60 protein-coding genes and 1 tRNA gene (2 of these 61 only partly in view) are annotated in these 55261 nt (G+C 61.6%); 10 read left to right on the forward strand and 51 right to left on the reverse strand.

Going from position 1 to position 55261, the window contains the following annotated elements; genetic code table 11:
• The 3 genes from dxs to xseB form a co-directional block, all read right to left on the reverse strand.
• Positions 1–1125, reverse strand: partial view of a 1-deoxy-D-xylulose-5-phosphate synthase gene (gene dxs, locus B9N93_RS13945; RefSeq protein WP_085214627.1) — the 5' portion only. Its footprint begins 795 nt before the window's first position; only the first 1125 of its 1920 coding nucleotides appear in the window; the start codon lies at positions 1123–1125; its stop codon lies off the left edge, out of view.
• Between the two features lie 136 nt (positions 1126–1261).
• Positions 1262–2164, reverse strand: coding sequence for a (2E,6E)-farnesyl diphosphate synthase (gene ispA, locus B9N93_RS13950; protein ID WP_085214629.1), 903 nt, complete (start codon positions 2162–2164; stop codon positions 1262–1264).
• Entirely contained in the window at positions 2154–2384 is a 231-nt protein-coding gene (gene xseB, locus B9N93_RS13955) for an exodeoxyribonuclease VII small subunit (RefSeq protein ID WP_176225258.1), read from the reverse strand. Before xseB ends, ispA begins: the two co-directional genes overlap by 11 nt.
• 518 nt (positions 2385–2902) lie before the next feature.
• Between xseB and B9N93_RS13960 the strand changes: the two genes are divergently transcribed.
• Together B9N93_RS13960 and B9N93_RS13965 are read left to right on the forward strand one after the other, a co-directional pair.
• Entirely contained in the window at positions 2903–3298 is a 396-nt protein-coding gene (locus tag B9N93_RS13960; protein WP_125468985.1) for a DUF7682 family zinc-binding protein, read from the forward strand.
• A 30-nt stretch (positions 3299–3328) separates the two neighbouring features.
• Entirely contained in the window at positions 3329–4180 is an 852-nt protein-coding gene (locus tag B9N93_RS13965) for a radical SAM protein (protein WP_085214635.1), read from the forward strand.
• 23 nt (positions 4181–4203) lie between these two features.
• Here B9N93_RS13965 and B9N93_RS13970 read toward each other — a convergent pair whose 3' ends face one another.
• From B9N93_RS13970 to B9N93_RS14015, 9 genes are all read right to left on the reverse strand, one after another.
• Positions 4204–5607, reverse strand: a complete 1404-nt coding sequence (locus tag B9N93_RS13970) for a M20/M25/M40 family metallo-hydrolase (RefSeq protein WP_085214637.1) — start codon at positions 5605–5607, stop codon at positions 4204–4206.
• A gap of 161 nt (positions 5608–5768) precedes the next feature.
• Complete coding sequence (locus tag B9N93_RS13975; RefSeq protein WP_085214639.1) at positions 5769–6155, reverse strand: RidA family protein; 387 nt, start codon at positions 6153–6155, stop codon at positions 5769–5771.
• Complete coding sequence (locus B9N93_RS13980; protein ID WP_085214641.1) at positions 6130–8337, reverse strand: RelA/SpoT family protein; 2208 nt, start codon at positions 8335–8337, stop codon at positions 6130–6132. Before B9N93_RS13980 ends, B9N93_RS13975 begins: the two co-directional genes overlap by 26 nt.
• Positions 8338–8373: 36 nt before the next feature.
• Complete coding sequence (gene rpoZ / locus B9N93_RS13985) at positions 8374–8661, reverse strand: DNA-directed RNA polymerase subunit omega (protein WP_085214643.1); 288 nt, start codon at positions 8659–8661, stop codon at positions 8374–8376.
• Positions 8662–8786: 125 nt separating this feature from the next.
• A complete protein-coding gene (locus B9N93_RS13990) occupies positions 8787–9248 on the reverse strand; it encodes a cyclic nucleotide-binding domain-containing protein (protein WP_085214645.1) in 462 nt (153 codons plus the stop codon).
• A 147-nt stretch (positions 9249–9395) separates the two neighbouring features.
• A complete protein-coding gene (locus B9N93_RS13995; RefSeq protein WP_085214647.1) occupies positions 9396–10571 on the reverse strand; it encodes a phosphoglycerate kinase in 1176 nt (391 codons plus the stop codon).
• Positions 10572–10605: 34 nt separating this feature from the next.
• A complete protein-coding gene (locus B9N93_RS14000; protein WP_085214649.1) occupies positions 10606–11163 on the reverse strand; it encodes a thioredoxin family protein in 558 nt (185 codons plus the stop codon).
• 378 nt (positions 11164–11541) lie between these two features.
• The gene (locus B9N93_RS14010) at positions 11542–12108 is read right to left on the reverse strand and encodes a Uma2 family endonuclease (protein ID WP_085214651.1); all 567 of its coding nucleotides are present in this window, start codon (positions 12106–12108) and stop codon (positions 11542–11544) included.
• Positions 12109–12441: 333 nt separating this feature from the next.
• Positions 12442–13740 carry a hypothetical protein gene (locus B9N93_RS14015; protein WP_085214653.1) on the reverse strand — a complete coding sequence of 433 codons (1299 nt, stop codon included), beginning with the start codon at positions 13738–13740 and terminating at the stop codon, positions 12442–12444.
• A 308-nt stretch (positions 13741–14048) separates the two neighbouring features.
• Here B9N93_RS14015 and B9N93_RS14020 point away from each other — a divergent pair, with 308 nt between their 5' ends.
• A complete protein-coding gene (locus tag B9N93_RS14020) occupies positions 14049–14528 on the forward strand; it encodes a hypothetical protein (RefSeq protein WP_085214655.1) in 480 nt (159 codons plus the stop codon).
• A 70-nt stretch (positions 14529–14598) separates the two neighbouring features.
• Entirely contained in the window at positions 14599–14910 is a 312-nt protein-coding gene (locus B9N93_RS14025) for a pyrimidine/purine nucleoside phosphorylase (RefSeq protein ID WP_085214657.1), read from the forward strand.
• Between the two features lie 52 nt (positions 14911–14962).
• On the opposite strand, the gene B9N93_RS14030 is transcribed toward B9N93_RS14025, so the two are convergent.
• From B9N93_RS14030 to pncC, 23 genes are all read right to left on the reverse strand, one after another.
• Positions 14963–15970, reverse strand: coding sequence for a tetratricopeptide repeat protein (locus tag B9N93_RS14030; protein ID WP_085214659.1), 1008 nt, complete (start codon positions 15968–15970; stop codon positions 14963–14965).
• Between the two features lie 4 nt (positions 15971–15974).
• Positions 15975–16973, reverse strand: a complete 999-nt coding sequence (locus tag B9N93_RS14035) for an NAD(P)H-quinone oxidoreductase (protein WP_368655814.1) — start codon at positions 16971–16973, stop codon at positions 15975–15977.
• Positions 16974–17136: 163 nt separating this feature from the next.
• Positions 17137–17637, reverse strand: coding sequence for a protein disulfide oxidoreductase (locus tag B9N93_RS14040; RefSeq protein ID WP_085214663.1), 501 nt, complete (start codon positions 17635–17637; stop codon positions 17137–17139).
• Positions 17634–18344: a M48 family metallopeptidase gene (locus tag B9N93_RS14045; RefSeq protein WP_085214665.1), complete on the reverse strand. Its 711-nt coding sequence runs from the start codon at positions 18342–18344 to the stop codon at positions 17634–17636. The genes B9N93_RS14040 and B9N93_RS14045 overlap by 4 nt, the downstream gene beginning before the upstream one ends.
• A complete protein-coding gene (locus tag B9N93_RS14050; protein WP_085214667.1) occupies positions 18341–18838 on the reverse strand; it encodes a GreA/GreB family elongation factor in 498 nt (165 codons plus the stop codon). The genes B9N93_RS14045 and B9N93_RS14050 overlap by 4 nt, the downstream gene beginning before the upstream one ends.
• Complete coding sequence (gene lpxB, locus B9N93_RS14055) at positions 18835–19992, reverse strand: lipid-A-disaccharide synthase (protein WP_085214669.1); 1158 nt, start codon at positions 19990–19992, stop codon at positions 18835–18837. Before lpxB ends, B9N93_RS14050 begins: the two co-directional genes overlap by 4 nt.
• A complete protein-coding gene (locus B9N93_RS14060) occupies positions 19985–21082 on the reverse strand; it encodes a DegT/DnrJ/EryC1/StrS family aminotransferase (RefSeq protein ID WP_085214671.1) in 1098 nt (365 codons plus the stop codon). The genes lpxB and B9N93_RS14060 overlap by 8 nt, the downstream gene beginning before the upstream one ends.
• Before the next feature lie 42 nt (positions 21083–21124).
• A complete protein-coding gene (locus tag B9N93_RS14065) occupies positions 21125–22060 on the reverse strand; it encodes a Gfo/Idh/MocA family protein (RefSeq protein ID WP_085214673.1) in 936 nt (311 codons plus the stop codon).
• Positions 22061–22094: 34 nt separating this feature from the next.
• A complete protein-coding gene (gene lpxA / locus B9N93_RS14070; RefSeq protein WP_085214675.1) occupies positions 22095–22877 on the reverse strand; it encodes an acyl-ACP--UDP-N-acetylglucosamine O-acyltransferase in 783 nt (260 codons plus the stop codon).
• A gap of 26 nt (positions 22878–22903) precedes the next feature.
• Entirely contained in the window at positions 22904–23815 is a 912-nt protein-coding gene (gene xerD / locus B9N93_RS14075; protein WP_085214677.1) for a site-specific tyrosine recombinase XerD, read from the reverse strand.
• Positions 23796–24260, reverse strand: coding sequence for a methylated-DNA--[protein]-cysteine S-methyltransferase (locus tag B9N93_RS14080; RefSeq protein WP_085214679.1), 465 nt, complete (start codon positions 24258–24260; stop codon positions 23796–23798). The genes xerD and B9N93_RS14080 overlap by 20 nt, the downstream gene beginning before the upstream one ends.
• Before the next feature lie 120 nt (positions 24261–24380).
• The gene (gene rplS, locus B9N93_RS14085) at positions 24381–24728 is read right to left on the reverse strand and encodes a 50S ribosomal protein L19 (protein WP_085214681.1); all 348 of its coding nucleotides are present in this window, start codon (positions 24726–24728) and stop codon (positions 24381–24383) included.
• A 6-nt stretch (positions 24729–24734) separates the two neighbouring features.
• Positions 24735–25493, reverse strand: coding sequence for a tRNA (guanosine(37)-N1)-methyltransferase TrmD (gene trmD / locus B9N93_RS14090; RefSeq protein WP_085214683.1), 759 nt, complete (start codon positions 25491–25493; stop codon positions 24735–24737).
• 9 nt (positions 25494–25502) lie between these two features.
• Entirely contained in the window at positions 25503–26006 is a 504-nt protein-coding gene (gene rimM, locus B9N93_RS14095) for a ribosome maturation factor RimM (protein WP_085214685.1), read from the reverse strand.
• 18 nt (positions 26007–26024) lie between these two features.
• Complete coding sequence (gene rpsP, locus B9N93_RS14100; protein WP_085214687.1) at positions 26025–26288, reverse strand: 30S ribosomal protein S16; 264 nt, start codon at positions 26286–26288, stop codon at positions 26025–26027.
• A gap of 234 nt (positions 26289–26522) precedes the next feature.
• Positions 26523–26615 (reverse strand) — tRNA-Ser (locus B9N93_RS14105).
• Positions 26616–26653: 38 nt separating this feature from the next.
• Positions 26654–26848, reverse strand: coding sequence for a carbon storage regulator CsrA (gene csrA, locus B9N93_RS14110; protein WP_085216282.1), 195 nt, complete (start codon positions 26846–26848; stop codon positions 26654–26656).
• A 133-nt stretch (positions 26849–26981) separates the two neighbouring features.
• A complete protein-coding gene (locus B9N93_RS14115; protein ID WP_085214689.1) occupies positions 26982–28214 on the reverse strand; it encodes an aspartate kinase in 1233 nt (410 codons plus the stop codon).
• 22 nt (positions 28215–28236) lie between these two features.
• Positions 28237–30837 (reverse strand): alanine--tRNA ligase, encoded by a 2601-nt coding sequence (alaS, locus tag B9N93_RS14120; RefSeq protein WP_085214691.1) that lies wholly within the window; start codon positions 30835–30837, stop codon positions 28237–28239.
• 13 nt (positions 30838–30850) lie between these two features.
• Positions 30851–31291 carry a regulatory protein RecX gene (locus B9N93_RS14125; protein WP_176225259.1) on the reverse strand — a complete coding sequence of 147 codons (441 nt, stop codon included), beginning with the start codon at positions 31289–31291 and terminating at the stop codon, positions 30851–30853.
• Between the two features lie 26 nt (positions 31292–31317).
• A complete protein-coding gene (recA, locus tag B9N93_RS14130; protein WP_085216283.1) occupies positions 31318–32361 on the reverse strand; it encodes a recombinase RecA in 1044 nt (347 codons plus the stop codon).
• Between the two features lie 37 nt (positions 32362–32398).
• Positions 32399–32977, reverse strand: a complete 579-nt coding sequence (gene thpR / locus B9N93_RS14135; protein WP_085214695.1) for an RNA 2',3'-cyclic phosphodiesterase — start codon at positions 32975–32977, stop codon at positions 32399–32401.
• On the reverse strand, positions 32961–33452 hold the full coding sequence (gene pncC / locus B9N93_RS14140; protein WP_085214697.1) for a nicotinamide-nucleotide amidase: 492 nt from the start codon (positions 33450–33452) through the stop codon (positions 32961–32963). Before pncC ends, thpR begins: the two co-directional genes overlap by 17 nt.
• Before the next feature lie 127 nt (positions 33453–33579).
• On the opposite strand from pncC, the gene B9N93_RS14145 reads away from it, so the two are divergent.
• Positions 33580–35037, forward strand: a complete 1458-nt coding sequence (locus B9N93_RS14145; protein WP_085214699.1) for a TrkH family potassium uptake protein — start codon at positions 33580–33582, stop codon at positions 35035–35037.
• Between the two features lie 79 nt (positions 35038–35116).
• On the opposite strand, the gene B9N93_RS14150 is transcribed toward B9N93_RS14145, so the two are convergent.
• The 5 genes from B9N93_RS14150 to B9N93_RS14170 all read right to left on the reverse strand — a co-directional run bounded on the left by B9N93_RS14150 (position 35117) and on the right by B9N93_RS14170 (position 39161).
• Positions 35117–35587, reverse strand: coding sequence for a YbhB/YbcL family Raf kinase inhibitor-like protein (locus tag B9N93_RS14150; protein WP_085216284.1), 471 nt, complete (start codon positions 35585–35587; stop codon positions 35117–35119).
• Between the two features lie 132 nt (positions 35588–35719).
• A complete protein-coding gene (locus B9N93_RS14155; protein WP_085214701.1) occupies positions 35720–36157 on the reverse strand; it encodes a universal stress protein in 438 nt (145 codons plus the stop codon).
• Between the two features lie 12 nt (positions 36158–36169).
• Entirely contained in the window at positions 36170–36673 is a 504-nt protein-coding gene (locus tag B9N93_RS14160) for a hypothetical protein (protein ID WP_125468986.1), read from the reverse strand.
• A gap of 24 nt (positions 36674–36697) precedes the next feature.
• Positions 36698–38596, reverse strand: a complete 1899-nt coding sequence (locus tag B9N93_RS14165) for an ATP-binding cassette domain-containing protein (protein ID WP_085214705.1) — start codon at positions 38594–38596, stop codon at positions 36698–36700.
• A gap of 40 nt (positions 38597–38636) precedes the next feature.
• Positions 38637–39161 carry a YcxB family protein gene (locus B9N93_RS14170; RefSeq protein WP_085214707.1) on the reverse strand — a complete coding sequence of 175 codons (525 nt, stop codon included), beginning with the start codon at positions 39159–39161 and terminating at the stop codon, positions 38637–38639.
• 201 nt (positions 39162–39362) lie between these two features.
• Between B9N93_RS14170 and bfr the strand changes: the two genes are divergently transcribed.
• Both bfr and B9N93_RS14180 read left to right on the forward strand, forming a co-directional pair.
• Positions 39363–39830 carry a bacterioferritin gene (bfr, locus tag B9N93_RS14175; RefSeq protein WP_085214709.1) on the forward strand — a complete coding sequence of 156 codons (468 nt, stop codon included), beginning with the start codon at positions 39363–39365 and terminating at the stop codon, positions 39828–39830.
• A 101-nt stretch (positions 39831–39931) separates the two neighbouring features.
• Positions 39932–40144, forward strand: a complete 213-nt coding sequence (locus tag B9N93_RS14180) for a (2Fe-2S)-binding protein (protein WP_085214711.1) — start codon at positions 39932–39934, stop codon at positions 40142–40144.
• Positions 40145–40224: 80 nt separating this feature from the next.
• Here B9N93_RS14180 and B9N93_RS14185 read toward each other — a convergent pair whose 3' ends face one another.
• The 9 genes from B9N93_RS14185 to B9N93_RS14225 form a co-directional block, all read right to left on the reverse strand.
• Positions 40225–40974 carry a phosphate/phosphite/phosphonate ABC transporter substrate-binding protein gene (locus B9N93_RS14185; protein WP_085214713.1) on the reverse strand — a complete coding sequence of 250 codons (750 nt, stop codon included), beginning with the start codon at positions 40972–40974 and terminating at the stop codon, positions 40225–40227.
• A 20-nt stretch (positions 40975–40994) separates the two neighbouring features.
• On the reverse strand, positions 40995–41468 hold the full coding sequence (locus B9N93_RS14190; RefSeq protein WP_085214715.1) for a PAS domain-containing protein: 474 nt from the start codon (positions 41466–41468) through the stop codon (positions 40995–40997).
• 79 nt (positions 41469–41547) lie between these two features.
• Positions 41548–41910, reverse strand: coding sequence for a roadblock/LC7 domain-containing protein (locus tag B9N93_RS14195; RefSeq protein ID WP_085214717.1), 363 nt, complete (start codon positions 41908–41910; stop codon positions 41548–41550).
• Between the two features lie 107 nt (positions 41911–42017).
• On the reverse strand, positions 42018–42653 hold the full coding sequence (locus tag B9N93_RS14200; protein WP_085214718.1) for a hypothetical protein: 636 nt from the start codon (positions 42651–42653) through the stop codon (positions 42018–42020).
• Positions 42646–43194 carry a GTP-binding protein gene (locus tag B9N93_RS14205; protein ID WP_085214719.1) on the reverse strand — a complete coding sequence of 183 codons (549 nt, stop codon included), beginning with the start codon at positions 43192–43194 and terminating at the stop codon, positions 42646–42648. The genes B9N93_RS14200 and B9N93_RS14205 overlap by 8 nt, the downstream gene beginning before the upstream one ends.
• 14 nt (positions 43195–43208) lie before the next feature.
• The gene (locus B9N93_RS14210) at positions 43209–44471 is read right to left on the reverse strand and encodes a DNA-binding transcriptional response regulator (protein WP_125468987.1); all 1263 of its coding nucleotides are present in this window, start codon (positions 44469–44471) and stop codon (positions 43209–43211) included.
• Positions 44464–45252 (reverse strand): type IV pilus assembly protein FimV, encoded by a 789-nt coding sequence (locus B9N93_RS14215; protein WP_085214724.1) that lies wholly within the window; start codon positions 45250–45252, stop codon positions 44464–44466. Before B9N93_RS14215 ends, B9N93_RS14210 begins: the two co-directional genes overlap by 8 nt.
• Positions 45253–45668: 416 nt before the next feature.
• Entirely contained in the window at positions 45669–47021 is a 1353-nt protein-coding gene (locus B9N93_RS14220; RefSeq protein WP_085214726.1) for a porin, read from the reverse strand.
• A gap of 216 nt (positions 47022–47237) precedes the next feature.
• Complete coding sequence (locus B9N93_RS14225; protein WP_085214728.1) at positions 47238–47936, reverse strand: DUF2959 domain-containing protein; 699 nt, start codon at positions 47934–47936, stop codon at positions 47238–47240.
• Positions 47937–48205: 269 nt separating this feature from the next.
• Between B9N93_RS14225 and B9N93_RS25515 the strand changes: the two genes are divergently transcribed.
• Positions 48206–48349: a hypothetical protein gene (locus B9N93_RS25515; protein ID WP_176225260.1), complete on the forward strand. Its 144-nt coding sequence runs from the start codon at positions 48206–48208 to the stop codon at positions 48347–48349.
• A gap of 48 nt (positions 48350–48397) precedes the next feature.
• Here B9N93_RS25515 and uvrA read toward each other — a convergent pair whose 3' ends face one another.
• Positions 48398–51220 (reverse strand): excinuclease ABC subunit UvrA, encoded by a 2823-nt coding sequence (uvrA, locus tag B9N93_RS14230; RefSeq protein ID WP_085214730.1) that lies wholly within the window; start codon positions 51218–51220, stop codon positions 48398–48400.
• Between the two features lie 1302 nt (positions 51221–52522).
• Entirely contained in the window at positions 52523–53026 is a 504-nt protein-coding gene (locus tag B9N93_RS14240; protein ID WP_085214734.1) for a transposase, read from the reverse strand.
• 107 nt (positions 53027–53133) lie between these two features.
• On the opposite strand from B9N93_RS14240, the gene B9N93_RS24775 reads away from it, so the two are divergent.
• Together B9N93_RS24775 and B9N93_RS26725 are read left to right on the forward strand one after the other, a co-directional pair.
• Positions 53134–53859 (forward strand): hypothetical protein, encoded by a 726-nt coding sequence (locus B9N93_RS24775; RefSeq protein ID WP_125468989.1) that lies wholly within the window; start codon positions 53134–53136, stop codon positions 53857–53859.
• A 405-nt stretch (positions 53860–54264) separates the two neighbouring features.
• Positions 54265–55261, forward strand: the beginning of a protein-coding gene (locus B9N93_RS26725) for a calcium-binding protein (protein ID WP_085214736.1). It continues 3677 nt past the right edge of the window; the window shows 997 of its 4674 coding nt (coding positions 1–997); its start codon is at positions 54265–54267; its stop codon lies beyond the right edge, outside the window.

Below are 55261 nucleotides of genomic sequence, written 5' to 3' on the forward strand. Positions count from 1 at the left end.
GGTCACGGCGTGCTGCTCGGCGATGCCCACGTCGAAATAGCGGTCGGGAAAGCGCCGCTCGAATTCGACCAGCCCGGACCCCTCGCGCATGGCCGGGGTGACACCCAGGAGCCTGCGGTCGCGCTCCGCCATATCGCACAGCCATTGGCCGAACACTTCCGTGTAGCTCGGCGTGCCCGGCTTGGCCTTGGGCAAATGGTCCTGGCTGGGGTCGAACACGCCGACGCCGTGATAAGCCACCGGATCGCGCTCGGCGGGCGCGTAGCCCTTGCCCTTCTTGGTGACCACATGCAGGAATTGCGGCCCCGGCGTCTTGCGGAGGTTGCGCAGGGTGGTGATGAGGGTGTCGAGGTCGTGGCCGTCGATGGGGCCGATATAGTTGAAGCCCAGTTCCTCGAACAGCGTGCCCGGCGCCACCATGCCCTTGACGTGTTCCTCGGCGCGGCGGGCCAATTCCCACACGCCCGGCATCCGGTGCTTCAGCAGTTCCTTGCCGCCCCGGCGCACGCTGGAATAGAAGTTGCCGGACAGGATTTTCGCCAAATAATTGTTGAGCGCCCCGACATTGGGCGAAATCGACATCTCATTGTCGTTGAGGATCACCAAGAGGTTGGCGTCGAGCGGACCGGCGTGGTTCATCGCCTCGAAAGCCATGCCGCCGGTCATGCCACCATCGCCGATGATGGCGACGGCGTGGGTGTCCTTCTTGTCCAGGGAAGCGGCAATCGCCATCCCCAGCGCGGCGCTGATGGAGGTGCTGGAATGGCCCACGCCGAAACAGTCGTAGGGGCTTTCATCGCGGTTGGGGAAGGCCGAGAGACCGTCCTTCTTGCGGATGCTGGGCAGGCGCTCGCGGCGTCCGGTGAGGATTTTGTGCGGATAGGCCTGGTGCCCCACATCCCAAACCAGCTTGTCCTCCGGCGTGTTGAAGACATAGTGCAAGGCGATGGTCAATTCCACCGTACCCAACCCCGCCGCCAGATGCCCGCCGGACTGGCTCACGCTGTGCAGCAGGAAAGCCCGCACCTCTTCCGCCAAACGCGGCAATTGGTCTTCCGGGAGGTTGCGGAGATCGGCGGGTCCGGTGATGGAGGGGAGCAAGGAATAGCTGTTCGGATGATTCATGGGGAATTCTTAAGTCGGGAAACGGGACCGGACGGAACGCCGGTCCCAGGTGGGTCGCGGCGGCGGAAACAAGCTCGGGGCCATTATGGAACCGCGCCCCAGGGCTTTCAAGAAAGGCCGTTCCGCCGCCGTGGGCCTAGTTGCGGCGCTCGATGATGAACAGCGACAAGGCCCGCAGCAGGTCGGCTTCCGCGCCGAAACCGGCGAGGCTGGCCAGCGCCTCCTCGTGCAATTCCTGGGCTTTCTCCTTGGCCCCGTTCAGCCCCAGGAGGGCCGGATAATTCGGCTTGTTGTGATCGCGGTCCTTGCCCTGGGTCTTGCCGAGGGTCTGGGTGTCGCTCTCCTCGTCGAGGATATCGTCCTTGATCTGGAAAGCGAGGCCGATGCACTTGGCGTAATGGTCGAGTTTGTCGGCGGCGGCCTTGTCGTGCGGCACCTGGGCCAGGGTCGCCAGCTTGACGCTGGCCCGGATCAAGGCGCCGGTCTTGCGGATGTGCATGTTTTCCAGGCTGGGGAGGTCCAAGGTAGTGCCCACCGCGTCCAGGTCGATGGCCTGCCCCCCGACCATGCCATAGGAACCGCTGGCGCTCGCCAGGGTTTCGATCATGGCGAGGCGGTTCTCCGCCGGAACCTGGAGGTTGGGATCGTGGGCCAGCACATGGAAGGCCAGCGCCTGCAAGCCATCCCCGGCCAGGATGGCGGTAGCCTCGTCGAAGGCGACATGGCAGGTCGGCTTGCCACGGCGCAGGGCATCGTCGTCCATGGCGGGCAAGTCGTCGTGGATCAGCGAATAGACGTGGATGAATTCCACCGCCGCGGCCGGGCCGTCCAACAGGTCCAAAGGCAAGTCCAAAGCGATCCCGGTGGCATAGGTCAACAAGGGCCGCAGCCGCTTGCCACCGCCCAGCGCGGAATAGCGCATGGCTTGGTGTAGCCGTTCCGGCATCCGGGTCGCGGCGGGGAGCCTCGCGTCCAGCGCGGCTTCGGCGCGGGTCTGGCAGGCCCGCATGAAATCTTGCAAAGCGTTCTCAGGATTCATCGGTAAAGGGTTTCAGTAGGGGTTCGCCGTTCTTTTCCAGCAATACGCGGACTTTTTGTTCCGCTTCGCGCAGGGCGGCTTGGCTGGTGCGGGTGAGCTGCACGCCGCGCTCGAACAGCTTGAGGGCTTCTTCCAGGGGCAGGTCGCCCTGCTCCATGCGGTCCACCAGTTGTTCCAACTCGGCCAGGGATTCTTCGAAATTGGGGGCTTTTTTCGCCATGGTCCGGGGCATTGCGGCGCGGTGGTCGGTGTAGGGCGGTATTATCACAAATGTTGGTACTTGAGAAAAACACTGGGATTTAGGCCGGGCGGCGTCCCGATCCGATATGGGCATGGCGCGGTTCCCGGCTCTGCCGCGCCGGGCCGGAACAGGCGATGCCAATCGGGTCCTCCAGGAGGACGATAGCCACCCAACATGGGTCAGCTCCCAAGTCCGGTCGAACAGTTTCAACTATCATGTCCGCCTCAGCCGCAGCCATATCGTACCGCCTCCAGACCGGGAGGATTCGTCATGGCCAAAGTCGCCGGCAGTTGCCGTAACCATCCGCACGGCGGATGGAAACACACGAAAAGGAACCAGCGCCCAGGGAACTCCTGGACGGTCCGGTGTCGCCTTCCGCGCCGGGCGTGGTTTATACGAAAATTACTGACAGCGGAACCCAGTGGGTCGGCCCATTGCGGCAATTCGACAGAGAATAAACCGCTTGACCTCCTCGACTTTAATACTCTCCGAATACCATGCCTGTTAGAAAAAAAACCTTTTCGTGCGGCCACAACGGCAAAGGGAGATTCTGTCATCGCTGCGCCAGCGAAGAGCAGCGGAAGCACGCGATGCTCCAAGCGAAAACCCAGCGCATCCAGCGGCTTGCGCAAGCCCCGATCCCGCTCGACGATCTGCCTCCCGAAATCGCGGAAAAAACCCTCGAAATGATCGCATCACTGCAACACGGCGCTTCTTATATGGATTTCATGGGGAAGCGGATGAAGAATATGGGACAACGCCATATCATCTCCATCCCCATCGGGCGTAGATACCGTTTAATCTGCAAGGACGACCATGGCCCTCTGGAGTTCATCGAAGCCATATCCCATGAAGAATATAATAACCGTTTATCCGGTAACGGCTGGGTTTGAGATTCCAGCCTCAATCCCCAACCCATAGCCATGCCCAAACTCACCATTACCCACCATGATCGCGACAGCGCCGGACTCACCTACGTCTACCCGGTGATATCGCGCCGCTCGGGCGGGCTGTCCATCGGCGTCAACCTCAACCCCAACCACGCCTGCAACTGGCGTTGCGTCTATTGCCAAGTCCCGGACCTCGTCCGGGGTTCCGCCCCCGCCATCGACCTGTTCCAACTGGAAGACGAATTGACCGGACTCCTCGCAGACGCCCTGCATGGCGATTTCTACCAGCGCTATGAATTGCCGGAAGACCAGCGCGTCATCCGCGATATCGCTCTTTCCGGCAACGGCGAACCCACTAGTTGCCGCGAATTCGCCGCCGTGGCCGGGATCGTCGGCCAGGTCTGCGCCGAATTCGACCTGTTCGGGACGATCAAGCTGGTCCTCATCAGCAACGGTAGCCTGATGGCGAAACCCGCAGTCCAGCGCGGCGTGGCGCATTGGTCGGAGCTGGGCGGCGAGGTCTGGTTCAAGCTGGACCGCGCCACGGCGGACGGCATCCGCCGCGTCAACAGCGTGAATCTGACGCCGGCAGCCGTGTTGCGGCACCTCGAAATCTCGGCCCGCTTGTGCCGGACTTGGCTACAAAGCTGCTGGTTCGCCTGGGACGGCGCGGCTCCCGGCGCGGACGAACAGCGGGCTTATCTGGATTTATTGGCGGAAATCCGGCAGCGGGACATTCCCGTCGGGGGCGTGCTGCTGTACGGGCTGGCGCGGCCCTCCATGCAGGCGGAAGCGCCGCGCCTCTCGGCCTTGCCGCCCGGATGGCTGGAAGATTTCGGCGGGCGGATCGAGGCGGCGGGGTTCGCGGTCAAGGTGAGCGGATAGCCACCCGTCCCGCGATACCGAACTCAAGCGCCCACTTTGGCCAAAATATACGCCACGCAAGCCGTCAACTTCTTCGCATAGGGAATATGCAAAAACTCGTTCGGCCCATGGGCATTGCTCAACGGTCCCAACACCCCGGTAATCAGGAATTGCGCTTCGGGGAATTGCTGGCCCAGCATTCCCATGAACGGAATGCTCCCGCCCAGGCCGACATAGGCCGCGTCCTTGCCATAGAAAATCCCGGAAGCTTCCTGGGTCGCCTGTTCCAGCCAAGGAGCCAGGGCGGGCGCGTTCCAGCCGGTGCCGGATTGGTCGAATTCGACCGAGATTTCCGCATCATAGGGCGGGTCGGCGGTCAGCGCGGCGCGGATCGCGGCTTCGGCTTCGAGGCCATCCACCGTCGGCGGCAGGCGGATCGACAACTTGAAGGCGGTATGCGAACGCAGGATGTTCCCGGCGGAATGGATGGGCGGCATCCCGGCCTGCCCGACCACGCACAGGGTCGGACGCCAGGTATTGTTGAGCAGTAATTCAGCCCCGTCGGCGCTGACCGGACACAACCCCGGCACCACCTTGAAGCTGCCGCGGATACCCTCGACGCCGATGATCTCCGCCGCCGCCGCCGCCTGCTGGCGGCGCTGCTCGGGGATTTCGGCCAGCAGCGCCGGGATGCGGCTCGCGCCGGTCACGGGGTCTTCCAGCCGGTCTAGGAGCTGGCGCATGATCCGCATCGACGAGGGCACGATGCCGCTGGCGATGCCGGAATGGGCGGTTTCCTCCAATACCTTCACATCGACCACGCCATTGACCACGCCGCGCAGCGAGGTGGTGGACCACAGCCGTTCGTAATCCCCGGCCCCGGAATCGAGGGCGATGACCAAATCCGGGGTGTCGATGATGCCACCGTAGGCGTCGAGATAGGCGGGCAAATCGGGCGAACCGCTTTCCTCGGAGAATTCGATCAGGATGACGATGCGCGGCAAAGCCACGCCCGCCAGCGCCCGCAGCGCCGCCACGGCGGCGAACAGCGCATAGCCGTCGTCGGCCCCGCCCCGGCCATAGAGCTTGTCTTCGCGCAGGACCGGCGTCCACGGACCCAAGCCCTGGCTCCAGCCTTCCATTTCCGGCTGCTTGTCGAGATGGCCGTAGATCAACACGGTTTTATCGAGGGTGCCGGGAACTTCCAGCAGGATCAAGGGCGTGCGGCCCGGCAGATGGGTATCGTGCAGGATCGCGCCGGGCAGGGGGTGGGCGGCGAGCCAATCCAGGGCGAGGCGGCGGGCGGCTTCCATATGGCCGTGCGCGGCCCAATCGGGATCGAAATGCGGGGATTTATTGGGAATCTTGATGTATTCGGCCAGGGTGGGCACGATTTCGCGGTCCCAGAACCCGGCAATGTTGGCATACAGCGTATCGGTGGCGATCATGGCTCGGATTTTCCTCTCAACGACGGCGCGGCTAGTATTCCGCAAATCCCACCGGCCCGGCCACATCCCCGTGATTCCAAGCAGCGCCATCGATATCTACGGCGTCCGGTCCACCGTGTCCTGGCCGCCGCAGGGGCGGTTGCCGAGGCAATCGATAAGCGCTATTGATCCAGCACCATCACCCCATCCATTTCCACCCCCGCCCCCCGTGGCAAAGCCGCCACGCCTAGCGCCGCCCGCGCCGGATACGGCTGGACGAAATAGCCCGCCATGATCTCGTTCACCAGGGCGAAATGGCCGAGGTCGGTCAAAAAGATGTTGAGCTTCACCACGTCCTGCAAACTCCCACCCGCGGCTTCCGCCACCGCCTTGAGATTGTCGAACACCCGGCGGATTTGAGCATCCATACCGCCCTCGACCAGGGTCATGGTGGCGGGATCGAGCGGGATTTGCCCGGACAGGTACACGGTATTGCCGACCTTCACGGCTTGGGAATAGGTGCCGATGGCCTGGGGGGCGAGTTCAGTCTGAATGATTTGTTTTGCCATGGGGGGGTTTCTTGCGTAGTTCGGATTTGACTCGGGAAATCTTCATCACCACCGAGAGCTTCTTGAGTTCGCGCATCACATTGGCGAGATGCACCCGGTCGCGGACCAGAAGGGTGATGATATCGACGGAAATCTGGCTGTCCTGGTTGGTGATCTGCACATTCTCGATATTGGCCCGCATCCGGGAAATGGTGGAGGCCACCTTGGCCAGGGTGCCGACCTGGTTCATCAATTCCACCCGGATCACCGCCGGGAATTCGCCGCTGGCCTGCTTATCCCATTGCACTTCCAGCCAGTTGGTGGGTTTTTTGCGGAGTTCCTCCAGGTTGCGGCATTCGCTGAGGTGGACGACGATGCCCTTGCCCGGATTGAAGAAGCCGACGATGGGATCGCCCGGAATCGGGCGGCAGCATTTGGCGAGGTTCACCACCATGCCTTCGGTGCCCTTGATGATGAGCGGCGAGAGCGCGGTCCGGGCCGGGGTGGCGGTGTCCTGCGCATCGGCATGGACCAACTGCCGCGCCACCAGGAAGGGTAGCCGGTTGCCCAGGCCGATATCCTCGAACAAGGCGTCCCGCGAACCCAGGTCGAGCCGCTTCAGCAGTTCTTCGACCCGGCCCACGGGAATATCGTCGAAGCGCAGGTTCTGGGCGTCCAATTCCTTCTCCAACAGGCGCCTCCCCAGGACGATGGCCTCCTGCTTCTTGAAATTGCGGAGGTAGCTGCGGATCGCCGCCCGCGCCTTGGCCGTGACCACGAAACTCAACCACAAGGGATTCGGCCTGGCCCAGGGCGCGGTAATGATCTCCACCGTGCGGCCATTTTCCAGCACGGTCTGCAAGGGGGCGAGCATCCTATCCACCCGCGCCGAAACGCAGGTATTGCCCACGTCGGTGTGGACCGCGTAGGCGAAATCGACGATGGTGGCGTTGCGCGGCAGCTTGACGATCTTGCCCTTGGGCGTGAAAACGTACACCTCCTGCTGGAACAGGTCCACCTTGAGATTGTCGAGGAATTCCATGGAATCCCCGGCGCTCTTCTGAATTTCCAACAAATCGCGCAGCCACTCATGGGCGCGGGCTTGGCTGTAGGACGATTGCTCGTGTTCGCTTTTGTAGAGCCAGTGCGCGGCGATGCCCGACTCGGCCAGATGGTGCATGGCGCGGGTGCGGATTTGGATTTCCAAGGGTTGGCCGTAGGGACCGACCAGCACCGTGTGCAGGGATTGGTAGCCGTTGGCCTTGGGCACGGCGATGTAATCCTTGAACTTCCCTGGAACCGGCTTATAGAGGTTGTGGACCACACCCAAGGCCCGGTAGCACTCGTCCACGCTGTTGCCGATGATGCGGAAGGCGTAGACATCGCTGACCTCGCCGAACGAGAGGTGCTTGCCCCGCATCTTCTGGTACAGGCTATAGAGGTGCTTCTCGCGGCCCACCACCTCGCATTCACCCAGGCCGCCTTCGTGCAGGCGCTTGTGGATGCTGGACTCGATGGTCGCCACCACCTCCTTGCGGTTGCCGCGGGCCTTCTTGACCGCCTGATCCAACACCCGCGCCCGCAGCGGATACATGGCGGCGAAACCCAGGTCTTCCAGTTCCAGCCGGATTTCGTTCATCCCCAGGCGGTTGGCGATGGGGGCGTAGATATCCAGGGTCTCGCGGGCGATGCGGCGGCGGCGGTTGCCGGACATGATGCCCAAAGTCCGCATGTTGTGCAGCCGGTCGGCCAACTTGACCATGATGACCCGCAAATCCTTCACCATCGCCAGGAACATCTTGCGGACGTTCTGGGCCTGGGCCTCCGCCCGGGATTTGCAATCGAGCTGGGTCAGCTTGCTGACGCCATCGACCAGGGCCGCGACTTCCTCGCCGAAGCCCTCGCGCAATTGCTCGCGGGTGATGGAGGTGTCCTCGATCACATCGTGCAGGATCGCGGCCATGATGCCCTTGGTGTCCATGCGCATTTCGGCCAGGATCAGGGAGACCGACAGCGGATGACAGATATAGGGTTCGCCCGTCAGCCGGAATTGGCCCTCGTGGGCGGAATTACCGACTTCATAGGCACGGTGGACTTCATCGATCTGGGTCGATTCGAGATAGCCGGACAGCAAGGCGCAGAGCCGACGCACCAGCTTTTCCTGTGGGAGTTCAGGGTCTTCCCTGGGGGGCAAGGGACTCATGGCGGCGGGCTTCTGGATACGGGGGGACCGGCGCGATTATTCGAAATCGTCGTCCAGGTCGGGCAGCGCGGGATTGCGCAGCGGCAGGGGCGGACGTTCGATGGTGAAGCGGTCGGTCTTCGGAGCCACGTTGAGGTAGTCGCGGGTGATGAGGTCGGCGGCAATTTCGCGCAAAGCCACCACGGTGCATTTATCGTTTTCCCAGGGGATTTTGGCCTCGTCGGGACGGCGCGACAATTCGCGGGCACGCTTCGACGCCAACAACACCAACTGGAAACGGTTGTCCACATTCCTCAAACAGTCTTCTACGGTCACTCTGGCCATGGGTTTCGATTTCTCCGGTAGTGAAAGGGTCCACCGTGGTTTTACCCGAAACCAGCGCTCCTGTACAGCCATCGGGAAGGCCGGCCATCCTGCGCCCGGCCCTTCCCCACCCCCGACCGGCCAGGCTAAGCCTCGTAATCGTTCAGGTACAGGGCGGTGATGGCATTGCTACGCAGGGTGGTCTCCCGCATCCGGTTGACCACCTGGTCGAAAATATCCCGCAAGATCCAATAGCCCAGGCCGGGGTTCCGGTCCATGAAGCTTTCCAGCGACTTGCCGTCGATCACGGCGACTTGGCAATCGCAGGTGGCGACCACGCTGGCGGTGCGCGGCTGATGCTCGAACAGGGACAGTTCGCCCAGGATTGCGTCGGCGTTCGACCGGGCGATTTCGGTAGTGCGGCCGGGCGGGCCGAGATGGTCCACCGCCGCGTAGATTTCGGTGGCACCTTCCAGGATCAGGTAGATTTCGGTGCCGGCGGAGCCTTCTTCGATGATGGTCGCCCCCGCCGGGTAGTGCTTGATCTCGTGGCGCACGGAATTGATGAATTCGGGTTCGCGCAGGATATCCCGGAACTTGAGTTGCATAATGGTTCCTCCCAAAACGATGTGGACGATCTCGGGCGAGCGGAACTCCCTGTCCCTAGGCCGCAAGGCTCCCGGCGCGGCTGGCTTGGTTGCGTGGCTGCAAGCACGGGCGCGGCGGGGAAATCCCGCCGCGCCTGGGGACGGAGCTTAGGCGCGGGCTTCGAGCATGGCCACGGCGGGCAGCTTCTTGCCTTCCAGGAATTCCAGGAAGGCGCCGCCGCCGGTGGAGGTGTAGGAAACCTGATCGCCGATGCCGTATTTGTCGATGGCCGCCAAGGTGTCGCCGCCACCCGCGATGGAGAAGCCCTGGGAATCGGCCACGGCCTGCGCCACGGTCTGGGTGCCCCCGGCGAACTGGTCGATCTCGAACACGCCGACGGGTCCGTTCCAGACGATGGTCGCGGCGGACTTGATGATTTCGGCATAACGGGCGGCGGTATCCGGCCCGATGTCGAGGATCATGTCGTCTTCCGCCACTTCGGCCACCGGCTTGACGGTCGCCGCCGCGTCCGCCGAGAACTCCTTGGCACAAACCACGTCGGTCGGCACCGGAATCTCGCCGCCACGGGATTTGGCCTGTTCCATCAGGCGCTTGGCTTCGGGGATGAGGTCCACTTCGCACAGCGATTTGCCGACGTTATAACCCGCCGCCGCGATGAAGGTGTTGGCGATGCCGCCGCCGACGATAAGCTGGTCCACCAGATGGGACAAGGACTCCAGGACTTCCAACTTGCCCGACACCTTGGAACCGCCGACGATGGCGAGCAAGGGGCGCTCCGGGCTTTTCAGCGCCTTCCCGAGGGCGTCGAGTTCGGCGGACAGCAGGAGGCCCGCGCAGGCCAGCGGGGCTTGTTGGCCCACGCCATGGGTGGAGGCTTCGGCGCGGTGGGCGGTGCCGAAAGCGTCCATCACGTAGACATCGCACAATGCCGCCATCTTGGCCGAGAGTTCCGCGTTGTCCTTCTTCTCGCCCTTGTTGAAGCGGACGTTCTCGAACAGTACGGCTTCGCCGTCGGCCACCTCGAACCCCCCTTCCAGCCAGTCCTTAATCAAGCGCACCGGCTGGCCCAGGAGTTCCGCTAGGCGGTCGGCGACCGGCTGCATGGAATTCTCCGGGCTGAATTCGCCTTCCGTGGGACGGCCCAGGTGGGACATCAGCATCACCTTGGCCCCCGCGGCCAAACAATGCTGGATGTTCGGCAGGGCGGCGCGGATGCGGATATCGCTGGCGACCTTCCCGTCCTTCACCGGCACGTTGAAATCCTCGCGGATCAGGACGCGCTTACCGGCGAGATCGAGGTCGGTTACTCTCTTGAAAGACATAGTTTTCTCCTGTTTAAGGGATTGTGGGTTCGGTTCAGCGGTCGCGCCATTTGATGGAGCAACCCATGCTGGGGATTTGTTCCTGGGGGCCCTGGCCGGTCAGGGCGACCTGCTTCATGGCCTCGTAGAGGTCGCGCCGGGCGTCGGTCGGGGCGGCATCCTTGCGGCTGGCGTCGAGCCGACCGCGGTATTGTAGTTCCAGGTTCCGGTTATAGCCGAAGAAGTCCGGTGTGCAGACCGCGCCATAGCTTCGGGCGATATCCTGGCTTGCATCGAACAGGTAGGGAAAGGGATAGCCACAGCGTTCGGCCACGCGCTTCATGTTGTCGAACGAATCCTCCGGGTAGTCGGCGGGATCGTTGGACATGATGCCGACGGCGTGGATGCCGTGTTCGCGCAACTCCCGCACGTCGCGCACCAGCCGTTCCTGGATGGCCTTGACATAGGGGCAGTGGTTGCAGATGAACATGACCAGCAGGCCATTGGGGCCGCGGCATTGTTCCAAGGTCCAGGTTTTGCCGTCGATGCCGGGCAGGGAAAAATCGATGGCGGGGGTGCCGAAATCGCAGAGGGGGGTTTCCAGTAGGGCCATGACGCGCTTCCTTGGGTGGGGGGCGGAGTCTTGGCATCATAGCAAAGAAAGGCGGCGGCGGCGTATCGCGGGGACGGCGGCGGTCGGGCCGGTTCCGTGGGTAAACTCGCGGCAATGGGGTGGATCGTCCAGGCCGATGGCAGACGGCGCAAAGCTTATTGCCGTCGGGGTCGCGGAAGCCTGCGCCGCAGTAGTGCCCGCGCTATTCCGGCCTGGGTCCCGGCGTTCCCTCGCAATCACCGGCCAGCCGCATCGACGAGGGGCCGGTGGAAAGCCATGGCCCGGTCGAAATCGGTGATGCCGAGGAAGATGCGGGAGAACATGGGGGGCTTTCAAAGGATGCAGGGTGGTTTCGATTTTCCCGGATTCTGCCGCGCTCTATCCGGGTTGTCCGAAAATATAACCCAAGTCCATTTCTAAACCCTCGAAGGGCGGCACTCGCGCCTTGATGAAATCCTCAGGCGACCCACATTCCATGGCGAATACCACCCGGTATTTACCTTCCACCCATTCATAAGCGATGAGGGTTTTATCCTCGGGCGAAACCACCCAGTAATAAGCCACGCCATGCCGCTGTAGCAGCAGGAAATTATGGAATACATCCTTGCGCTCATGCCCTGGGGAAATGATTTCGCACACCCAATCCGGGATGATATCCATGATACCTATTGGCCGGTTGGGAACCCGCTCCTTGCGCCAACCGGCCAAATCGTGGCTGGGGCATTGATGTTCGCCATATCGGACGCTGATTTCGGTCATGATCCACCAACCGCCGGGGCCATCCTTGCGCCTGAATGGGGAAACTTCGTCGGAGATACCGGCCTGGACCAAAGCGTGTTCGGAACGCGCCATGGGTCGCTGGACGATTTCGCCATTGATGAGTTCAACCCGCTCTTCGGGGTATCCGGGCAAATCATCTACGGTGTTTAATCGCTTGGCTTCCATGGTTACTCCCGGATACGGTTGGGCGTGGACGGGCACAATGGCTTTTTGTAGGGCCGTAGGTGCGATTAGCACAGCCGTAATCGCACGGATTTTATGCTTCCGATTACGCTGCGCTAATCGCAACCACGCAGGTATGCCATTGAACGGATTCGCTTAACCACCCAAACCAGGACTTAAACGAATGCGCCGCCCGCCCACCACGCAAAATGTGACTCGGTCTATCGAACCACAGCCCCATAAAATGGACAACAAGAACCCCAAAAGGCAAAAAGGGCCGACGCTCATCACGCCGACCCTTTTGAATCCGAAGCGCGATCCGCCGCGCTGCGACCCTCAATAACCTTCCTTCTCGATCAAATAGCGCTGCACCGCCGATTCATAGACCTCGGTGGAAATCTTGACGCCATAGATCACCGTACCGCAATGCTCCTCGACGATGATGCTCAACAGGCGGAAGGCGTTGCGCGGGGTCAACTGCCGCACGATGAACTGCGCCTTGCTCTCGCCATCCTCCTCGAAAATATCGGCCAGTTGCAGCGGCGGACTGCCCGGCTTGCGGCCCACGTTCATGCGCTTCTCGATCAGCCGGATCATGTTCTCCGCCGACCAGTTGATCGAGGAAATGGTCTTGATGCGGTCGCTACGGTAATACTTCTTGAGGTCGTGCAACTCGTAGGGCAGGAACATGATGATGCCGAGGTGGTCGATCTGGAACAATTGGTCGTCCAGCACCGGCGTCACCAGTTCGCGCATCTTCTCCGGGTCGCCCTTGATACTGGTCGGCTCGTCCACCCGGTCCACCAACAAATACACCCCCGACAGCCCGAAATAGCGCACTAATTCCATGAAGCTCTTGAGCAGGGTGAAGCGGTTCTCGGTGGTGCGGGGAATGCCGTGGAACTCAAACAGGCCCGGCCCGATTTCCTGGATGATCTTGAACGTCCCTTCCAGCGAGACCGGCACGCCCCGGATATAACGGTAGATTTCCCCGGCCAGGAACTTGGCCTGGCTCTTGGCAAAGAAGTTGCTTTTCTTCTTATAGCCCGCGATCTCCATCTGGCGGCGCAGGGCCGATACCTTGCTCGACAGGTCGTTGGGCGCGAAATAGAGCGCGGTCAGCAGCAGGAATTTCTCGGCGATTTCCCGGTTGTCCTTGAGCATGTCCTCCTTGTGGGCTTCGAGGATATGGCCGTAAAGCTCCTCAATGCCGAGCTTGAGGATGTAATCGAGATGGTCGTCCAAGGTCATCTTGGCTTCGCGGGCCAAGGGTTCTTCCTTCTTGCGTTTGAAGACGCGGGCCAGGGCGGATTTGTTGGCGGAATATTCGATGGGCAAGCGCCGGGGGCGGCTCACCTCGCTCAGGAGTTCGTTGAATTCCACATAGCTGATGACCAGCACCTTGTCCTCGTACTGGCGCAGGTAGCGCTCGGTATCGATCCGCATGGAGGATTTGCCCGCGCCGCGGATGGCGAAGATCACATAGGGGCTGGGCTTCTCCAGGTGCAACAACACGGAACGCAGCGAGGTGTTCTCCACCATCGCGGTTTGCAGATACGGGTCGCGGTCCGCGTCGAAGATCACGAATGGGTTGTGTTCAAATTGCCAGACCTGCAGCCATTCTTTGATTTCCATGAAGCTCTCGGTATATTTTTTTCGTCGGGTTCTTGGGGATGGGTTCGCTGGGAGTCCTTATTGTTCGAGCGTCCGCCCCCGGAGCCTGCGCCCAAGGACCGTCATACCGGAGAACCCCGGCCGCGCCGCTGGCGAACTATATCACAGTTCTATTTTACCCCGTCCGTGCGGGATTCCGGCGAGTTTTATCGCAAATCCCACACTACCGGGCGACTTCCAAGCCCGCCAAATTTGACCTATCGCGCTTGAACCGCCCCCCGAAGGCAGCTACCCTTCCGCGTCCGGTCAACCCAGCCCAGCGATTAGCCATGAGCGATTCCGATTCCGAGGCTCCCGCCCGCCCCGCCGCCACCGAACCCGAACTTCCGGTGCAACCCAGTTGGACCCCCTTGTACTGGTTCCTGGGTTTCGTGGCCTTGGCCTTCATCCTGGAAGAAGCCCTGTTCGAATTCATCCTGGAAATCCTGGAATTCATCGGCGATAGCATTTTCTTCGTGGTCGAGGGCAGCGAAGAGCATCTCGAAGACCAGATCGAGGAGTGGTTCGACCTCGATCCCTACCATGCCGAGATCGTCACCGCCTGGACCCTGACCCCGGTCAAAATACTGGCGGGGCTGCTACTGCTACGCTGGCTGTGGCGGAAAGCCCGCCGCCAATGGTTCCCCAAGATCGCGGCCTTTTTCCGGCGGCAATACCGCGCCGTGCGGCTGGCCTGGAACCTATTGGCCTGGCCCTACAAGCTGCTGGCGGGCGTGGTCGTGGTCGGCGTACTGGCGGTGCTGATCTAACGCGCCCCGGCGGAATCCGGCCCGCCCATCGTATAATCCCGCCTTTTCCATACCCAAGCCGAGGAACCCCATGTCCCAATTCGATGAGGTCAGCGTCGTCAAGAAAGCCAATGTCTACTTCGACGGCAAATGCGTCAGCCATACCGTGCTGTTCCCCAACGGCACCCGCAAGACCATCGGCGTCATCTTCCCGTCCAGCCTGAGCTTCCAGACCGCCGCGCCGGAAATCATGGAAATCATCGGCGGCGTGTGCCGTGTGCGCCAGGCCGGGGAAAGCGAGTGGACCACCTATCAGGCCGGCGATTCCTTCAAGGTGCCGGGCGACAGCCGCTTCGATATCGAAACCGTCGAGATGCTGGATTACGTCTGCCATTTCGGCTGATCCGGGCGCTGCCCCAAACGCCCCGTCCGTGCCCGGCACGGACGGGGCGTTGTCATTTGGGGGCCGGTTTGGACTTGGGCTTGGGTTTGGATACCGCCGTTTTTTGCGGGCTGGCCTTGACCGCCTGGGCGGATTTGGCCTTGGCGGATTTGGCCGGTTTCTGGGTATCGGTCGGTTTTATCGCCTTGGGCGGGCCCGACTTGGAAGGCTTGGCCGGTTGGGCGTGGGCGGCATGGGCGGGTTTGGCGCTCCGATCCTGGCCCTTTTGCGCCGGTTTGGACTTGGCCGGCTTGCCGTCCTTGGCCGGTTTGGCGTTTTTGCCCGCCGCTTTCGGCGTTTTGGACTTAGGCCGCGGTTCCGGGTCGGCCTTGTTCCGCTTGGGAGGAAGGAACCGGGCGGCGGGTTCGCCCACCGGCTCGAAATGCCGGGCGGCGGGCGGCGGTTCGGCGAATTCGGGCGGTTCCTCCTCCTTCACCTCGGGCAAGGGATGGTCCTTCTCCCAAGCCGCCAGCAAATCCAGGCCCTGGTTGATTTCGTCGGTGGTCATGCGGTCGGCCAGCTCGGTCTTGCGGTCCGCCGCCGTGGGATGGCCGCGGTCGGCGGCCAGGGCGTACCAGAAATAAGCCTGGACGCCATCCTTGCGGATGCCGTCGCCCGCCTCGTACAAGGAACCCAGGATCGCCGCCGACCCCGGATCGCCGCGCTCCGCCGCCTCGCGGAACCAACCCACCGCCGCGCCATGGTTCTCGTCCATTCCCAGGCCGTAATACTGCATCATCCCGAGCTTGCCCTGGGCCAGGGCGCTGCCCTGCCCCGCCGCCCGGAGATACCAGCGGTAGGCGGCTCCGTAATCCTGCTCGACCCCATAGCCCTTGAGATACAGGTTGCCGAGATTGATCTGGGCATCCCGGTCGCCCGCCTCCGCCAAGGGCTGGAACTGCGCGGCGGCGGTGCGCCAATCCTGCTTCGCCACGGCGGCGAGCCCCCGTGCCACATCGGCCTCGACCCGTCCCGCCAACAAACACAACGCGGCCAGGGCCGCGGATACCCGGAATCTCATCGGTTCAACTGTTCTCCAATACCAACTTGCCGATATGGCGGCCGCTTTCCAATAAATGATGGGTTTCCGAGGCGTCGGCCAAGGGGAAGGCACCGTGGATCACAGGCTTGATCTTCCCGGCTTTCAACAAGGGCCAGACCTGGGATTTCAGCGCGGAAGCCAGCGCGGCCTTCTCGGCGAGGCTGCGCGGACGCAGGGTGGAACCGGCCAGGGTCAGGCGCTTGAGCAGGATCGGCAACAGGTTGATTTCGGTCTTGGGACCGCCCTGCACCGCGATCAAGGCCAAGCGCCCGCCGGGGGCCAAGCATTCGAGGTTGCGCTGTAGATAGGGACCGCCCACCATGTCGAGGATCAAGTCCACGCCTTGGCCCCCGGTATATTCGCGGATGGCCTCGACGAAATCCTGCTGGCCGTAGTCGATGGCCCGCGCCCCGAGTTGCTCGCAGAAAATACATTTCTGCACGCTGCCGGCGGTGACGAACACCTCCGCGCCGAATTCCCGCGCCAACTGGATGGCGGTGCTGCCGATGCCGCCACTGCCGCCGTGGATCAAGACCCGCTCCCCGGCCTTCAAACCGCCTTGCTCGAACAAATTGGCCCAGACCGTGAACAGGGCTTCCGGCAAGGCCGCCGCCTCGGCCCAGCTGAAGCCCTTGGGGATGGGCAGGCACAAGGGCGCGGCAGCGACACAATATTCGGCATAGCCGCCGCCCGTGACCAGGGCGCACACGTTCTCGCCGACGGTGGGATGCTTCACGCCCCCGCCCACGGCCACGACCTGTCCGGCGACCTCCAATCCCGGAATATCGGACGCACCGGGCGGTGGCGGATACAAACCCCGGCGCTGCATGGCGTCCGGGCGGTTGATGCCCGCCGCCGCCACTTTGATTAACACTTCCCCAGGACCGGGTTCGGGCACGGCGCGGCGGCAAGGCTGCAACACCTCGGGACCGCCCGGTTGGGTGATTTCGATGGCAAACATGGTAGAGGGAATCGCACTCACGGCAGTTTCTCCTGCAATTATTAAGGCCGATGAGCTAGTTATAGCCCATGTTCGGACCTATGACCCACGCCGCCATCGGACCGGGGTGAACCAGGACAGGCTTTGGATTCCAGCTTACCGCTTCCAATTGACAATCACCGTGTAGCCCGGATGCGGCGGCGGCCTACAGCCCGGCCAGCCAATATCTCAGGCGCACGCCCAGGGCGGTGGTATAGCCCGCGCTGGCGTAGCGGATATTGCCGTCGGTACCCAGCACGAACACCGCGGGCACACCGCGCAAGCCAAAGGCTTTGCCGATGTCCCCGGAGGCATCGATCACCGTGGGAATATCGAAGCCCGCCTGCTTCATATACTGAGCGACTTCGGCGGCATCGCCGGACTGCATGGCGATACCGAGCAAAGGCATATCCCGCGCCAATTCCTGGATGCCGCCTTGCATGCCGCGGCAAACCGGGCACCAACTGGCCCAGAAATACAGCACGGCGGGTTTGGGCAGGGTAGCCAGGCCGGGGAAGGTCTGACCGTCCAGGGTGGTGCCCTGGATCGCGGGCGGCGTGCCCGAGGCCAGGTCGCGGTTGGCGAACAATTGCATCCCGAAGAACAGCGGGATCAAGACCAGCCAAGCCAGGAGGTTCTTTCTGAATTTTTTGTGGAGTGTGTTCATGCGAAACGCCGCAATAATTCGCCGCCATGGCGCTTGAGCCAGTGCCGCTCCTGGGACCAGCCGGGCAGATGCCGGGCTACCAAATCCCAAAAGGCAGCGGAATGGTCGCGGCGGCGGAGATGGCAAAGCTCATGCACCACCACGTATTCCAACACCGTGGGCGGGGCGAAAGCCAAGAGCCAATTGAGGTTGATAGCACCCCGCGTCCCGCAACTGCCCCAGCGGCTTTTCATGCGTTTGATGTGGATGGCGCGGGGTTCGAGGCCGTAGCGGACGGCATGGCGGGCCGCGATGCGGGCGGCCTCGTCCGCCATCCAGGGTTTGATCCAACCGAACAAGGCGGCTTTCACCCGCGGTTCGGTGGGCGCGGCGGTGGCGGGCAGGGCGATGCGGAACCCCATGTCGAATTCGACATAGGTCCGGCGGTCGGGGGATACGACGATGTCCAGCGCCACTTCGCGGCCCTGGAAAGGGAGGGTCGCGCCCGCGAGGAAACCGACCGGCGCGGTGGCCGTGGCGGCGCGGGCGCGGAATTCCGCCAGCTTGCGCTCGGCCCAGGCGCGGTGCTGTTCCAGGAAAGCCAGCGCCTGTTCCCGGTCCACGCCGGGCGGGATCACCAGTTCGGCCCCGGCGGGCTTCACCACCAAGCGCAGGCGTTTGGCCCTGGCGCTATAGCGTAGCCGACAACCGGGCGCGGCGGCGCTCACGGCGGGTCTTCGCCGATGGCGAGGATTTCCAGGGTTTTATCGCCCGCCGGACGCCGCCAAGTGACGGTATCGCCGGGGCGGGCGTTCAACAAGGCCTGGGCCAGCGGCGACACCCAACTGATCCGGCCTCGGGCGGCGTCGGCCTCGTCCTCACCGACGATGACGAAGCGCTGGCCATGGCCATCCTCGTCCTCGACCTCCACCGCCGCACCGAAATGGACCTTGTCGCCGGGCTGGGCCGTGGGCCGCACCAGCACGGCGCGGGCCACCCGCTCGGTGTAGTAGTGCCAATCGCGTTCGACCCGCTTGAGTTGCTGACGGCTATCCAGATCGTCGCGGAGTTCCAAAGCGCTGCGCGAGGCGCTCAGTTCCCGTACCCGTTCCTGCAATTGCGCGAGGCCACGCGGGGTCACGTAGTTGATGTGGGAACTTTGGGGCCGTTCCGGCAAAGCCTCTTCCAGCCCGTCCATTTCCTTCACGAAAGCCCGGCTCATGGCACCGCTCCAGGCACCAGCATCTCCGCCGCCAAACGCGCCAACTCCTGGGAGCCGTTGCGGTCGCCCAGCCGCTCCCGCACTTCGGCCAATGCTTGCCGGATGCCCGCCGCGTAATCGGGTTCCCGCAGGATTTTGCCGATCTCGGCGGCTATGTTGCCGGGATTGGCCTCGTGCTGGATGAATTCGCGCACGATACCCCGGCCCGCCAGGATATTGGGCAGGCCGATATACGGGATGCTGACCAATAAACGGCCCAGCCAATAGCTCAAAGGCGAGAGGCGGTAGACGATAACCATGGGCACGCCGATCAAGGCGACTTCCAGGGTCGCCGTGCCCGACACGGTGATAACGGCGTCGCAGCATTGCAGGGCGTCGTAATCCTGGCCCTGGATAGTCTGGACCGCGAGGCCGGACGCCTCCAGCCGTCCCTGGATATCCGCGTCCGCCACCGAAGGCGCCTGGAACAACAGGAACCGCGCCCCCGCGAAATCCTGGGCCAGCCGCCGCGCCGATTCCAGGATGACCGGGAACAAGCGTTTGATTTCATTGGCGCGGCTGCCGGGCAACAGTCCGATCACCGGGGCCGCGCCGTCGAGGCCGTATTTTTCCCGCGCCGCCGGAAGGTCCAGCGTGGGTTTCACTTTCCCGGCCAGGGGATGGCCGACATAAGTGACCGGGATTTGGTGGGCTGCGTAGAACGGCACCTCGAACGGGAAAATCACCGCCATGTGATCGACGATGCGGCCATAGGTCTTGACCCGGCCAGGCCGCCAGGCCCAGACCTGCGGGCTGACATAGAACAACACCCGCACCCCGCACGCCTTCGCCGCCTTGGCCAGCCGGAAGTTGAATTCCTTGTAATCGACGCAGATCAGCAAATCGGGTTTTTCCGCGCGGGCGATGGCTTGCATGAGCGTGAGCGCCCGGCGGATTTCGCCGTAATGCTTGGCGATTTCGACCAGGCCGATGACGCCGATGCCGGAGGAATCGCAGCGGATTTCGACCCCGGCCTCGCGCATCGCCGCCCCGCCCATGCCGATGCCGCGCACGCCGGGCACCAGGGCTTTGAGCGCCGTGAACAAATCGGCGGCATGGCGGTCGCCGGAAGCTTCCCCGGCGGACAGCAGCACCAAGGGGGCGTGTTCAGCCATCGAGCGCCGCCCGGATCACCGCCACGATGCGGCGGATATCCGCTTCCCCAAGCTCGGGATAAATCGGCAAGGACAGGCACCGCGCCGCCACGGCTTCCGTGACCGGGAGGCTCAATTCGGCACAATCGGCTTTGAACACATTCTGCTGGTGCAAAGGCACCGGGTAATAGATAGCGCAGGCGATTTGCTCTTGTTGCAGCGCTTGCATGAGGGCATCGCGGCGGTCGCTGAGCAGGGTGTATTGGTGGTAGACGTGGACGCCGATGCCGTCCTCGTGCGGGGTCTCGACCGGCAAATCCGCCATCAGTTCGGAATAGAGATGGGCGGCACGGCGGCGACCTAAGTTGAATTCCTCGATATGGCGCAGTTTCACCCGCAAAATCGCCGCCTGGATTTCGTCCAAGCGGCTGTTGTAGCCGATGGCGTCGTGGTAATAGCGCACCTCGGAACCGTGGTTGCGCAGCATTTTGACCTTCGCCGCAACCTCGTCGGATGCGGTCGTGACCAAGCCGCCATCGCCGTAAGCCCCCAGGTTCTTGCTGGGGAAGAAGCTGAACCCGGCCCCGATTCCGAATGCGCCCGTCTGCTTGCCACCTATGGTCGCGCCGAAGGATTGGGCGCAATCCTCGATCAGCAACAGGCCATGGCGCTCGCACAGCGCGGCGATACCCGCCATATCCGCCGGTTGGCCGAACAAATGCACCGGCATGACCGCCTTGGTTTTGGCCGTGATGGCGGCTTCGATGGCGGCGGGACCTATGTTGAAAGTCCGGGGATCAATGTCCACAAACACCGGCTTGGCCCCCACGTAGCGGATGGCTTCCGCCGTGGCGATGAAGGTGAAAGCCGAAGTGATGACCTCGTCGCCCTCGCCCACACCCGCCGCCCGCAAGACCAGATGCAGGGCATCGGTGCCGGAAGCGCAACCGATGGTGTGCTTCACGCCCAGATAGGCGGCGGTTTCCGCCTCGAACGCCTTGACGTTCGGCCCCAGGATGAAAGCGCAGCTTTCCAGCACTTCCTGGACGCCGCGGTCGATGTCGTCCTTGAGATTGGCGTATTGGGTTTTGAGATCGACCATCGGGATCATGGCTTGAGAACTCCTAAGATTGATGATTGGGTAACGCCGCGCTCAAGATTTCAACAGCCGGGTAATCTCGGTCGCGGTCGCCAACGCCCTGCGCCCGGCCTGCCCCGAACACAAAGGCTCCCGCCCCTGCCGCACACAGGCCACGAAATGCTTGATCTCGGCCATCAGCGCATCGCCGTTCTCGAACACCGATTCCTCGCTGACGATCTCCGGGACGCCGGGGAACATCTCCCGTTCGCCCTTGCGGTGCTTGGCCAGCACCCGGTTTTGAAAATCCACCGAGACATAGCAGTTCGGCATGAACATCCGCATCTTGCGCTCGACCTTGAGGCTGGCGCGGCTGGCGGTGACATTGGCGACGCAGCCGCTCTTGAAGGTGAGGCGGGCGTTAGCGATGTCGGTGTCAGAGGTCAAGACGGTAACGCCCTTGGCGTCGATGCGTTCGACTTCGGAATCCACGATGTCAAGGATGATATCGATGTCGTGGATCATCAGGTCCAGCACCACGCTGACATCGTTGGCCCTGGGATTGAACGGGGCGAGGCGGTGCGACTCGATGAACAAGGGTTTGTCCTGGGTCAAATCCAGCCCCAGCAGCGCGGCGTTGAAGCGCTCCAGATGGCCGACCATCAGCCGCACATCCTTTTCCCGCGCCAAACGGATCAATGCGTCGGCCTCGTCCAGCGTCACGGTGATGGGTTTTTCCACCAGGACGTGGGTGCCCGCCGCCAGGAAATCCCGCGCCACCTCGAAGTGCAGGCGGGTCGGCACCACGATGCTGACGGCATCGACTTGGCCCAAAAGTTCGCGGTAATCGGCGACGGCGCGGGTCTGGTTGGCTTCGGCCACAGCCTGGGCCTGGACCGGATTGCTATCGACCACGGCGACCAATTCGCACTCGGGGAGCGCAGCGTATTTTTGCGCGTGGAATTTGCCCAGATATCCGACACCGATCACGGCGCAGCGCAGAGATTGCATAGGGTTGGCTCCGATGAGGGAAGAAGGACGGGAATCAGTCGTCGCCGCGACCGAGTTCGACGAAACCCAAGTTGCCGTGGCGCTTGGATTCCGCCGCCAGCCATTGGCGCAGATAGGCCAGTTCGGGGGTATCGGGCAGGTCGTCCAAGCTTTGTTTATTACGCAAGCGGCGGAAGGCGGCGGACACGGCCTTGAGCCGGTCGCCATCGATCCCGGCCCGGCGCACACCGACCAGATTGACCCGGTAATGCTTGCCCGGACGCCCGCCAACCATGGTGTAGGGAATCACGTCCTTGTTGATACCGGCCAAGCCTTGCAGGATGGCGAGGCTACCGACCCGGCAAAACTGATGCACCACCGCCCCGCCGCCGCAAAACACCCGGTCGCCCATCTGCACATGGCCACCGAGCGCCACATTGCTGGCGAAGATGTTGCGGTCGCCCAGCACGCAATCATGGCCGACATGGCTACCGTTCATCAGGTAATTATGGGAACCCAGGCGGGTCGAACCGCCCGGCTGCGTGGCCCGGCTCAGCGTCACCGCTTCGCGGAACACATTGTGGTCGCCGATATCCAGATAGGTCTCGGTCGCTTCGTCGAAGCCCAAATCCTGCGGCAAACCGCCCAGCACCGCATGGGGATGGACATGGTTGTGCCGCCCCATCCGCACATAGGGACGGATCACCGCATGGGCCTCGATACGGCAACCCTCGCCGATCACCCCCGGCCCCTCGATCACGGCGAACGGCCCGACGGTGACTCCAGCCCCGAGTTCGACTTCGGGCGCGACATGGGCGGTGGGATGGATGTTCGACATGGTGGCTCCGATAAGGGGAAAAGGGTTCAGCCGCGGGGATGGCAACGGGCGTGCAATTCCTTGAGCCGCTCCTGGGCGACGTGAGTATAAATCTGGGTGCTGGATAAGTCGCTATGGCCTAGCAGCATCTGCACCACGCGCAAATCGGCCCCGTGGTTGAGCAGATGGGTGGCGAAGGCGTGGCGCAGGGTATGGGGCGACAGGGGTTTGTGGATACCCGCTTGCAGGGCGTAGCGCTTGATGAGATACCAAAAGGCCTGCCGGGTCATGCCTGCGCCCCGGTCGGTCACGAACAAATCATCGCTGCGGCGGCCCTTGAGCAGGACCACGCGGGCGGTCTCGAAATAACGGCGCACCCATTCCTCCGCCTCCTCGCCCAAGGGCACCAAACGCTCCTTGCCGCCCTTGCCCATGACCCGGACCACGCCCCGGCGCAGGTTCACTTCTTCCAGTGTGAGGCCGACCAGTTCGCTGACCCGGAGTCCGGTGGCATAGAGGACTTCCAGCATGGCGCGGTCACGGCAGCCCAGCACCTCGTCGGTGGGCGGGGCGTCGAGTAGGGCTTCGACATCGCGCTCGGTCAGGGTCTTGGGCAAGGGACGACCCAGACGGGGCGGATCGATGTTCAGGGTGGGGTCGATTTCGATCCGGCCTGCCCGCAGCAGGAACAGATAGAGCTTGCGCAGACTGGACAGCAGCCGCGCCATGCTACGTCCGCTCATCTTTTGCCCATGCTTGAATGCCAGATAGTCTTCTATCACGGCGGCATCGACCGCCAACAACCCCCCACGCTGCGCCTTGCCGAGCCAGGCAGAAAAATGCGCAAGGTCGCTGACATAGGCTTTCTGGGTATTCTCGCTCAAGCCCTCTTCCAGCCAGAGGGCGTCGGCGAAGCGCTGGATCAACTCCCGATCCGTCTCAGGCGGCGTAGCCTTCATGCCTCAGCAGCCAGCGCTTGAGATCGAGGAGCGGCCCGGACCTCCGGCCAGCATAACCGCCCAAGCCCTGGGCCGACACCACCCGGTGGCAGGGAATGACGATGGGAAAAGCATTGGCGCGGCAGGCACCGGCCACGGCGCGGGGACCGCTGCCGAGACGTTCGGCCAGACGGCCATAGGTTTCGGCGCTTCCCGCCGGGATGGCGACCAGGGCGTCCCAGACCCGGCGGCGGTAATCGGTGCCGGACAGGCGCAAGGGCAAGGAGAAGACAAAACCGGGATCGTCGAAATAGCGGGCGAACTGGGATGCCGCCAATGCCAGCACCGGATGGGCCGGAATTTCCACGGCGGGGGCATCCAGGGAGAAATCGATGCCGACCAATTCATGCGCCGTGGCGGACAGGGCCAGGGCACCGAACGGCGTCGCGATGATCGCGGTAGGCATGGCTGGGACACCGATCATGTAGGGGACTAGGAAAATTTCCACCCCCGGAAACGACCAACGGGCAGTTTGCGCTGCCCGTCGTACCCTTCCACAGGCTTTGCGGCAACCGCCGCAAGCCGGTTAGATTTTTTCCTTGATGCGGGCGGCCTTGCCGGTACGGTCGCGCAGATAGTACAGTTTGGCGCGGCGCACATCACCCCGGCGCTTGACCGAGATTTCCTGCACCTGCGGGCTGTAGGTCTGGAACACGCGCTCCACGCCCTCGCCATGGGACATCTTGCGCACGGTGAAGGCGGAGTTGTAACCCCGGTTGCGCTTGGCGATCACCACGCCTTCATAGGCCTGTAAACGCTCACGGTTGCCTTCCTTCACCTTGACCTGCACCACCACGGTGTCGCCGGGCGCGAATGCCGGTATGGTCTTTGCGCTCATCCATTCGGCTTCGAGTTCTTGAATAATATTCGCCATTGCTGCTTACCCTTCTTGTGTCTTTCCGGTATTCAATTCGTTCTGGAATTCCCCGAGCAATCCTGCCTGTTCGGCGTCGAGTCGGACCTTGGCCAGAAGGTCCGGCCTTTTCAACCAGGTGCGCCCGAGCGATTGCTTCAAGCGCCAACGCCTGATGGCCTCGTGGTTCCCGGATTGGAGGATTTCCGGGATTTTGCGGCCATCGATTTCCTCGGGGCGGGTGTAGTGGGGACAATCCAACAACCCGGCCACATGGGAATCCTGCGCCGCCGATTCGGCATGTCCCAATACGCCGGGAAGCAAACGCACCACGGCATCGAACAGGACCAAAGCCGCCAGTTCCCCGCCGCTCAGGACATAATCGCCAATCGACCACTCCTCGTCGATTTCGGCCTCGATCAGGCGCTCGTCTATGCCTTCGTAACGGCCCGCCACCAAGATCAAGCGCGGACTGGCAGCGAAACGCGCCACCGCCGCTTGATCCAACACCCGGCCCTGGGGACTCAGGTAAACCGTCTTGGCCGGCAAAGGCGAGTCGATCCGCGCCGCGCGGATGGCGTCGCGCAAAGGCCCGACCTTCATCACCATGCCCGGTCCGCCGCCGTAGGGTCGGTCGTCCACCGTGCGATGACGGTCATGGGTATATTCGCGTGGATTCCACAGGAGCAGATCGACGATATGGTTTTCGATAGCCCGCCCGGTGACGCCATGACAGGCGGCATCCCGCAGCATCTCGGGGAACAGGGTGACCACATCGAAGCGCATCGTCGCGCCCTAGAAACCGGGGTCCCAATCGACGCTCAGCCATCCCTCATCGATCCGCACTTCCTTGACGAAATCGCCGACCACGAAGGGAATCAAGCGTTCGCGGTCGCCCCGGACTGCCATCACATCGTTGGCTCCGGTCTCCATCATACTGGCGATTTTGCCCAGCACCACACCCTCCAGAGTGCGGACTTCCAGGCCGATCAAATCGGCCCAGTAATATTCCCCCGGTTCGGGCGGCGAAAAACTTTCCCTGGAAACCGATATGGTGTGCCTTTGCAAAAGCAGGGCTTGGTCGCGGTCGCTTACCCCATCCAAGCGGGCGATAACCACATCCTCGCCGTGCGCCTTACCCTCGACAAGCTTGTAATCCTTGAGTCCGCCATTCCCCACGATCTGCCATGGAGAATACTTCAATATGTTTTCCGGCGGATGGGTATGTGATTTGATTTTGATCCATCCCCGTACACCGAATGCCCCGAGAATCTCGCCGACGATGACTTGCCGGGACATTGTGGCTCAACCGACCGCTTAGGCGGCGGAAGCGGCGGACAACTTGCGCAGTTCCTTAATCAGACTGCCCACTCTTTCAGTGGTTTGGGCACCTTGGCCGATCCAGTATTGGATACGCTCTTCGTTCAAACGCAACCGTTCGGCAGTTCCCTGGGCAACCGGGTTGAAGAAACCCACGCGCTCGATATAGCGACCATCCCTTTTGGAGCGGCTATTCGCAACCACCACATGATAAAAAGGACGCTTCTTCGCGCCGCCACGGGACAAACGGATAGTGACCATGAAGATTCCTCTTTGAGTTTCAGAACGACCTGAAAAATCCAGAAATTATATCAATAAAAACAACCCCGTACAAGCTTTGTATGGCTTAGATCAGGGCTATCGTAGCTTGACGATTTCAAATATAGCGGGGGGGGGGTTTATCAGGACGATAACAGCGGGCTTATGTCAGGAAGCCCGTGTTTCCACGGCGGTGCGCGAAGGCCGTAAGCTATTTCCGCGCCACAACTGAATAAGTGGCGGAGAGAGAGGGATTCGAACCCTCGATAGAGTTTTAAGCCCTATACTCCCTTAGCAGGGGAGCGCCTTCAGCCTCTCGGCCATCTCTCCGAAGTATCTGCTTATTATAACCGATTCCGCCCGAAGATTCAGCTAATTTCTCCGCCGGGTTGGACCTGCTGCTCGCGTTTGATGCGCTCGTAGATTTCCTCACGATGTACGGAAACCTCCTTGGGCGCATTCACGCCGATACGCACCTGATTACCCTTGACCCCCAATACGGTAACCGTTACATCGTCCCCGATCATCAGAGTCTCGCCAACCCTACGAGTCAATATCAACATAAATCCTTCCTTATACGGTCTCGCCAACTTATTTAAGAGCAGCACCGCTTTAAGCAACGCTATCCCGACCCACAGTTGCATACAAGCCGAATATTATACCACTTCCCGCTGTATTTCTAACAGAAAATTCAGGCTAGGCGGCTGCGGCGGCTTGATCGAGATGGAAAGCTTCGTGCAGGCTCCTGACAGCCAATTCCAGATATTTCTCGTTCAGGACCACAGAAATCTTGATCTCGGAAGTCGAAATCATCTGGATATTGATACCTTCGCCCGCGAGTGCCTCGAACATCTGGGCGGCGATACCGGCATGGGAACGCATCCCGACGCCGACCAGGGAAACCTTGACGATGGCGGTATCCCCGGCGGCTTCCCTGGCCCCCAGGTCCGCGCAGATGTTTTGTAAGATTTCCAGCGCCCGCTTATATTCGTTGCGATGCACGGTGAAGGTGAAATCGGTGCTGCCATCCTCGCCGACATTCTGGACGATCATGTCCACTTCGATATTGGCTTGGGCGATGGGACCGAGAATCTTGTAGGCGATGCCCGGCCTGTCCGGCACGCCCAGGATGGTGAGTTTGGCCTCGTCGCGGTTGAACGCGATTCCCGAAATCAATGGTTTTTCCACGCCGCTTGCCTCCTCGTAGCTGATCAACGTACCGGACCCTTCCTTAAAACTGGAAAGCACCCGCAAGGGAACATTGTATTTGCCCGCGAATTCCACCGAGCGGATTTGCAATACTTTCGAGCCTTGGCTGGCCATTTCCAGCATTTCCTCGAAAGTGATGCGCTCCAGCCGCCGCGCCTTGGGTTCGATACGGGGATCGGTGGTGTAGACGCCGTCCACATCGGTATAGATCAGGCATTCATCGGCCTTGAGCGCCGCCGCCAGGGCCACCGCCGTGGTGTCGGAACCGCCCCGGCCCAAAGTCGTGATATCACCATCCGCAGTGACGCCCTGGAACCCGGCCACCACCACCACCCTACCCTGTGCCAAGTCGGCACGCATCCGCTCGGTGTCGATATCCTCGATGCGGGCCTTGGTGTGGGCGCGGTCGGTCAGGATGCGGACCTGGGCACCGGTATAGGAACGGGCTTCGCAGCCCTTCTGCTGCAAAGCCATGCTCAACAGGGCAATCGTGACTTGCTCGCCGGTGGACAGCAGCACATCCATTTCGCGGATGTTCGGACGCTCCTGGGCCTCGTGGGCCAGGGCGACCAAGCGGTTGGTCTCGCCGCTCATCGCGGACACCACCACCACCACATCCTCGCCGCGCTGGCGGGCCTGGATGACATTGTCGGCCACATGCTTGATGCGCTCGACCGTGCCCACCGAGGTGCCGCCATATTTGTGTACGTAAAGAGCCATTTTTGCTATCGGAATGGTTGAATCATGCCAAACGGCCGCGCACCCATTCGGGCACGCCGCGCAAAGCTTCATCGAGTTTGCCGGGATCGGTGCCGCCGGCCTGGGCCAGATCGGGACGCCCACCACCCTTGCCGCCGACCTGGACCGCCACCGCATTGACCAAATCGCCCGCCTTGATGCGCCCGGTTTGCTCCTTGGTGACGCCAGCGATCAAGCTGACCTTGCCATCTTTGACGCTGCCCAGCACCACGGCGGCGCTGCCGAGTTTGTTCCTGAGTTGATCGACCAAATCGCGCAGGGCTTTGGGGTCGCTGTCTTCGATCTTAGCGGCCAGCACTTTAATGCCGTCGATCTCGACGGCTTGGGAAGCGAGATCGTCGCCGGAAGCGCTGGCGAGTTTGACCTTGAGCTTGTCCAGTTCCTTTTCCAGGGCGCGGTTGCGTTCCAACAATTGCTGGACCTTATCGACCATGCCATCGCGTCCGGCCTTGAGTTTTTCGCCAACCGTTTGCACCAAGCGCTCGCTGACCTTGACCCACTCGAACGCGCCTGCGCCGGTCAGGGCTTCGATACGGCGGACGCCCGCCGCCACGCCGGATTCGCCGACGATCTTGAACAGGCCGATGTCCCCGGCCCGCCCGGCATGGATGCCACCACAAAGCTCGGTGGAGAATTCGCCGATCCGCAATACCCGGACCTCGTCGCCGTATTTCTCGCCGAACAAGGCCATGGCCCCGGCCTTCATGGCTTCGTCCTTCGCCATGACATCGGCACGGACGGGGCTATTCACACGGATTTGCTCGTTCACCAGAAGTTCGATGGCGTCGAGTTGCTCGGGCTGGATCGGTTCGAAATGGGAGAAGTCGAAGCGCAGGCGCTGGGGATCGACCAAGGAACCCTTCTGCGCCACATGCTCGCCCAGGATCCGGCGCAAAGCGGCGTGCAGGAGATGGGTGGCCGAATGGTTCAGCGCCGTGGCGTTGCGGGCCGCGCCATCCACCTCGGCCCGGCAGTCCGCGCCCAGCGCGAACAAGCCTTGCACCACCTTGCCAAGATGCAGGATCACATCGCCCGCCTGCTTCTGGGTATCGGTGACTTCAAACAGCGCGTTCCCGGCGCGGAGGATACCCACATCGCCGACTTGGCCACCGGATTCGCCATAGAATGGCGTCTTATCGAGGATAACCACGCCCTCGTCGCCCGCCGCCAATTGATCGACGGACTTGCCCCCCTTGAGCAAGGCCACGACGCGGGCATCGTCGGCCAGATGGGTATAGCCGGTGAATTGGCAATGCACATCCACCGCCACATCCTGCGAATAATCCACCGCGAAATGGCTGGCGGCACGGGCGCGTTCGCGTTGCGCCTCCATGGCTTTTTCAAAACCGGCCAAATCCGGGGTCAGGCCATGTTCGCGGGCGATGTCGGCGGTGAGATCGACCGGAAAACCATAGGTATCATAAAGCTGGAACACGGTTTCGCCGGGAATGACGGTGCCGCTCAAGCCTTTGAGATGGGTTTCCAGAATCTTCATGCCCTGGTCCAGGGTCTCGGCGAAGCGCTCTTCCTCCTTGCGCAACACCTGCTCGACCGTGGCGCGGGCGGCGACCAGTTCGGGATAGGCTTCGCCCATCTCGGCGCATAACGGCGCGACCAGCTTGTAGAAGAAAACATCACGGATGCCAAGCTTATAGCCATGGCGGATGGCCCGGCGGATAATGCGGCGCAGCACATAGCCCCGCCCTTCGTTGGACGGCAACACGCCATCGGCGACCAGGAAAGCACAAGAACGGATATGGTCGGCCAGCACCCGCAGCGAGCTATTGTCGGTATTGGAAAGCCCGGCCAATTCGGCGGCGGCTTGGACCAAGGTGCGGAACAGGTCGATTTCGTAATTGCTGTGTACGCCCTGCGCCACCGCCGCGATGCGCTCCAAGCCCATGCCGGTATCCACCGAAGGCTTGGGCAGCGGGGTCAGGGTGCCATCCGCCGAGCGGTCGTACTGCATGAACACGAGGTTCCAAATCTCGATGTAGCGGTCGCCGTCCTCGTCGGGGGAGCCGGGCGGACCGCCCGCGATATGGGCACCGTGGTCGTAGAAGATTTCAGTGCAGGGACCGCAAGGGCCGGTGTCGCCCATGCTCCAGAAGTTGTCCTTGGTGCCGATGCGGGAAAAGCGGTTCGGGTCGATCCCGACCTCGTTCAGCCAGATAGCGGCGGCTTCGGTGTCCTGGTCGTAGACCGTGATCCACAGCCGTTCCGGCGGCAAGCCCAACACGCCGGTCAGGAATTCCCAGGCGTAGCGGATGGCGTCGCGCTTGAAATAATCGCCGAAGCTGAAATTGCCCAGCATCTCGAAGAAGGTGTGATGGCGCGCGGTATACCCCACATTCTCCAGGTCGTTGTGCTTGCCGCCCGCCCGCACACAGCGCTGCGAGGACGCCGCCCGCACATAGCCACGCTCTTCCCGCCCGAGGAACACATCCTTGAACTGCACCATGCCGGCGTTGGTGAACAGCAAGGTCGGATCGTTGCCCGGAATCAAGGGGCTGGACGCCACCACGGCGTGGCCGCGTTCTTGGAAGAAGTTGAGGAATAAGGATCGCAGTTCCGAACTGGTCATAGGGTTGCCATTGTCAATCGTCTGGTTGTGCTAGTCCGCGCCGCGCCAAGCGCCGGAATAATTGGCGGATGTCGTCGTGCCCGAAGCCCCTGCCAAGCAAAAAACGTTCCCGCGATGCCCGTTCCGGCAAACCGTCCGGCAGGGTGTCGCCGTATTTCTTGCGGTAAACCTTGTCGATCTGCGCCTCCCAATCCCATTCCTTGAGATCGGGCGCGTCCCCGATGCCGCGTTGCCTGAGTTCCCGCTGGATCCGCGCCGAACCATAGCCCTTGCCGACCCTGCCGCGCACGAACGATTCGGCGAAACGCGCATCGCTCTGTAGCCCGTCGCGCACGGCGTCGGCGACGACCTCATCGACCAGGGATTCCGGGTAACCTCGCGACAAGAGCTTTTGCCGCAGTTCGGCGCGACCGTATTCACGGCGGGAGAGATAACGGAGGCAAGCGGCCAGCACCGCCCGCCTATCGTCGGATGGCTCGGTCAGAGTTCGGCCTCCTCGACCTCGTCGGCGGGGGCCGGACCCGGCGCGGGCGGGGTCGCCAGCGCTTTCTCGCGGATTTTGGCCTCGATGGATTCGGCCAGTTCGGGGCGTTCCTTCAACAGGTTGCGGACATTGTCCTTGCCCTGGCCGATACGCTCACCGCTATAGCTATACCAGGAACCGGATTTCTGTACGATGCCATGATCCACGCCCAGGTCGATCAATTCGCCTTCGCGGGACACGCCTTCGCCATAGAGAATCTCGAACGTGGCCTCCCGGAACGGCGGGGCCACCTTGTTCTTGACCACTTTCACGCGGGTTTCGTTGCCGACCACTTCGTCGCCGCTCTTGAGGGCGCCGATGCGGCGGATGTCGAGGCGCACCGAAGCGTAGAACTTCAAGGCGTTGCCGCCGGTGGTGGTTTCGGGGCTGCCGAACATCACGCCGATCTTCATGCGGATTTGGTTGATGAAGATGACCAGGGTGTTGGAACGCTTGATATTGGCGGTGAGCTTGCGTAAAGCCTGCGACATCAAGCGGGCTTGCAAGCCGACATGGGAATCGCCCATCTCGCCTTCGATTTCGGCCTTGGGGGTCAAAGCCGCCACCGAGTCCACCACCAGCACGTCCACGCCGCCGGAACGCACCAGCATATCGGCGATTTCCAAGGCTTGTTCGCCGGTGTCGGGCTGGGAAATCAGGAGGTCGTCGAGGTTGACGCCGATCTTCTCGGCGTAGCTGGGGTCCAGGGCGTGTTCGGCGTCGATGAAGGCCGCGACCCCGCCCAGTTTCTGGGCCTGGGCGATCACTTCCAGGGTCAGGGTGGTTTTGCCGGAGGATTCGGGACCGTAGATTTCGACGATGCGCCCGCGCGGCAAGCCACCGCAGCCCAAGGCAATATCAAGGGTCAGGGAGCCGGTAGAAATCACCTCGATATCGCGCATCGCGGCCATATCGCCGAGACGCATAACCGAACCTTTGCCGAATTGCTTGTCGATTTGGGAGAGCGCCGCGCTCAGGGCTTTCCGCTTGTTCTCGTCCATCGTGATGAGACCGCCCAATCAGTTGAAAGGCCGACGATTATCCCACAGACCCCGGCCCCGGAATAGCCTCGACATTTTCCAGGCGCCAGGCTTGACGCGGCGTATACGCGGAGCCTGCGCGGCCCAGGCGCGATTCGACCAGGCTGAAAGCGGCGACCTGCCAAACCACAGGTTCAGGCAAGGCCCAGGCTTTCCGGTCGGAATGGCCTTGACGGGCCAGGGTCAGATGGGGCTGGTAAGGCCGGTCGTCCAAGGCGAAACCCGCCCGCCCCAACCCCTGGGCCAAACCTTGGGCCAAATCCAACAGCGGCTGGGGCGTTTGGGACGCGCCCAGGCAGACAATGCCATTGCGCGGCCAGAATTCGGCCCGGTCCAAGGTCAAGCTGAAGGCCGGCGTCTTGACTCCATCGGCGACCCGGACAAGATCGGGCCAACGCGCCTGGGCGACATCGCCCAAAAACGCCAGCGTGATGTGCAAATTGTCGGGTTTCACCCACTGTCCGGCCAGGGTCCGGGCGACCAGATCGCGGGCGACCCACAACGCGGCCCGCGTCTTTGCATCCGGCCACAGCGCCAGGAACAACCGGGCCGATGCGGCGTTATTCTCCGCAGGCATCCAACACCCCGCGCAAGGCCACCGCCACCGCCTGTCCGCGCACCGCCCGGCGGTCGCCCTCGAAGCGCTCGCACCGCGCCACGGTCTCTCGCCCGTCGCGCGCCCAGGCGAACCAGACCAACCCCACCGGCTTGTCGGGGCTACCGCCACCCGGCCCGGCGATGCCGCTCACCGCCACCGCGATATTGGCCCAACTCAGGCGCACCGCGCCTTCCACCATCTCGCGCACCGTAGCCTCGCTGACCGCGCCATGTTCGCGCAGGGTTTCGGGATCGACGCCCAGCATATCGATCTTGGCCTCGTTGCTATAGGTCACGAAACCGCGGTCGAACCAGGCGGAACTGCCCGCCACATCGGTCACGCATGCGGCCACCCCGCCGCCGGTGCAGGATTCGGCGGTCGCCAACATCCAGCCCGCCGCGTCCAAAGCCGCGCCGACCTGCCGGGCCAAGCCGTACAAACCTTCATCGTTCATCGCCAACCTCCGATTTTCATTGTTTACCACCGCGCCGTTGGGTGCCGCCCCAGGATTTTTCGTACAATCCCCCGCAAAAAACGCACCGCCCGCCCCAACCACCTCCTCCTTCGATAAGGCTTGAACGATGACTAGGCTCCTGTCGCTCGCCAGGGTATTCGGCCTGATGCTGATGGTATTCAGCATCACCTACCTCCTGCCCATCCTGACTTCGCTGTTGTTCGGCGATGGCACGGCGGGGCTGTTCGTGGCGGACATGTGCTTCACGCTCGGGGCCGGCGCCTTGCTCTGGTTCGCCACCCGGCGTTTCGTCCGCGACCTGAAGGCCAAGGACGGTTTCCTGCTGGTGGTCCTGGCCTGGACCGGGATGGCGGCGTTCGCCACCATTCCGCTGGTGTCCTATTTGGAAAGCCTGTCGTTCACCGACGCCTATTTCGAGACCATGTCCGGGCTGACCACCACCGGGGCGACGACCCTGTCCGGCCTGGACCAACTACCGCCCGCCATCAACCTCTGGCGGCACGAACTCAATTGGCTGGGCGGCATGGGCATCATCGTGCTGGCGGTGGCGATCCTGCCGGTGCTGGGCGTGGGCGGACGCCAGTTGTTCATGGCCGAAACCCCCGGCCCCATGAAGGATAGCAAGCTGACGCCGCGCATCACCGAAACCGCCAAGAACCTCTGGCTGGTCTACGGCACCATCACGGCGCTGTGCATCCTGGCCTTGAAGGCGGCGGGGATGAGCTGGCTGGACGCGGTCTGCCACGCCTTCGCCACCATGGGGCTGGGCGGATTCTCCACCCACGACGCCAGCGTGGGCTATTTCAATTCACCCGCCATCGAGGGCATCCTGATCGTGTTCATGCTGCTGGCCGGGATGAATTTCGCCACCCATTTCCAGGCGCTGCGGAGCAAGAGCCTCGAACCCTACCGCCAGGATATCGAGGCCATGCCCTATCTGGTGTTGATGATCGGCAGTTGCCTCGGTATCGCGTTGTATCTCTGGCTGCAAGGCACCTATGCCAGCTATTGGAGCGCCCTGCGCCATGCCAGCTTCAACCTGGTGTCCATCGCCACCGATTGCGGTTTCAGCAGCACCGATTTCAACCAATGGCCGATCTTCGCACCGTTGTGGATGCTGTTCCTGAGCTGTATTTGCTCCTGCACCGGCTCGACCGGCGGCGGCATCAAGATGATGCGCACCATGATCCTGGTCAAGCAGAGTGAATTGCAGATGTTCCTGTTGACCCATCCCACCTCGGTCAATCCCTTGAAGCTTGGCACCCTGGTGGTTCCCTCCAACATCATGCTCTCGGTGCTGGGCTTCATCTTCGTCTACTTCATGAGCATCGTCATCCTGACCTTGCTGCTGGTGATGAGCGGACTGGATTTCGTGTCGGCGTTCTCGGCCATCCTGGCCTGCATCAACAACGCGGGGCCGGGGCTGGGACAGGTGGGACCGGCCACCAACTATGGTAGCCTGACCGATTTCCAGGTATGGACGTGTACCTTGGCGATGTTCCTGGGACGGATCGAGGTGTTCACGGCGCTGATTTTGCTCACGCCGGCCTATTGGCGGAAATAACCCGGCCCCCGGCGGGTGACCGCTTCCCTCAGCCCGGAAGGAATGCCCTGGCATCCGGGCCGCAGGCAATACCGCGGGGTCAAGGACTGCGTTGGTAAAGCCCGATCAACCGGGCCTCGGCGAGGATATGCCCGCGCATGGCCTGTTCGAGTTGGGCCTTGGTGGGCGTGCGGAGGTCGGGCAGGACGGTGTCGAGGGCGTACAGCTTGTGGAAATAGCGGTGCTGCCCGACCGGCGGACAAGGGCCGCCATAGTCGGCGCGTTTCCAATCATTGAGCCCCTGGCGGGCACCGGGCGGCGGGGAAGCCATCCCTTCGGGTAAGCCGGACACAGTGTTCGGCAGGTTATACAGCACCCAATGCACCCAGGTGGTTTTGGGCGCTTTGGGATCGGGGGCGTCGGGGTCGTCCACGATCAAGGCGAAGCTTTGGGTGCCTTGGGGCCGGCCGGACCAGGCCAGTGGCGGGGAAAACTCCTGGCCGTCGCAGGTGTAGCGCTTCGGAATCAGGCGTTGGTCGGCGAACGCCGGGGACGAGAGTCGCAGGGACATGGCGGTTCCTCCTTCCTTGGATTCCTGCGCGGAAGCGATTCCGCAGCAGAGGGATAAGGCGGCGGTCAATCCAACCGGCCACCGCCCGGTGCGCATGGATTCCATGGCGCTCCTCCTGGGGTTTGGAAAAGCTCAGGCCCGCAGCCGCACCGCCAGCACATCGCATTCGGCATGGTGCAGCACGCCGGACGCGGTCGAACCCAGCAACAGCGCCAAGCCGTGGCGGCCATGCGAACCCACCACGATCAAATCCACCCCGCGTTCCTGGGCCAGGCGGGTGATTTCCAGCTTGGGGCTGCCGATCTCGACCCAACGCCGTTCGGGCGGGATGTTCAAATCCTCGGCCAGTTTCTCCAGCCGTTGCCGCGCCGCCTCGACCAGTTGCCCGGTCAGGTCGATTTCAAAGGGTACGATGGGTCCGTAGGACGCATCCATGTACTGAAGGTTCTCCACCACATGGACCACGCTCAACTCGGCCTGATGACGGCGGGACAGGTCCAGGGCGCGTTGGGCGACCCGCCCGCCATGTTCGGAAAAATCGGCCCCTAACAAGATATGTCGGTAATTCATGCCCGGCCTCGCTCAACCTGGGTTGGAAAACAATAGGTCCATCAGTTCGACACTGCCCGCCATATAGGCCAAGGCCAAACCGAGTCCCAGCGCGTAGGACGAGGACAAGGCCTGGCGCAACACATGGCCGATGATCGCGATCTGCCACAACAGGAGCAGCGTCACCACCGTCAACACCAGCTCCCTGCTCTCCCCGGACCAGCGCGACCACACCAACAGCGGTAAGGCCAGGGCGCTGATCAGGGTATCGCAACCCAGGGCGGCGGTGAAAGTCTGCAAATACCGGGGGGTTTGATGGGCCAGGACCAGGACGATCCACAGGAACCCGGCCAGCAGCCCGATCCCCACCAAGGATTGCGCGATGCCCTCCAGCCAATCGACATCCAACAGGGCCAAGGCCAGCGCCACCGCCAGGTTGGTGGCCGCGACCAAGCCCAGCAGGAAGATCGAGGCCGGCACATCGCGCGGGCCTTTATTGAACAAGGCGACATCCAGGAACAACCTAATCAACGGCACCGGGGCGTCCTCCGCACGGCCACATCAAGACTCCATGCCTTCGGCCTCGGCGGCTTCCAAGGCTTCGCCCGCTTCCAGCCAAGCGCCTTCGGCTTCCTCCAGGGATTTCTCGACGCCCGCCTTTTCCAGCAGCACGGCTTGCAAGCGGGCCTTGGCCTCGGCCAGATATAGCTCGGGATCGGCCAATCGGGTTTCCAAGGCTTGCTTCTGGGCGGCGAATTTTTCCATGGCCGCTTCGGCCTTTTCCAAGGCGAGGCGCAAAGGCCGCAGCGCCTTGCGACGGTCGGCGTCGGATTTGCGCTGGTCCTTGCGCGAGGGCGCGGCAGGTTTGGCGCTATCGCTATCGCGGGCGTTGCGGCGGGCGGACAGCCACAGCCGGTAATCGTCCAGATCGCCCGAGAATACATCCATGACGCCATCCGCCACCAGCCAGAAATCATCGGCCACGGTACGTAGCAAATAGCGGTCGTGCGAGACCACGATCAAAGCGCCCTGGTAATCCTGTAGCGCCAGGCTCAGGGCGTCGCGGGCATTGAGGTCGAGATGGTTGGTGGGTTCGTCGAGCAGGAGCAGATTGGGCCGCTGGTAGATCAACAAAGCCAGGGCCAGCCGGGATTTTTCGCCGCCCGAGAACGGCGCGATGGGGTCGAGGGCTTGGTCGCCCCGGAAGCCGAAACCGCCTAGGAAGTTGCGTAAATCCTTCTCGGTGGCCTTGGGATCGAGCTTTTGCAGATGCCAAAGGGCGCTGTGCTCGGGCCGCAGTTGTTCGAGTTGGTGCTGGGCGAAATAGCCGATCCTGAGGTCCTGCGCTGCCAGCCGCTGGCCCGCCAGCAAGGGCAGTTCGCCCGCCAACAGTTTGACCAGGGTGGATTTACCCGCGCCGTTCGGACCCAAAAGACCGATACGGTCGCCCGGATTCACCGTGAGCTTGGCACCGCTGAAAATAGTCTTGTCGCCATAACCACCGGCGGCATCGTCTAGCTTGAGCAGCGGGGACGGCAGTTTTTCCGGCGGCAGGAAGGCGAACTCGAACGGCGAATCGACCTGGGCCTGGGCGATCAATTCCATGCGGGACAGCGCCTTCAACCGGCTTTGCACCTGCCGGGCCTTGGTGGCCTGGGCGCGGAAGCGGTCCACGAAAGAACGCACATGGGCGATTTCGCGCTGTTGGCGGTCGTAGGAGGCTTGTTGCTGGGCCAGGATTTCGGCGCGGCGGGTCTCGAACGCCGAATAATTGCCGGTGTAGAGCGTCAAGCCTTGATGCTCGATATGGAGGATGTGGTCGGTGAGGTCGTCGAGGAAATCGCGGTCGTGCGAAATCAGGAGCAAGGTGCCGGGATAGACCGACAGCCAATCCTGGAGCCAGATGACGGCGTCGAGATCGAGATGGTTGGTGGGTTCGTCCAGCAGCAACACGTCGGAACGGCACATCAGGGCTTGCGCCACATTCAACCGCATCCGCCAACCGCCGGAGAATTCCGACACCGCCCGCCGCTCGTCGCCCGGCGCGAACCCGAGTCCGTTCAACAGCTTGGCGGCGCGAGCCGGGGCGTCGTAGCCGCCCACCGCCTCGAAACGGCCATGGGCATGAGCCAGGGCCACGCCATCGTTGGCGGCTTCCGCCTGCCGGAGTTCGGCCTCGATCTGGCGCAGTTCGCGGTCGCCGTCCATGACGTAATCCAGCGCCGTGCTGGCACTGGCCGGGGTTTCCTGGGCTACATGGGCGATTTCCAGGCCGGGCGGCATGGAAAACTCGCCGGTTTCGGGATGCAGCGTGTCCAGCAACAGACCGAATAGGCTGGACTTGCCCGCGCCGTTGGCCCCGGTGATGCCGACCTTCTCGCCCTTGTGGATAGTGAACGAGGCATTCTCGAACAACAGGCGCTGTCCACGCCGCAACGCCACGGCCTTGAAATTGATCATACCCAGCCCACCCCGCCGCCCGGTGCCGCCGCCGTCCGCATCAGGCGGCCTGTTCGAGGCGGGCGTCGGCGTCCTTGAGGAACTCCCGCAAATCCCCGGTTTTCACGGTCGCGTAGGGCACGATCAGGGCCGTATCCAAGGTCACGAAAATGAAGACATAGCCCTTGATCACATCGATGCGGAGGATATCGGCCCAGGACACCCGCGATTCGCCGACGCGGCTGACCTCGACCAGGGCATCTTGCTCCGAACGCAGCTTGTACTTGCCGAGGATGGCGGCCATGTCCGCGTCCGAATACATCCTGCGGATGCGCTGGCGCATCTGCCATTTGAGGAATACCGGCGTCAGCAAGCCCCAAGCCACGGCGGTGACGGCGACATAGATCGCGGATAGCGTGTCCTGATAGTAGAACCAGAGGAACATGGACAACACCGCCAAAACGCCCGGCACGATCCCCTGATGGCGGCGCAGGACTTTTTGCAGCCCTTGGGAATTCTTGAGTTGGTGGTCGTTGAAAGCGAGCAAATCCTGCTCGCGCACTTCGTATTCGATCTCGGTCATCATCACACCCTGGTTAATCCCGCCCCGCCCCCGGTGCTGGCCTGGGGGGAGCGTTTTATCGTAGCTATGCGGATACGGCGGACGCGATGGCATCGGCCCGGCGCGAAAAAACCGCTAGTATACGCAATTCCATTTCACCGCGCCCCGCCCTGGCCGCTTGGCCCGATGACACGGGGTCGGTCGGCCATTTATAGGAGAATCACCATGCAAGGGCATCCCGACGTCATCCTGCGCCTGAACCGGCTTCTGGCCGGCGAACTGACCGCCATCGACCAGTATTTCATCCATTCGCGGATGTGCCGGGATTGGGGGTTCCAGCACCTGTACGAGCATATTTCGCACGAAATGGGGGAGGAACAGGCACATGCGGACCGTTTGATTTCGCGCATCCTGTTCCTCGAAGGCATCCCGGACCTCGGCCAGCGCAGCCCGCTCGCCGTGGGCCGCGACGTGCCCGCGATACTCGCCAACGACCTCGCGCTGGAATACCGGGTGATCGCGGAACTGCGGGAAGCCATGGCCTTCTGCGAATCGGTCGCCGATTACGAGACCCGGAATATCCTGCTCACCCTGCTCAAGGACACCGAGGAAGACCACGCCCATTGGCTGGAAGCCCAACTCGGCCTCATCGCCAAGATCGGCCTGGAGAACTACCTGCAATCCAGGCTTTGAGCCGGTGGCCGGGCGGATGCAACCCATCCGCCCAGCTTTGATAATCATTCTCGTTTGTACTAAGATAAGACCCAAGCCAACCACCACCAGCCGGTCTTACCATGTACATCTGCATCTGCAAGAACGTTACCGATGGACAAATCCGCAACGCCGTCCGCGATGGACGGGTGCGTAATATGAGGGGATTGCGGCAGGAACTTGGCGCCTGCGATCAATGCGGGAAGTGCGCGATGGATGCGTGCCGCGTCCTCCGCGACAGTTTGCAGGAAAAGCAGCACCTGACCGGCAACGAACCGCTGGCCGCGACGGGCTGAGCCCGGCGGACGCGGTTGGGGGAAAGCCTCGGGACGGGAAACCATCCGGCAGGGTCGATGCCGCCGGATCGGTCCGGGCGCTACACCATCAAGGTATCCATCAGGTCGATCATGAACTCCATCGCTTCTTGATCGACGACCTCCCACTCGGCGAAACCCAGGGATTTCAGCACGCCCCGGCCCTTCTCGTCCGACGCCATGCCCAACAAGGCGGCCAGCAAGGGTTCCCGATAGCAAGCCAAGCGCGGCCCCAACAGCAAACCATGGTGGACCACCTGGATTTCACCGCGCACCAAAACCTTAAGTTGGCTTTTCACCATCGAGGACAGATCGTGGAAAGCCTCGGCCAGGAAAATACCGGCTTGGCACTCGCCCCTGATGAGGCGCTTGGCGACCAGGACGTAATTATCGGAAACCACCAAGGCCACGTTATCCGCGTTCAGGTCGGCGGGTTCCAGCATAATCATGCCCATCATATGCACGTCAGGATCGCTGGTGGTGGCGATACGGGCACCGGGTTCGAGGTCTTCGACCGTCACGATATCATCGTTATGGGCACCGGTCGCGATGATCGCCTCGTCGGTCTTGCCCTTGGGCCGGACCAAGGGGACGAACCCCTTTTCCCGCACCAGCATGGAAGCGTCGTAGGGATTGGCATAGATCAAATCGACCTTGCCTTCCGCGATAGCCCGGCGCTGGCTATCGAAATCCGGGTAAATCTCCAAATGGATGGCGGTTTCGAGCACCCGTTGCAGCCAGGTATTGAACACATACCAGCCCGCCAAATGCTCCGGTCCGAAATCGGGACTCACCGTGAAGTTATAAACCATATCAATATTCCGGCCAGGATTTAAACCAAGGTCTGGTAAAGCGCCTTGCTTTGCTCCACCATTTGCCGGGAAGGCTTGCGCCGCACCGAGGTATAGCCAATCACCTTGCCACCCCGCACATTCGGGATCACCGTGGCCTTGACCCAGTAATACCCGCCGTCCTTGCGTAGATTCTTCACATAGCCTTGCCAGGTTTTACCCGCCCGCAAGGTATCCCATAGGCCACGGAACGCCACCGACGGCATGTCGGGGTGCCTCAGGATGGAATGAGGGGAACCGATCAATTCCTGCTCGGTATACCCTGACATCAGCACGAAGGAACGGTTGACATGGGTGATGAAACCGTTCGGATCGGTCCTCGACACGATCAGGCGGCCTTCGGGGTAAGGCGTTTCTATGTCGGTCACCAAAACCCGTCGGCTACCATAGCCATATAAGCTCAAAGTATATTCGCGATAATCACCGACAATCTCTTCCGGTCTCATATCCTGCATCGTCCTGCCCTCACGAGGATTTGATGATCGCGCCCCCTTCCCGCAGTCAGCACCCACTCTTGCTCATTCGAGCCGTTATTCAAATCATCGCCGAGATGCTTTCCGCCGCCCGCTTCACATCCAGGAAGATCAATCCCAATTTGGCGTTGGGTTTCGCCATCACGGTCAAAACCGCCTCATGGCCGGCATGGGTCATCAGCACATAGCCTTTGTTGCCCTTGATCAGCACCTGCTCCAGGCCACCCCGCTCCAACTCCTGGGCGGTGCGGTCGCCCAAAGACAGCATGGCCGCGCTCATGGCACCCACGCGGTCCTCGTCCATGCCCTGGGGCAACACGGCGGCCATCATCAAACCGTCGGTGGAAATCACGCCGGACGCCTCGATATCGGCCGAGGTTCCGTTCAATTCGTTCAAAATAGACTTGAGCATGTCTGCACGCATATGGATTCACTCCTGCTGGTATTAGGTGTATAGGTTGGAAACTGGGGGTATTCCGGTTGATAAGCGCGGCTTGTCAGGCCGGTGGGTCCGCGAACCCAAACCCGGTTTTATGTGGCATAGCGCCGACTGAGAATCCATACCAAGTTCACGAAATCGGGATGGTTGAAATGGGGCATGCCACTGATGACCAGTACGAAACGCTGCGCCCCGATAAACAAGGGCCAAAATCCTATCTTGCCATTGCCGGAGGCATCGACGATAGCCCAGGCGCTACTCGCCAACCCCAAGTTATTGACCAGCAACCCGGAACGCCGCGCATGCAGGTTCGCCAAATCCGCGCTCAAAGCCGACAATTCCTCCGCCACCTCGTGGGGGAACCCGCTGGAAGCCAGGTAAAACCCCTGATGGTCGGCCAACAACACCTTGCCCTGCACGGCCAGGGTTTTCAGCAGCCCCGGCAATTGGATTTCGAGCGGCTGCTCGTTGCAGTGCCGCGGCGCGTCGAAGCCCTGCACCCAACCCAAACCTTGCGCGTGATAGAGCAGGCTCAGCGCCTGCTCCTCGTCCTCGATTTCGGACCAAGCCCGCAAATCTTCCAAGGCCAACCGGGGGGAGGATTGTTTGCGCAACAAGGATTGGATCATCCGGCGGCTGGGATTGGGGTCGGTGGCCGATACCGCATAATAGGTTCCCGCCGGCGTCGGGTGGACATACATCTCCTCCGCCAGGACAAAATTAGCCATCCTTGGCCTCCTGCAAACCCGGATCGAGGGAATAGAGCAGGGCTTGGAGCAGGATGGTCATATCCTTGCGGGCACGGGCATCGACCTCGAACAAAGGGATATTCCTACCCATGCCATGCAATTGCTGATGGTAATCCTCGATGGTCGGGCGCGGACTCAAATCCATCTGGGTGACGCCGATGACCACCTTGGTCTGGTCGATGAATTTCTTGAAGGCCTCCAGGAAGAAGCGCATATCCTGGAAAGGGTCGGCGCGGGTATTATCCAACAGCAGGATCAAACCAATCCCCCCGCTGCTCAGGATATCCCACATGAAATCGAACCGCTCCTGGCCGGGCGTGCCGTAAAGGTGGATTTTCTCGCCCCCCGCCAAATGGAGGACGCCATAGTCCATGGCCACCGTGGTAGACGATTTCCTCCCCTTGGTCATATCGGAAGCCGATTCGTCGGTCTTTACCGGCGGTTCGTCGCTCAGCGAGGCAATCGCCGTGGTTTTACCGGCCCCCACGGGACCGGTGAAGATGATTTTATAGTTCGCCATTATGACCCTTCGAATTACCGTCGCAGCAGTCGTTGCAAAATCTTCTTGAATAACCCGGCATCCTTTTTCGATTCGACCGGCAGCGGGGCGATCAAACTTTCCGATTGCCGCACGGCCTGGTCGGCCAAACCCAGCGCGCGGGCCGCGCTGAAGAATGCGAAAACGTATTGCTGGCGGATATTGAGCGTCTCGGCGATATTCAACAACGACCGGGGCTGCTCGCTCAATAACGCGGCGATACGCAAGGCATGGGGGAAAACCAACAAGCGTGTGAAATTGGGCCAATTCCTGAGGTAAACCGGGCGGTTCAAATCGATATCGTCGGGCACCCGGCCCGCCGAGGTCCAAAGCGCGACCTTCCAGATCAAAGCGTCCATGCGTTGCAGTTTGCTGTGGTCCCGGCCCTCATCCTTGAATTTCACGGCGCTGGCCGAGGCCGACGAGATCGTCATGATACCGGAATCGCTTTCGGAAAAGCCGAGTTCGGCGATCGAATGCACCGGCACCAGGCAAAACGAGCGGAGTTGCTGGTCGTCGGCGTCCACCCAGATTTCCCGGCTTTGCGGGAAAATGGTGACGGGCTTCCAGCCGGTATTCAGCCGCAAAGCGCAATTCTTAGTCAGGGCGGTTTTACAGGCCGATTGCAGATAGCCCTGGAAATACCGCTTGGGATCGTATTGCGCCGCGGTCACCTCCATGGGATTGCTGGGGTCTATATCCTTGAGCGAACCAATATAGTCGCCAAAACCACGCTCGTCCAACGACAGCGCCGCGTGGCTGGTATCGCGGTCCTCGCGGGAAGCGAAGCCTATAGCCGGGGAAGCGGGCCGCGCGGAGGCGGGGCTTGCGTCCGCCGGCTTGGGCGCGGCGTCCACGGACGGCTTGGCGGGGGATTCGACATCACGGTGTATCTTCCCGGTGGGTGCTTTGGGCTCGGCCTTGGCCCTCAAGCGGGCGGCGGTCTGTTCCAAAGCGGTCAGCATGCTTTGTATCTGCACCGGCTTCTTGATGTAGATCACCCCGGACGGGATTTCCGCCGGGGGATTCAGGGACAACAGGATCAAAGGCCGTCCCGGATGCCGTTCCCGCTGCTCGGCGAAGATTTTCGCGCCATTGAAGGAATCCATGTCAACGATGCTGACATCGGCGTCGTCCTCGCCGACCAGGACGGCCTTGTCGCCGCATTTGCCGCGGAAAAACAATTGTAGGGCCGTATAGGAACGAGCATCGAAGCCCAGGGCGCACGCCCGCAGCGACATGTCTCGGGGACTAATCATTGAGGCTCCTGAAGTACTCTGTCAATGCCTGCCAAGCTTCGGGCACCGCGACTTCGATGCCTGCCAACGCCTCGGACAGCCTGAAAAAATTAGCGCTATCGCGGGTGGAGCGGTAAATATCCAGCAGTTCCAAATGCAGTTCGGCCCGTAGCGGCTCGCGCAGGACGGCCCGCTCCAGGACGGTGCGCGCCTCCTCCAATTGGCTGTATTCCAGATATTCCCGCGCTTCGAGCAAGGCGTCCCTCGGCCCCTCGCCGCGCGGCTCCCCTGCCGGATGGACGAGGTTCAAGCCGCCCTCGATGCCCCGGCTCAAGATCGAACCCGGCACGATGGGGGTATGGATGGCATCCATGCCCTGGGCGAGGCCACCGGCCAGTTCCTGGAACAACCGGGGATCGAGGATATCGCGGGCCAATTCAAGCATGCGCCTACGCAGCCCGGCCCCGCGCCTTCCCAGGGCGATGAACAAGTCGAGCAAGGCGGCGTGGAGCGCTTCGCCCCGCCCCGCTTCGTGTTCGAGATAAATCCGCCGCACATGACTCCGCAGGTCGTTGGGGTCGCGGGCGATGCAATGGCGGAAATAATCCGAGAGCGCTGCATGGTATTCCCTGGGGAATGCGAGTTCGGCCGACCCCGGCACCACAAAGGCCGGCTCCGGGTCGTCTTGGAAGTGCCCTATCGGCGGCTCCGGGGGAATCCGGGCCGACACGAGGGTCTGGTTATGCTCTACCGTCAAATCTGCCCCGCGGTTTTCATAGAGGAAGCCACTCGCCCCGCCCATCAGGCCACCTTGTCGGCGCGGCTTCGCGTTTCTATACGGCGTTTTTCGGTGGCGTAATAGTGTACGTCAAGGGTGACATGAGAAGCGATACCCCACGGCTTATTCCGAAGGCCAAATCCGGTCCCGGCGCGGGCTCGGCGACCGGTGTGGCCCAGGACGCCGGGGGCGGAACCCAAATAGATAGGGGGACCGGACGGACAGCCCGAAACCGGGCGTAGTGGGTGGATGCGGTAACGGAGCCGCTTTTCGGGATGGGGGATAAGGAAAGGCGGTGACCGACTCCCGGACACCGGGATGTCACCGCCTCATCCAAGTAACAGCTGGATACAGCGATAGAAGCGCATGCTTCACAGCCATGGCCGGTCCGCCTCCCGCGGCGGGAAAGACGTCCTTGTCCGCGCCATGACAACCGGGGATCAGAACAGGATGACGACATCCGTGGAGAACAAGAGCTGGTCTTTACGCTTGCCGTCGTCGAAGGCCTTGACCTTGTCGGTCCAGTCGTAGCGGAGGTTCGGGCGCAGCGTGACCCACTTCAGCGGCTTGTAGGTCAGGCCGACGGTGACTTCGTAATAATTGCTGCCTGCGAAGGGATAGGAATAGCCAGGGCAGCTATAGGAATTCACATCGCCCGCCGCGTTGGCGTTGAGCCCCGCGCCGCAACGGGCCGGGCCGTTCACGCGGAAGCCGTTGTTATCGCGGAACCATTCGCCGCGGATACCCACGCCCAAGTCTTCCTGGATGTCGTACATCAGGTATTGGTTGATGCCGTACCATTCGGCGTCGTCGCCCAGGCCACGCGAGGTCAGGACGTTGTTGGCGAAGCCATGGTCGTGCTGGGTGACCACATGCAAGGTGTTATCCAGGAAATTGGCCTTGCCGACCAGGCTGTACAGCGCCCAGGTGTTGCTGTTCTGCTCGGACTGGGAACCGGCGGTGGAGGAGGCGTTGAACGAGTAGTTCTTGTCGTCGCTGGTCCAGGTGAAACCGCCGATGAAATCCCAGTTGCCGATATTGCGGTCGAAACCGCCATCCCAACCGCCGGTAGAACTGCCGGTCACGGCACCGGCCATCACGGCCCAATTGTCGTCGACGGTGTAGTTGCCGAGAACGCCGGTGTGGGTGAAGGGCTCGCCGTATTGGAAGGTGTAGGGCTTGCTGAAGAAGAAGTTATCGGGCGCGGTCACGACCTCGTAGCCGATGGGCGTGTAGAAATGGCCGACCTTGACGTTCAATCCGTTACCGATGGGGATATTCAATTCGCCATAGGCCTGCGGCATGGCCAAGGAGTAGAAGCGCTCGTCGAAGCTGGTCAGGTGCAAGTCCCAATGGCCGCGGTTGGTGTTGACCGCGCCGGTGCGGGGATCGAAGGCCGGGTTGCCGTAGGCCTGGGTGAAGATCGAGTCGGTGCCGTACATGATGTCGAAGCGTCCGCCCCAACCCCAATCATCGCCGCTGGCCTCCACCGCCCTCTGTATCCACAGGTAGGCCTGGTTGACCTGCAATTCGCTGGTACGGTCGCCGAAAGTCACCGGGCCGTTGAACTTGTCCGGGGAGCTGTTATCGTTGATCGATATGCTGGTATTAAGCCATCCACCCCATTTGATGCCGTAATCCTTCAAAGGCTGGGCATCGCCCTTGCCGGCCATGTAATCCGCCAACCCGGAGGCCTCCTCTATTTCGCTCGCGACAGCCGAACCCGCCGCCAAAGCCGAAAGGACACCCAAGGCCGCCATGCTCAGACGGATGCTGAAAGCGCTATTTTTCATTCTAAGTCACTCCGAAAATTCGCAAATCATGAACCCCGATTGCACAAACCGCGCCAAACCCGTGAATAAAGGAATCCAGCTTATTCATCAAGGGGCAGACGCCCAACTTACGCACAAAAACGGTGCATTTTGCCCGGCTTTTGCACTATAACAACACGGAGTTGCAAAGATAGCACGAAAGGGACTTTTTGTGGCTGATTCGCCTCAACCGGGGCGCTAAACCCCATCCGCAGGCGGCAAGGCCTTGCGCCCGTTCAGCGAACACACGAAGTCGTTGGCCCGGCCTATGGATTTCTCCATCGCGCCAATCAGGCCATTGACGCCCACGGCCATGGTCGTCAGTTCGTGTTCCAGCGAGGCGATGGCCTTGGCGTTCAGGTTGTGTTTCAAAAACAACACCTGGTCCTGGAAGACCCGCAACACCGGCTCGATCTTGCTCTCGGCCCGCCGCATCGCCGAAATCAACTGCCCATAATGCTGCTGGGTCAGCTTGAGCTTCTGACGGCTGGCGCTGCGCAGGCTACGGTTGGAATATTGCTCCAGTTCCCCCTCCCATTCCGCGAACAAGGCTTCCGCCACATCCTGCACGGCGTCGATGCGGTCCTTCACCGCCAGCGCCTTGGCCGTGCTGTAATCGAATTCGAGCTTGAGCTGCCGGTATAAATCCTCCAGGTCGCCGCCGTCGAATTGGGTCAGGGCGCTGAACTTGTCGAGGGCGCTTTGGAATTGGTCCTTGGCCTCCTCCAGACTATCGCGGGCGCTCTCCACCCGGCTCACTAGGATATCGCGCTTATGCTGGCCGGTCGATTCCACCACCCGGAAATACAGCTTCTGGCACTGGGCGACGAGATATTTGGCCAGCGGGTTGAGGATATCGGCGAGGGTGGCGGGGGTCGGGATGGGCTGCTTGCTCATAGGGATTCAAGAACGGAATGGTATAACGATGAAGAACGCCCCGAAACGGGGCACGGCACAAACCAACAAGGCCGGAGCCCGGATGTCAAGGGCAAAAATTCACCAAGCCCATGATAAAAATCCCGGAGTCAAGGATTTTTCGTCGGACAATCCATGACAAATTTCACAGAATTGCGTAATCTTCGCCTCACAAACCTAGTGTTTGTACCGGAAGAACGTCCGGGCATCCAGAAGCCTAACAAGACCTAATTCTCTTTGGGGAGTTTAACGTGAGCGCATTGACCGAAAAATCCTTGCTGTTCTTCATGGCCCTGACCCTGGGCTTAATCATCACTTGGCTGATCGCCAGCGATCCTGTCAACTCCTCGCAGGAGGTCTACAGCACCCACTCCATCGACCGCCAGTCCACCTGACGCCGCTCCAACCCGCCGCCGCGCCCTCCCCCACAGCCGCGGCGGGAGTCACCGCCCCAACACCTTCCGCAAGAACCGCCCGGTATGGGACACCGCATCGTCGGCGATTTGTTCCGGCGTCCCGGTGGCGATGATCCGCCCCCCCCCTTCCCCGCCTTCCGGCCCCAGATCGACCAGCCAATCGGCGGTTTTGATGACATCCAGGTTATGCTCGATCACGATCACCGTATTGCCGTGGTCGCGGAGCTGATGCAGCACACCCAGCAATTGGCGGATGTCGTGGAAATGCAACCCCGTGGTGGGCTCGTCCAGGATATATAGGGTCTTGCCGGTATCGCGCTTCGACAATTCCCGCGCCAGCTTCACCCGCTGGGCCTCGCCGCCCGAAAGGGTCACGGCGTTCTGGCCCAAGGTGATATAACCCAGGCCCACTTCCATCAAGGTATCCAGCTTGCGGGCCACGGTCGGGATGGCCGAAAAGAAAACCTGGGCCTCCTCCACCGTCATCTCCAGCACCTCGTAGATGGTCCTGCCCTTGTAGCGGATGTCCAGGGTTTCGCGGTTATAGCGCCGGCCCTTGCAGAGATCGCAATGGACGAAGATATCCGGCAGGAAATGCATCTCCACCTTGATGACGCCATCGCCCGCGCAGGCTTCGCAGCGCCCGCCTTTGACATTGAAGCTGAACCGGCCCGGCACATAGCCACGGGAACGGGCTTCCGGCGTGGCAGCGAACAGTTCGCGGATCGGGGTGAACACGCCGGTATAGGTCGCCGGATTGGAACGCGGCGTGCGGCCTATCGGGCTTTGATCGATATCGACCACCTTATCGAAATGTTCCAAACCCTCGACAGCCCCGCACGGCGCGGGCGCTTCCGAAGCACCGTTGAGGGCGCGGGCGGCGTGGCGGAACAAGGTGTCGTTGACCAAGGTGGATTTGCCCGAGCCGGACACGCCGGTAACGCAGGTGAACAAACCCACTGGAAATGCCGCGTCCACGCCCTTGAGGTTGTTGCCGCTGGCATTTTTCAAGCGCAGCATCCGCTCCGGGTCGGGTTCGTAGCGGGCTTCGGGCACTTCGATGGACAAACGGCCCGCGAGATAAGCCCCGGTCAGCGACCCGGCATCGGCCATCACCTGTTCCGGCGTGCCCTGGGCCACGATGCTCCCGCCATGCACGCCCGCGCCGGGGCCAATATCCACCACGTAATCGGCGGTGCGGATAGCGTCCTCGTCGTGTTCGACCACGATCACGGTATTGCCCAGGTCGCGCAGCCGCTTGAGGGTCTCCAGCAAGCGCTCGTTGTCGCGCTGGTGCAGGCCGATGGACGGCTCGTCCAGCACGTACATCACGCCCACCAAACCCGCCCCGACCTGGCTCGCCAAACGGATACGCTGGGCCTCACCGCCCGACAGCGTGTCGGCGCTGCGGTCCAGGGTCAGGTAATCCAAACCCACATCGACCAGGAAACGCAGGCGCTCGCCGATTTCCTTGACGATCTTGGCCGCGACCGCGCCGCGCCGTCCGGTCAGGTTCAGCGCGTCGAAGAATTCCACCGCCCGGCGGATCGGCAATCCGGTCAGCGTGGGCAAGGCGGTATCGGCCACGTAGACATGCCGGGCCGCACGGTTCAGCCGCGCCCCGCCGCACGCGGGACAGGGTTTGGCCGACAGGTATTTCGCCAGTTCTTCCCGTACCATCTGGGAATCGGTTTCCTTGTAGCGCCGCTCCATGCCGGGAATCACCCCCTCGAACGGATGGCGATGTTCCACCGTCTTACCAGTCGCGGATTTCAGCGTATAGGTCAAGATTTCCTTACCGCTGCCATATAACACGATATTGCGGGCCGCTTCCGGGAGTTCCTCGAAGGGCCGCTCCATATCGAAACCGTAATGCCCGGCCAGGTTGAGCAGCAATTGATAGTGGTAGGCATTGCCCCGGTCCCAGCCGCGCACCGCGCCTTCGGCCAAGCTGGCCTTGGGCTGGGTGACGATCAAGGCCGGATCGAAATAGGGCTTCACCCCCAGGCCATCGCACCCAGGGCACGCGCCCTTGGGGTTGTTGAAGGAAAAGATGCGCGGCTCCAGTTCACTCAGGGAATAGCCGCACAGGGTGCAGGCGTATTTATCGGAATAGATCAGCTCTCGCTTGTCCCCATCCATCGACACCACCAAAGCCATGCCGTCGGCCAGCTTCAACGCGGTCTCGAACGATTCCGCCAACCGCAGCCCCAAATCGGACCGCACCTTGAAACGGTCCACCACCACTTCGATGGTGTGCTTTTTCCGCAGGTCGAGCTTGGGCGGCTCGTCCAGTTCGTAGACCTCGCCGTCGATGCGGGCGCGGATATAGCCCTGGTTGCGGAGATCGTCCAATACCTGGGCGTGTTCGCCCTTACGGGCGTTGACCACCGGGGCCAACAGCATCCAGCGCGAGTCCTCAGGTTGGCTCAACACATGGTCCACCATCTGGCTGATGGTCTGTGCCTCCAGGGAAATGCCGTGTTCCGGGCAGCGCGGCGTGCCAGCGCGGGCGTAGAGCAGGCGCAGGTAGTCGTAGATTTCGGTGATGGTGCCGACGGTGGAACGCGGGTTGTGCGAGGTGGATTTCTGCTCGATGGAAATGGCCGGGGACAAGCCTTCGATATGGTCCACATCGGGCTTTTCCATGACCGAGAGGAATTGGCGGGCATAGGCCGACAGCGATTCCACATAGCGGCGTTGACCCTCGGCGTAGAGGGTGTCGAAAGCCAGCGAGGATTTGCCCGAACCCGACAGCCCGGTGATGACGATGAGCCGGTCGCGAGGCAGGTCGAGGTCGATGTTCTTGAGGTTGTGGGTACGGGCGCCGCGGATTCGGATGATGTCCATGGAGGTCGGGAGGATATTGGGGTCTGGCCGGGATGGGACCGGGGGATTGTGGCAGGTTCGGGCGGATGGGAGAAATCTTGGCGGGGAAAAGGGCCATTCACTGGCAAATCGAGCACCGTCCGGTCATATCGGCGATGCTGCCGCCCGCCTTCCGGGCTCCCCCGGCTCAAACGGCGTATTGCTCGTCTTCGAGGGAAATTGGGGTGCGGTGCATGGTGACCTCGTTCACTTGGATTGAAGATCGCCGGGATTATACCGGGCCGCTTGGGGGTAGGGTTCGATCCGGGCTGGATCGGGTCCGTCACGCCGCAGACGGGGTTCCATCCTGGGCGGATCAAGCCCTTACCGGGCCAAACCGCATTAAGCAAGACGGAAATCGCCCGCCTTATCGAGTGCATGGAACGCCTGTGCGAGACGGAAGCGGAGCGAAAGCCGGAATTCGCCCTGGTGCGCCGCCGGAAGTGAATCCGGCAAAATTCCGGCAAAATAAAAGCCGGGTTTTAGGCCCGGCTTTTAAGTCTTTGATTCGGAAAGTGAATTGGTGGGCGGTATAGGATTTGAACCTATGACCCCTGCCGTGTGAATCCACCACTCCAAACGCAAGACACTGATTTAAAAGGCAATTCCACGCCTGCTCCGCGTGAATCCTTGCCAGACTGTGCCAGTGGTTGCCACCCTCTGCCCGCCTGCTTTCACGTTCTTTCACGCTGCCCTCCCCTGCCCTGTCGCCCCAGGCCACGATCCGGCCACGCCATAAATTGCCGGTCGGGTATGGTGCGCCGCTGGTGCGGGTCGATTCCAACCATGAACTGCGCTACCAGCACCAGGGCGGAATCACCGAACTGTGGGCGCGTAGCGACGGGCAAGCCCACTGTGGATTTCTCGTGGATGCGAGGAGTGGCAAGTATCGGGGGGCTTATGCGGGGGCACGGGCTTCGGCGGTGCGGCCCGATATTGTCGTTGATTCGACACTGGCCTTGCCGGAACTGTGGCAATCGCCTTCGGCTTTTGTAGGGTTTTGCCTACAAAAAAATCAGCTTTCGCTGACATGACTCCCGTGTATGGTATTGGTATGGTAGCGCATCTTTGGGTCGGATACGCGATTCTTTTTAACTGGGTGGAATCATGGGGAAAAGCTTGGCGAGCGTGTCACGGCATGTCGTGGAAACAATCTTCAGTTTGAGGCATCGGGCCATCTGGATTTTGATGGCTTTTCCTTTAGCCAAGGAATATTTGCTGATTATCAGATCAAGGCCGTAGGTCCGATTAGCGCAGCGTAATCGAGGTATGAAATCCGTGCGATTACGCTGCGCTAATCGCACCTACGCGGGCTTCCCGGGTGACGTGCTGCCGGGGAACCGGGACCAGGCTGGCGTCCACGATCTGCCCGCCACGGGCGATGTAGCCGTGCCGGGCCAACTGCCGGTTCACCGCTTCGAACAACGCCTCCCCGGCCTTCGCCGCCGCCAGCCGCTCGCGGAACGTCCAGAACGTGGTCCGGTCCGGCACCTGGCTGCTGTGCCGCAGCCCCAGGAACCGCTGGAAACTCAACCGGTCCAGCACCTGGAGCTCCATCTGTTCATCGCTGAGTCCGTGCAAGTTCTGAAGGATGAACGCACGGACCATCAACTCGGTCGGGAACGGCGGACGCCCGCCACGCGCCCGGCTAGGACGCGGCGCGGCCCGGTCGACCTCGGCGGCCAGCGCCTTGAAGTCGATGTACTTCTCCATTTCTTGCAGCACGTCGCCCAGCCGGTCCAGCCGGGCTTCGCGTTCCTGGGCGGCATTCGGGCTTTCCTTGATCATCACGGTTCAGGCACCAAGTTCAGGTCCGCTATTGTCCCATGACCCCGGTTTTTCGAGGTTCCCTTCACGGGACTTGATCGGATTAACAGTATCTACGTGGGCTGGTTATGAAGCACAAAACTAAATTCATTTTACTCGTATGCACTGGGTTGGGGTTTTGGCTGTGGCGCGGCATGCAGGAGGGACAGGTGAAAAGCCGGGAAGCGCATTGGCAGTATTGCCAGGATCATTTCTGCGAGGGCGATATTTTGCCCAAGTACAACCCTATAAAACAGGTAGCTCTTAAGCTTAATGGGCGATGGCTTATTGGACCAAAGGAGTATTTCAGTGGCAGTTCTAATGGTGCTTCTTTTGAATGGTGGGAACACAAACCACTAATTTCAAATGCGAGACGCCCAGACGAAATGCAAGCTTTAGTAAAGGCTGGAAAAGGATATGATTTCTCTATAGAAATCTTCTTTCGGTCAAGCAATATACCTCCAGAGCCTAGGGGATATAAGCTTGTTGAACTTGCACAGGCGAATGACTGGATCGCAAGTCGTACCCAAGTTCGACCTGGGCTTGAAGCTATTCAGATGAAGCATGTCATTGGGCCGCATGGGTATTCAATAGATCATGTGACATATTATGTGGCTACCTACCTAAATGGCATTGATGGCCTACCGCCCGTAGCCACCTGTGATAACAGTCGTGCTGAGGGTACCGGCGGCACAGGATTTATGTGGCAGCTAGGTATTTGGGTGGGTGTCAGGATGAATCAAAAGCACTGTGCTGATTGGCCGGAAATCTATCTTGAAATTATTCGTGTACTTCAACTACTTAAGAAGGCATAAACCATGACGATCATTCTCAACGAGGCCGAGTTAAATACCTTAACAGCCAAGGAAAACCAGGCTCACAACGGCCAAATTGGCTATTGGGAGATTTATCAATGGCTGGCTGATACGCTTGAGGCTAAAGGCGTGGCAACCACTGATTCGACATTGCTGTGGTTGAGGGGAGCTACCGAAGCCAACGCGAATCGTGGTGCCATGTCCGCATTAATTCGGGCTTATACCGATACCCAATACCAGTTGCGTTATGATACAGCTCTCAGCGATTGCAAGATGCAAGATGCTTCTAATGCGGTAGCTCAGAATCTTTTTAATGATTTGTTAGGAAGAAATGGAGATTGGCCGCGAGGCCAAGTCCCAGATATCACCCGAATTGCAGAAGCAGATGCCACGGCTGTAGGCAAGGTGTTATTCAGCATCGATTCGCAAGATACCGCCGCCCCACCCACCAACGCCGCGTGGTCCGGCACCCTGCTGTTCACGATGCTGAACAGCGACCAAACCAGTCGGCTGATGAAAACCGGCGTCTCCTCCAGCGGGATCGATACCCTCAACGACATGCGCGACGTGCTGTTCGCCTACCAGGCGTTCAAAAGCGGGCTTGAGGCCGCGTTCGCTCACATCGGGGATCAACCCGTGACCGATGCCTTGATCCTGGGACCGACCATTTGGTCCTTCCTCACGAATAACGCAGGCAACTTCAATGACTTGCGATTAGCACTGCCGGCGACCACCAATCCGGTGATCAACGATGCCGTGGCCTTTATCGACCAGTTAGATGCAAACCACGTCCTCGACATGCTGCGCAGCGCTTATGAGGGCAAGCCGCTAACCGGCACCAACGACCAGAGCTTCGCCGACCACGCCCACTCATTTTTCTCCACGGTCGGCACTGATGCCCAAGCCATCGGCCTGCGGCGTTTGGACTACTACGATGCGTTCATAGTGACCGGTTTGGCGAAAGGAGGCGACGATCTTGGGTTGGCGACGCGCAATGCCCTGAAATCACTCAGCGTCTTCGCCCTGACCGGCATCGATTACAGCGGTCACAACGCCAACGGGGAATTGGACCTCTACGATTCCGCCACTGGCGCGGGTGAATTGACCAAGCAGTGGCTGGCCGACCGCGCCGAGTTCCTGTGGGCGAAAGCCCACACCGATGAAGAAAACGTAGCCTATGTGCCGGGTACCCTGAGAACCCTGTATGACCAGAAAGGCGATACCGACTCCGCTCAACACGTTTATGAAATCGGCCAGGATCCCGCCTCGCTGACGTTGCCGGTAACAATTATCGCCTTCGGGGACGATACGGCAGCGGATAACCTCAGTGGAGACGTGAAAGACGACCACCTCTACGGCATGGGCGGTGACGACACTCTCAACGGCAATGACGGCAACGACT

The sequence above is a fragment of the Methylomagnum ishizawai genome (genome assembly GCF_900155475.1).
Lineage (GTDB): Bacteria > Pseudomonadota > Gammaproteobacteria > Methylococcales > Methylococcaceae > Methylomagnum > Methylomagnum ishizawai_A.

What these genes read in the sequence shown, in the direction of transcription:
- B9N93_RS14150 (WP_085216284.1), bottom strand. Translation starts at nt 35,587, where the DNA reads ATGTCCCTGCGACTCTCGTCCCCGGCGTTCGCCGACCAACGCCTGATT.
- B9N93_RS14200 (WP_085214718.1), bottom strand. Translation starts at nt 42,653, where the DNA reads ATGGCTAATTTTGTCCTGGCGGAGGAGATGTATGTCCACCCGACGCCG.
- B9N93_RS14205 (WP_085214719.1), bottom strand. Translation starts at nt 43,194, where the DNA reads ATGGCGAACTATAAAATCATCTTCACCGGTCCCGTGGGGGCCGGTAAA.
- lpxA (WP_085214675.1), bottom strand. Translation starts at nt 22,877, where the DNA reads ATGTCGAACATCCATCCCACCGCCCATGTCGCGCCCGAAGTCGAACTC.
- B9N93_RS13960 (WP_125468985.1), top strand. Translation starts at nt 2,903, where the DNA reads ATGCCTGTTAGAAAAAAAACCTTTTCGTGCGGCCACAACGGCAAAGGG.
- B9N93_RS14180 (WP_085214711.1), top strand. Translation starts at nt 39,932, where the DNA reads ATGTACATCTGCATCTGCAAGAACGTTACCGATGGACAAATCCGCAAC.
- B9N93_RS13970 (WP_085214637.1), bottom strand. Translation starts at nt 5,607, where the DNA reads ATGATCGCCACCGATACGCTGTATGCCAACATTGCCGGGTTCTGGGAC.
- lpxB (WP_085214669.1), bottom strand. Translation starts at nt 19,992, where the DNA reads ATGGCTGAACACGCCCCCTTGGTGCTGCTGTCCGCCGGGGAAGCTTCC.
- B9N93_RS14060 (WP_085214671.1), bottom strand. Translation starts at nt 21,082, where the DNA reads ATGATCCCGATGGTCGATCTCAAAACCCAATACGCCAATCTCAAGGAC.
- rpoZ (WP_085214643.1), bottom strand. Translation starts at nt 8,661, where the DNA reads ATGGCCAGAGTGACCGTAGAAGACTGTTTGAGGAATGTGGACAACCGT.
- B9N93_RS14040 (WP_085214663.1), bottom strand. Translation starts at nt 17,637, where the DNA reads ATGAACACACTCCACAAAAAATTCAGAAAGAACCTCCTGGCTTGGCTG.
- B9N93_RS14165 (WP_085214705.1), bottom strand. Translation starts at nt 38,596, where the DNA reads ATGATCAATTTCAAGGCCGTGGCGTTGCGGCGTGGACAGCGCCTGTTG.
- B9N93_RS14000 (WP_085214649.1), bottom strand. Translation starts at nt 11,163, where the DNA reads ATGGCCCTACTGGAAACCCCCCTCTGCGATTTCGGCACCCCCGCCATC.
- B9N93_RS14025 (WP_085214657.1), top strand. Translation starts at nt 14,599, where the DNA reads ATGTCCCAATTCGATGAGGTCAGCGTCGTCAAGAAAGCCAATGTCTAC.
- B9N93_RS14170 (WP_085214707.1), bottom strand. Translation starts at nt 39,161, where the DNA reads ATGATGACCGAGATCGAATACGAAGTGCGCGAGCAGGATTTGCTCGCT.
- thpR (WP_085214695.1), bottom strand. Translation starts at nt 32,977, where the DNA reads ATGCCTGCGGAGAATAACGCCGCATCGGCCCGGTTGTTCCTGGCGCTG.
- B9N93_RS14195 (WP_085214717.1), bottom strand. Translation starts at nt 41,910, where the DNA reads ATGCGTGCAGACATGCTCAAGTCTATTTTGAACGAATTGAACGGAACC.
- xerD (WP_085214677.1), bottom strand. Translation starts at nt 23,815, where the DNA reads ATGAAGGCTACGCCGCCTGAGACGGATCGGGAGTTGATCCAGCGCTTC.
- B9N93_RS14225 (WP_085214728.1), bottom strand. Translation starts at nt 47,936, where the DNA reads ATGAGCAAGCAGCCCATCCCGACCCCCGCCACCCTCGCCGATATCCTC.
- B9N93_RS14115 (WP_085214689.1), bottom strand. Translation starts at nt 28,214, where the DNA reads ATGGCTCTTTACGTACACAAATATGGCGGCACCTCGGTGGGCACGGTC.
- B9N93_RS13980 (WP_085214641.1), bottom strand. Translation starts at nt 8,337, where the DNA reads ATGAGTCCCTTGCCCCCCAGGGAAGACCCTGAACTCCCACAGGAAAAG.
- B9N93_RS13975 (WP_085214639.1), bottom strand. Translation starts at nt 6,155, where the DNA reads ATGGCAAAACAAATCATTCAGACTGAACTCGCCCCCCAGGCCATCGGC.
- pncC (WP_085214697.1), bottom strand. Translation starts at nt 33,452, where the DNA reads ATGAACGATGAAGGTTTGTACGGCTTGGCCCGGCAGGTCGGCGCGGCT.
- B9N93_RS14240 (WP_085214734.1), bottom strand. Translation starts at nt 53,026, where the DNA reads ATGATCAAGGAAAGCCCGAATGCCGCCCAGGAACGCGAAGCCCGGCTG.
- ispA (WP_085214629.1), bottom strand. Translation starts at nt 2,164, where the DNA reads ATGAATCCTGAGAACGCTTTGCAAGATTTCATGCGGGCCTGCCAGACC.
- B9N93_RS14010 (WP_085214651.1), bottom strand. Translation starts at nt 12,108, where the DNA reads ATGGAAGCCAAGCGATTAAACACCGTAGATGATTTGCCCGGATACCCC.
- B9N93_RS13965 (WP_085214635.1), top strand. Translation starts at nt 3,329, where the DNA reads ATGCCCAAACTCACCATTACCCACCATGATCGCGACAGCGCCGGACTC.
- B9N93_RS14030 (WP_085214659.1), bottom strand. Translation starts at nt 15,970, where the DNA reads ATGAGATTCCGGGTATCCGCGGCCCTGGCCGCGTTGTGTTTGTTGGCG.
- B9N93_RS14050 (WP_085214667.1), bottom strand. Translation starts at nt 18,838, where the DNA reads ATGAGCCGGGCTTTCGTGAAGGAAATGGACGGGCTGGAAGAGGCTTTG.
- B9N93_RS14020 (WP_085214655.1), top strand. Translation starts at nt 14,049, where the DNA reads ATGAGCGATTCCGATTCCGAGGCTCCCGCCCGCCCCGCCGCCACCGAA.
- B9N93_RS13995 (WP_085214647.1), bottom strand. Translation starts at nt 10,571, where the DNA reads ATGTCTTTCAAGAGAGTAACCGACCTCGATCTCGCCGGTAAGCGCGTC.
- trmD (WP_085214683.1), bottom strand. Translation starts at nt 25,493, where the DNA reads ATGCGCTTCGATGTGGTCACCCTGTTCCCCGAGATGCTGCGGGATGCC.
- B9N93_RS14220 (WP_085214726.1), bottom strand. Translation starts at nt 47,021, where the DNA reads ATGAAAAATAGCGCTTTCAGCATCCGTCTGAGCATGGCGGCCTTGGGT.
- B9N93_RS14215 (WP_085214724.1), bottom strand. Translation starts at nt 45,252, where the DNA reads ATGGGCGGGGCGAGTGGCTTCCTCTATGAAAACCGCGGGGCAGATTTG.
- B9N93_RS14210 (WP_125468987.1), bottom strand. Translation starts at nt 44,471, where the DNA reads ATGATTAGTCCCCGAGACATGTCGCTGCGGGCGTGCGCCCTGGGCTTC.
- B9N93_RS14015 (WP_085214653.1), bottom strand. Translation starts at nt 13,740, where the DNA reads ATGGAAATCAAAGAATGGCTGCAGGTCTGGCAATTTGAACACAACCCA.
- B9N93_RS14080 (WP_085214679.1), bottom strand. Translation starts at nt 24,260, where the DNA reads ATGCCTACCGCGATCATCGCGACGCCGTTCGGTGCCCTGGCCCTGTCC.
- recA (WP_085216283.1), bottom strand. Translation starts at nt 32,361, where the DNA reads ATGGACGAGAACAAGCGGAAAGCCCTGAGCGCGGCGCTCTCCCAAATC.
- B9N93_RS14155 (WP_085214701.1), bottom strand. Translation starts at nt 36,157, where the DNA reads ATGAATTACCGACATATCTTGTTAGGGGCCGATTTTTCCGAACATGGC.
- rimM (WP_085214685.1), bottom strand. Translation starts at nt 26,006, where the DNA reads ATGTCCCGGCAAGTCATCGTCGGCGAGATTCTCGGGGCATTCGGTGTA.
- uvrA (WP_085214730.1), bottom strand. Translation starts at nt 51,220, where the DNA reads ATGGACATCATCCGAATCCGCGGCGCCCGTACCCACAACCTCAAGAAC.
- B9N93_RS14185 (WP_085214713.1), bottom strand. Translation starts at nt 40,974, where the DNA reads ATGGTTTATAACTTCACGGTGAGTCCCGATTTCGGACCGGAGCATTTG.
- B9N93_RS14065 (WP_085214673.1), bottom strand. Translation starts at nt 22,060, where the DNA reads ATGCAATCTCTGCGCTGCGCCGTGATCGGTGTCGGATATCTGGGCAAA.
- B9N93_RS14190 (WP_085214715.1), bottom strand. Translation starts at nt 41,468, where the DNA reads ATGCAGGATATGAGACCGGAAGAGATTGTCGGTGATTATCGCGAATAT.
- xseB (WP_176225258.1), bottom strand. Translation starts at nt 2,384, where the DNA reads ATGGCGAAAAAAGCCCCCAATTTCGAAGAATCCCTGGCCGAGTTGGAA.
- B9N93_RS24775 (WP_125468989.1), top strand. Translation starts at nt 53,134, where the DNA reads ATGAAGCACAAAACTAAATTCATTTTACTCGTATGCACTGGGTTGGGG.
- rpsP (WP_085214687.1), bottom strand. Translation starts at nt 26,288, where the DNA reads ATGGTCACTATCCGTTTGTCCCGTGGCGGCGCGAAGAAGCGTCCTTTT.
- csrA (WP_085216282.1), bottom strand. Translation starts at nt 26,848, where the DNA reads ATGTTGATATTGACTCGTAGGGTTGGCGAGACTCTGATGATCGGGGAC.
- bfr (WP_085214709.1), top strand. Translation starts at nt 39,363, where the DNA reads ATGCAAGGGCATCCCGACGTCATCCTGCGCCTGAACCGGCTTCTGGCC.
- rplS (WP_085214681.1), bottom strand. Translation starts at nt 24,728, where the DNA reads ATGGCGAATATTATTCAAGAACTCGAAGCCGAATGGATGAGCGCAAAG.
- B9N93_RS13990 (WP_085214645.1), bottom strand. Translation starts at nt 9,248, where the DNA reads ATGCAACTCAAGTTCCGGGATATCCTGCGCGAACCCGAATTCATCAAT.
- alaS (WP_085214691.1), bottom strand. Translation starts at nt 30,837, where the DNA reads ATGACCAGTTCGGAACTGCGATCCTTATTCCTCAACTTCTTCCAAGAA.
- B9N93_RS14145 (WP_085214699.1), top strand. Translation starts at nt 33,580, where the DNA reads ATGACTAGGCTCCTGTCGCTCGCCAGGGTATTCGGCCTGATGCTGATG.